At 36.9% G+C, this 57,671-nt stretch carries 51 protein-coding genes, 2 pseudogenes and 1 riboswitch (2 of these 54 cut by a window edge); all 53 genes and pseudogenes read left to right on the top strand.

The genetic code is table 11. From position 1 onward, the window contains the following. Nucleotides 1–798 carry the 3' portion of an ATP-dependent protease ATPase subunit HslU gene (hslU, locus tag ACW0JX_RS18550; RefSeq protein ID WP_000550085.1) on the top strand. Its footprint begins 594 nt before the window's first position, so 798 of the gene's 1,392 nt are visible here — the last part of the coding sequence; its start codon lies beyond the left edge, outside the window; it ends in the stop codon at nt 796–798. Between the two features lie 77 nt (nt 799–875). Then, nucleotides 876–1,655, top strand: a complete 780-nt coding sequence (codY, locus tag ACW0JX_RS18545; protein WP_000421290.1) for a GTP-sensing pleiotropic transcriptional regulator CodY — start codon at nt 876–878, stop codon at nt 1,653–1,655. Between the two features lie 347 nt (nt 1,656–2,002). After that, nucleotides 2,003–2,704, top strand: coding sequence for a 30S ribosomal protein S2 (gene rpsB / locus ACW0JX_RS18540; protein ID WP_000111485.1), 702 nt, complete (start codon nt 2,003–2,005; stop codon nt 2,702–2,704). A gap of 103 nt (nt 2,705–2,807) precedes the next feature. Further along, nucleotides 2,808–3,695 (top strand): translation elongation factor Ts, encoded by an 888-nt coding sequence (gene tsf / locus ACW0JX_RS18535; protein ID WP_001018577.1) that lies wholly within the window; start codon nt 2,808–2,810, stop codon nt 3,693–3,695. Nucleotides 3,696–3,761: 66 nt separating this feature from the next. Further along, a complete protein-coding gene (gene pyrH / locus ACW0JX_RS18530; RefSeq protein ID WP_000042669.1) occupies nt 3,762–4,484 on the top strand; it encodes a UMP kinase in 723 nt (240 codons plus the stop codon). Between the two features lie 2 nt (nt 4,485–4,486). Further along, nucleotides 4,487–5,044 carry a ribosome recycling factor gene (frr, locus tag ACW0JX_RS18525; RefSeq protein ID WP_000531505.1) on the top strand — a complete coding sequence of 186 codons (558 nt, stop codon included), beginning with the start codon at nt 4,487–4,489 and terminating at the stop codon, nt 5,042–5,044. Nucleotides 5,045–5,129: 85 nt separating this feature from the next. After that, entirely contained in the window at nt 5,130–5,906 is a 777-nt protein-coding gene (gene uppS / locus ACW0JX_RS18520; protein WP_000971296.1) for an isoprenyl transferase, read from the top strand. 17 nt (nt 5,907–5,923) lie between these two features. Then, a complete protein-coding gene (gene cdsA, locus ACW0JX_RS18515) occupies nt 5,924–6,715 on the top strand; it encodes a phosphatidate cytidylyltransferase (RefSeq protein WP_000813592.1) in 792 nt (263 codons plus the stop codon). A gap of 23 nt (nt 6,716–6,738) precedes the next feature. Next, complete coding sequence (gene dxr, locus ACW0JX_RS18510) at nt 6,739–7,881, top strand: 1-deoxy-D-xylulose-5-phosphate reductoisomerase (RefSeq protein ID WP_000790379.1); 1,143 nt, start codon at nt 6,739–6,741, stop codon at nt 7,879–7,881. Between the two features lie 17 nt (nt 7,882–7,898). Continuing rightward, on the top strand, nt 7,899–9,155 hold the full coding sequence (gene rseP / locus ACW0JX_RS18505; protein WP_001090233.1) for an RIP metalloprotease RseP: 1,257 nt from the start codon (nt 7,899–7,901) through the stop codon (nt 9,153–9,155). A 109-nt stretch (nt 9,156–9,264) separates the two neighbouring features. After that, a complete protein-coding gene (locus tag ACW0JX_RS18500; RefSeq protein ID WP_016080534.1) occupies nt 9,265–10,965 on the top strand; it encodes a proline--tRNA ligase in 1,701 nt (566 codons plus the stop codon). 124 nt (nt 10,966–11,089) lie between these two features. Further along, nucleotides 11,090–15,391 carry a PolC-type DNA polymerase III gene (locus tag ACW0JX_RS18495; RefSeq protein ID WP_459244994.1) on the top strand — a complete coding sequence of 1,434 codons (4,302 nt, stop codon included), beginning with the start codon at nt 11,090–11,092 and terminating at the stop codon, nt 15,389–15,391. Nucleotides 15,392–15,724: 333 nt separating this feature from the next. After that, nucleotides 15,725–16,195, top strand: a complete 471-nt coding sequence (gene rimP, locus ACW0JX_RS18490; RefSeq protein ID WP_000359095.1) for a ribosome maturation factor RimP — start codon at nt 15,725–15,727, stop codon at nt 16,193–16,195. A 17-nt stretch (nt 16,196–16,212) separates the two neighbouring features. Next, nucleotides 16,213–17,319 carry a transcription termination factor NusA gene (gene nusA, locus ACW0JX_RS18485; RefSeq protein WP_000102598.1) on the top strand — a complete coding sequence of 369 codons (1,107 nt, stop codon included), beginning with the start codon at nt 16,213–16,215 and terminating at the stop codon, nt 17,317–17,319. An 11-nt stretch (nt 17,320–17,330) separates the two neighbouring features. Further along, nucleotides 17,331–17,603, top strand: coding sequence for an RNase P modulator RnpM (gene rnpM, locus ACW0JX_RS18480; RefSeq protein WP_000071125.1), 273 nt, complete (start codon nt 17,331–17,333; stop codon nt 17,601–17,603). After that, nucleotides 17,604–17,915 carry a YlxQ family RNA-binding protein gene (locus tag ACW0JX_RS18475; RefSeq protein ID WP_001286522.1) on the top strand — a complete coding sequence of 104 codons (312 nt, stop codon included), beginning with the start codon at nt 17,604–17,606 and terminating at the stop codon, nt 17,913–17,915. 4 nt (nt 17,916–17,919) lie between these two features. After that, nucleotides 17,920–19,986 carry a translation initiation factor IF-2 gene (infB, locus tag ACW0JX_RS18470; protein ID WP_000036347.1) on the top strand — a complete coding sequence of 689 codons (2,067 nt, stop codon included), beginning with the start codon at nt 17,920–17,922 and terminating at the stop codon, nt 19,984–19,986. After that, nucleotides 19,983–20,264 carry a DUF503 domain-containing protein gene (locus tag ACW0JX_RS18465; RefSeq protein WP_000634350.1) on the top strand — a complete coding sequence of 94 codons (282 nt, stop codon included), beginning with the start codon at nt 19,983–19,985 and terminating at the stop codon, nt 20,262–20,264. The genes infB and ACW0JX_RS18465 overlap by 4 nt, the downstream gene beginning before the upstream one ends. A gap of 15 nt (nt 20,265–20,279) precedes the next feature. After that, complete coding sequence (gene rbfA / locus ACW0JX_RS18460) at nt 20,280–20,636, top strand: 30S ribosome-binding factor RbfA (protein WP_000776437.1); 357 nt, start codon at nt 20,280–20,282, stop codon at nt 20,634–20,636. Nucleotides 20,637–20,722: 86 nt separating this feature from the next. Next, a complete protein-coding gene (truB, locus tag ACW0JX_RS18455) occupies nt 20,723–21,646 on the top strand; it encodes a tRNA pseudouridine(55) synthase TruB (protein ID WP_000399362.1) in 924 nt (307 codons plus the stop codon). Between the two features lie 43 nt (nt 21,647–21,689). After that, the gene (gene ribF, locus ACW0JX_RS18450) at nt 21,690–22,661 is read left to right on the top strand and encodes a bifunctional riboflavin kinase/FAD synthetase (RefSeq protein ID WP_095690293.1); all 972 of its coding nucleotides are present in this window, start codon (nt 21,690–21,692) and stop codon (nt 22,659–22,661) included. Between the two features lie 100 nt (nt 22,662–22,761). After that, complete coding sequence (rpsO, locus tag ACW0JX_RS18445; RefSeq protein WP_001229392.1) at nt 22,762–23,031, top strand: 30S ribosomal protein S15; 270 nt, start codon at nt 22,762–22,764, stop codon at nt 23,029–23,031. A 160-nt stretch (nt 23,032–23,191) separates the two neighbouring features. Then, complete coding sequence (gene pnp, locus ACW0JX_RS18440) at nt 23,192–25,330, top strand: polyribonucleotide nucleotidyltransferase (RefSeq protein WP_000076745.1); 2,139 nt, start codon at nt 23,192–23,194, stop codon at nt 25,328–25,330. A gap of 152 nt (nt 25,331–25,482) precedes the next feature. Continuing rightward, the gene (locus tag ACW0JX_RS18435) at nt 25,483–26,382 is read left to right on the top strand and encodes a polysaccharide deacetylase family protein (protein ID WP_053563762.1); all 900 of its coding nucleotides are present in this window, start codon (nt 25,483–25,485) and stop codon (nt 26,380–26,382) included. Nucleotides 26,383–26,469: 87 nt separating this feature from the next. Beyond that, the gene (locus ACW0JX_RS18430) at nt 26,470–27,711 is read left to right on the top strand and encodes a M16 family metallopeptidase (protein ID WP_000593001.1); all 1,242 of its coding nucleotides are present in this window, start codon (nt 26,470–26,472) and stop codon (nt 27,709–27,711) included. A gap of 134 nt (nt 27,712–27,845) precedes the next feature. Beyond that, complete coding sequence (locus ACW0JX_RS18425) at nt 27,846–28,097, top strand: YlmC/YmxH family sporulation protein (RefSeq protein ID WP_001239757.1); 252 nt, start codon at nt 27,846–27,848, stop codon at nt 28,095–28,097. 170 nt (nt 28,098–28,267) lie between these two features. Continuing rightward, nucleotides 28,268–29,170, top strand: a complete 903-nt coding sequence (dpaA, locus tag ACW0JX_RS18420; RefSeq protein ID WP_000954735.1) for a dipicolinic acid synthetase subunit A — start codon at nt 28,268–28,270, stop codon at nt 29,168–29,170. Then, the gene (gene dpaB, locus ACW0JX_RS18415) at nt 29,167–29,766 is read left to right on the top strand and encodes a dipicolinate synthase subunit B (RefSeq protein WP_000053596.1); all 600 of its coding nucleotides are present in this window, start codon (nt 29,167–29,169) and stop codon (nt 29,764–29,766) included. Before dpaA ends, dpaB begins: the two co-directional genes overlap by 4 nt. 150 nt (nt 29,767–29,916) lie before the next feature. After that, the gene (gene asd / locus ACW0JX_RS18410; RefSeq protein ID WP_000414846.1) at nt 29,917–30,963 is read left to right on the top strand and encodes an aspartate-semialdehyde dehydrogenase; all 1,047 of its coding nucleotides are present in this window, start codon (nt 29,917–29,919) and stop codon (nt 30,961–30,963) included. Nucleotides 30,964–30,986: 23 nt separating this feature from the next. Then, a complete protein-coding gene (gene dapG / locus ACW0JX_RS18405) occupies nt 30,987–32,219 on the top strand; it encodes an aspartate kinase (protein ID WP_071729816.1) in 1,233 nt (410 codons plus the stop codon). A gap of 11 nt (nt 32,220–32,230) precedes the next feature. Further along, the gene (gene dapA, locus ACW0JX_RS18400; RefSeq protein ID WP_459244993.1) at nt 32,231–33,109 is read left to right on the top strand and encodes a 4-hydroxy-tetrahydrodipicolinate synthase; all 879 of its coding nucleotides are present in this window, start codon (nt 32,231–32,233) and stop codon (nt 33,107–33,109) included. 736 nt (nt 33,110–33,845) lie between these two features. Continuing rightward, nucleotides 33,846–35,516, top strand: coding sequence for a ribonuclease J (locus tag ACW0JX_RS18395; protein ID WP_000823089.1), 1,671 nt, complete (start codon nt 33,846–33,848; stop codon nt 35,514–35,516). 103 nt (nt 35,517–35,619) lie between these two features. Beyond that, the gene (tepA, locus tag ACW0JX_RS18390; RefSeq protein WP_000139807.1) at nt 35,620–36,369 is read left to right on the top strand and encodes a translocation-enhancing protein TepA; all 750 of its coding nucleotides are present in this window, start codon (nt 35,620–35,622) and stop codon (nt 36,367–36,369) included. Continuing rightward, nucleotides 36,366–36,569, top strand: coding sequence for a YlzJ-like family protein (locus tag ACW0JX_RS18385; RefSeq protein ID WP_000605020.1), 204 nt, complete (start codon nt 36,366–36,368; stop codon nt 36,567–36,569). The genes tepA and ACW0JX_RS18385 overlap by 4 nt, the downstream gene beginning before the upstream one ends. A gap of 212 nt (nt 36,570–36,781) precedes the next feature. After that, nucleotides 36,782–39,163: a DNA translocase FtsK gene (locus tag ACW0JX_RS18380; RefSeq protein WP_053563764.1), complete on the top strand. Its 2,382-nt coding sequence runs from the start codon at nt 36,782–36,784 to the stop codon at nt 39,161–39,163. A gap of 203 nt (nt 39,164–39,366) precedes the next feature. Then, nucleotides 39,367–39,468, top strand: a riboswitch (purine riboswitch). A 233-nt stretch (nt 39,469–39,701) separates the two neighbouring features. Beyond that, nucleotides 39,702–40,427 carry a GntR family transcriptional regulator gene (locus ACW0JX_RS18375; RefSeq protein ID WP_000114182.1) on the top strand — a complete coding sequence of 242 codons (726 nt, stop codon included), beginning with the start codon at nt 39,702–39,704 and terminating at the stop codon, nt 40,425–40,427. 92 nt (nt 40,428–40,519) lie between these two features. Next, entirely contained in the window at nt 40,520–41,605 is a 1,086-nt protein-coding gene (locus tag ACW0JX_RS18370; protein WP_089171664.1) for a BMP family lipoprotein, read from the top strand. 117 nt (nt 41,606–41,722) lie between these two features. After that, nucleotides 41,723–43,255: an ABC transporter ATP-binding protein gene (locus ACW0JX_RS18365; protein WP_000456925.1), complete on the top strand. Its 1,533-nt coding sequence runs from the start codon at nt 41,723–41,725 to the stop codon at nt 43,253–43,255. Further along, nucleotides 43,248–44,306: an ABC transporter permease gene (locus tag ACW0JX_RS18360; protein WP_001085254.1), complete on the top strand. Its 1,059-nt coding sequence runs from the start codon at nt 43,248–43,250 to the stop codon at nt 44,304–44,306. The genes ACW0JX_RS18365 and ACW0JX_RS18360 overlap by 8 nt, the downstream gene beginning before the upstream one ends. Then, nucleotides 44,307–45,266 carry an ABC transporter permease gene (locus ACW0JX_RS18355; RefSeq protein ID WP_000008857.1) on the top strand — a complete coding sequence of 320 codons (960 nt, stop codon included), beginning with the start codon at nt 44,307–44,309 and terminating at the stop codon, nt 45,264–45,266. A 209-nt stretch (nt 45,267–45,475) separates the two neighbouring features. Next, on the top strand, nt 45,476–46,750 hold the full coding sequence (gene yfmF / locus ACW0JX_RS18350) for an EF-P 5-aminopentanol modification-associated protein YfmF (protein WP_095690296.1): 1,275 nt from the start codon (nt 45,476–45,478) through the stop codon (nt 46,748–46,750). Then, entirely contained in the window at nt 46,751–48,037 is a 1,287-nt protein-coding gene (yfmH, locus tag ACW0JX_RS18345) for an EF-P 5-aminopentanol modification-associated protein YfmH (protein ID WP_000411277.1), read from the top strand. 100 nt (nt 48,038–48,137) lie between these two features. Further along, nucleotides 48,138–48,851, top strand: a complete 714-nt coding sequence (gene ymfI, locus ACW0JX_RS18340; protein ID WP_000759626.1) for an elongation factor P 5-aminopentanone reductase — start codon at nt 48,138–48,140, stop codon at nt 48,849–48,851. A 75-nt stretch (nt 48,852–48,926) separates the two neighbouring features. Further along, on the top strand, nt 48,927–49,175 hold the full coding sequence (locus ACW0JX_RS18335) for a DUF3243 domain-containing protein (RefSeq protein WP_000114444.1): 249 nt from the start codon (nt 48,927–48,929) through the stop codon (nt 49,173–49,175). Between the two features lie 138 nt (nt 49,176–49,313). Continuing rightward, complete coding sequence (locus ACW0JX_RS18330; RefSeq protein WP_000574107.1) at nt 49,314–50,099, top strand: DUF3388 domain-containing protein; 786 nt, start codon at nt 49,314–49,316, stop codon at nt 50,097–50,099. Between the two features lie 21 nt (nt 50,100–50,120). Beyond that, nucleotides 50,121–51,032 (top strand): helix-turn-helix domain-containing protein, encoded by a 912-nt coding sequence (locus ACW0JX_RS18325; RefSeq protein ID WP_000137474.1) that lies wholly within the window; start codon nt 50,121–50,123, stop codon nt 51,030–51,032. A gap of 63 nt (nt 51,033–51,095) precedes the next feature. Continuing rightward, a complete protein-coding gene (gene pgsA / locus ACW0JX_RS18320; RefSeq protein ID WP_001052977.1) occupies nt 51,096–51,674 on the top strand; it encodes a CDP-diacylglycerol--glycerol-3-phosphate 3-phosphatidyltransferase in 579 nt (192 codons plus the stop codon). Between the two features lie 20 nt (nt 51,675–51,694). Further along, nucleotides 51,695–52,933, top strand: a complete 1,239-nt coding sequence (locus tag ACW0JX_RS18315; RefSeq protein ID WP_095690298.1) for a competence/damage-inducible protein A — start codon at nt 51,695–51,697, stop codon at nt 52,931–52,933. A gap of 144 nt (nt 52,934–53,077) precedes the next feature. Then, nucleotides 53,078–53,686, top strand: a pseudogene (gene recA / locus ACW0JX_RS18310) (recombinase RecA); the annotation flags it as partial. A 327-nt stretch (nt 53,687–54,013) separates the two neighbouring features. Next, a pseudogene (locus ACW0JX_RS18305) lies at nt 54,014–54,436 on the top strand (recombinase RecA family protein); the annotation flags it as partial. Nucleotides 54,437–54,919: 483 nt separating this feature from the next. Continuing rightward, nucleotides 54,920–56,485: a ribonuclease Y gene (gene rny / locus ACW0JX_RS18300; protein WP_000099769.1), complete on the top strand. Its 1,566-nt coding sequence runs from the start codon at nt 54,920–54,922 to the stop codon at nt 56,483–56,485. Nucleotides 56,486–56,647: 162 nt separating this feature from the next. Next, a complete protein-coding gene (locus ACW0JX_RS18295) occupies nt 56,648–57,442 on the top strand; it encodes a TIGR00282 family metallophosphoesterase (RefSeq protein WP_001221097.1) in 795 nt (264 codons plus the stop codon). A 149-nt stretch (nt 57,443–57,591) separates the two neighbouring features. After that, nucleotides 57,592–57,671: the start of a stage V sporulation protein SpoVS gene (spoVS, locus tag ACW0JX_RS18290; protein WP_000404341.1), read on the top strand. It continues 181 nt past the right edge of the window; the window shows 80 of its 261 coding nt (coding positions 1–80); its start codon is at nt 57,592–57,594; its stop codon lies off the right edge, out of view.

Here is a 57,671-nt window from a genome sequence, read left to right as displayed (position 1 = left end):
GAGCAACAGTCGTCAATGTTTGATATGTTACAAGGAACTGGCATGGAGCAAATGGGAATGAATTTCCAAGATGCGTTAGGGAGTTTTATGCCGAAAAAAACAAAAAAACGTAAACTTTCTGTAAAAGAAGCAAGAAAACTCTTGACAAATGAAGAGGCACAGCGCTTAATTGATATGGATGAAGTTACACAAGAGGCTGTTTATCGTGCTGAACAGCTCGGGATTATTTTTATCGATGAAATTGACAAAATTGCTGGTAAGCAGTCGAATAGCGTAGATGTATCACGTGAAGGTGTGCAACGTGACATTTTGCCAATTGTAGAAGGGTCGAATGTTGCGACAAAATACGGATCAGTAAAAACGGATTATATTTTATTCGTTGCAGCTGGAGCGTTCCATATGTCTAAACCGTCGGATTTAATTCCGGAATTGCAAGGGAGATTTCCGATTCGAGTAGAATTAACAAAATTATCGACAGACGATTTTGTTAAAATATTAATCGAGCCTGACAATGCGTTAATTAAACAATATATGGCATTATTAGCGACTGAAGGTATAGAAATTGAATTTTCAGACGAAGCTATTCGTAAGATTGCTGAGATTGCTTATCAAGTTAATCAGGATACAGATAATATTGGAGCAAGAAGACTTCATACGATTATGGAGAAGCTCCTTGAAGATTTATCGTTTGAAGCATCTGAAATTACGTTAGAGAAAATAACGATAACCCCTCAATACGTTGAGGAGAAATTAGCAACAATTGCTAAAAATAAAGATGTGAGCCAGTTTATTTTGTAATAGTGTCATCAGGTGACTCGCCCTAGTTTCCAAGTGATGAAAAAATATGTGAGTAACATGTAGGAGGAACTTTTGAAATGGAATTATTAGCAAAAACAAGAAAATTAAATGCGTTATTACAGAGCGCAGCAGGGAAGCCTGTAAACTTTAGAGAAATGTCTGACACAATGTGTGAAGTAATCGAAGCAAACGTATTCGTAGTTAGTCGTCGTGGTAAATTACTAGGTTATGCAATTCACCAACAAATCGAAAACGAACGCATGAAGCAAATGCTTGCAGAACGTCAATTCCCAGAAGAATATACACAAAGCTTATTCAACATTACAGAAACATCTTCAAACTTAGATGTGAACAGTGCTTACACAGCATTCCCGGTAGAAAACAGAGAATTATTTGGTCAAGGTTTAACTACAATCGTACCGATCGTTGGTGGTGGTGAGCGTCTAGGTACATTAGTATTAGCTCGTCTTGGTCAAGAGTTCTTAGATGACGATTTAATCCTTGCTGAGTACAGCTCAACTGTTGTAGGCATGGAAATCTTACGTGAAAAAGCAGAAGAAATCGAAGAGGAAGCACGTAGTAAAGCTGTTGTTCAAATGGCGATCAGCTCATTATCTTACAGTGAGTTAGAAGCAATTGAGCATATCTTCGAAGAATTAAATGGAACAGAAGGTTTACTTGTTGCAAGTAAAATTGCTGATCGTGTAGGAATTACTCGTTCTGTAATCGTAAATGCACTACGTAAATTAGAAAGTGCTGGTGTAATTGAGTCTCGCTCTTTAGGTATGAAAGGAACATACATTAAAGTGCTAAACGACAAGTTTCTACAGGAACTTGCTAAATTAAAAACAAACTAATTTATAAAAAACTCTCCTCGATCGAGGAGAGTTTTTTTTGCACTGGATTGATGGCGCTTGTGAAAAGTGCCATAAGCGTGTTTTCTGGGAAAACTATTAATTGTGTTTTACTTTTTTGCTTAAAAGAAATGAAGGTTGGTAATACTAGAATTCGAGTATGAACAAAGAAAGTTTTACATTGTTCGCATTTTCGACTTGATTGTAATATTTCAGTATGATATAGTAAGCAGTGGTGTCAGTACAAAGTACACACGTTTACTGATTTAAGTGTTGGTGCTACGTTTGTAGTTTCGCTTAGAGATGAAGTAAACGGAGGATATCAAAAACCATTTAGGAGGAACTATATTATGTCAGTAATTTCTATGAAGCAATTGCTTGAAGCTGGTGTTCATTTCGGACATCAAACTCGTCGTTGGAACCCAAAAATGAAGCGTTACATTTTCACAGAGCGTAACGGTATCTACATCATCGACTTACAAAAAACTGTGAAAAAAGTTGAGGAAGCTTACAGAACGATGCGCGACATCGCTGCTGAAGGTGGAGACATCTTATTCGTAGGTACTAAAAAACAAGCACAAGAAGCTATTAAAGAAGAAGCAACTCGTGCTGGTATGTACTTCGTTAACCAACGTTGGTTAGGCGGAACTTTAACAAACTTCCAAACAATCCAAAAGCGTATCAAGCGTCTTAAAGACATCGAAAGAATGCAAGAAGATGGTACTTTCGAAGTACTTCCTAAGAAAGAAGTTGTTCAACTTAAAAAAGAGTTAGAGCGTCTTGAGAAATTCTTAGGCGGTATTAAAGATATGAAAGGTCTTCCAAGTGCATTATTCGTAGTAGACCCTCGTAAAGAGCGTATTGCAGTTGCTGAAGCACGCAAATTACACATTCCAATCATCGGTATTGTTGATACAAACTGTGATCCAGACGAAATCGATCACGTTATCCCAGCAAACGATGATGCAATTCGTGCTGTAAAACTTCTTACATCTAAAATGGCAGACGCGATCCTTGAAGCAAAACAAGGTGAAGAAACTGTTACTGCGTAACAAAGTTGGAAAGGTGATAAGGGGTTCGGCCTTTTATCACCTTTTTTAAGGTATAAACACCTTTATAAAAGGTATAAATACATATTTTAGGAGGATGAAAAATATGGCAATCACTGCTCAAATGGTAAAAGAATTACGTGAAAAAACTGGCGCAGGTATGATGGACTGCAAAAAAGCTTTAACAGAAACTAACGGCGACATGGAGAAGGCAATTGACTTCTTACGCGAAAAAGGTATTGCGAAAGCTGCTAAAAAAGCAGACCGCATTGCTGCTGAAGGTTTAACTTTCATCGAAACAAACGGTAACGACGCTTTAATCTTAGAATTAAACTCTGAAACTGATTTCGTTGCGAAAAACGAAGGTTTCCAAGCACTAATTAAAGAATTAGCTGCTCACTTATTAACTAACAAACCAGCTAACGTTGAAGAAGCTATGGCTCAAACAATGGAAAACGGTAAAAACGTTGAAGAGCACATCAACGAAGCAATCGCTAAAATTGGTGAAAAACTTACACTTCGTCGTTTCGAAATCGTATCAAAAACTGATGCAGATGCATTCGGCGCTTACCTACACATGGGTGGACGCATTGGTGTATTAACAGTTCTTGAAGGTTCTACTGATGAAGCTGCTGCTAAAGATGTTGCAATGCACATCGCTGCAGTTAACCCTAAATACATCGACCGCGATGCTGTAACAGCTGAAGAAGTTGAGCATGAGCGTCAAGTATTAACACAACAAGCATTAAACGAAGGCAAGCCTGAAAAAATCGTTGCAAAAATGGTTGAAGGCCGTCTAGGTAAATTCTTCGAAGAGATTTGCTTACTTGACCAAGCATTCGTTAAAAACCCTGATATGAAAGTTCGTCAGTTCGTTGAGTCTAAAGGCGGAACATTAAAAGGATTCGTTCGCTACGCTGTTGGTGAAGGTATCGAAAAACGCGAAGACAACTTTGCTGAAGAAGTAATGAACCAAGTAAAAGGTAGTAACTAATACAGATTAGGGAACACATTGTGTTCCCTTTTTTAAAATAAAGATGTAAGCAATTGGAGGTTCATTATGAGTAAACCGAAATATAATCGTGTCGTTTTAAAGCTAAGTGGAGAAGCTTTAGCTGGAGAGCAAGGATTTGGAATTAATCCAACTGTTATTAAGTCAGTTGCAGAACAAGTAAAAGAAATTGCAGAACTTGATGTAGAGGTTGCTGTTGTTGTTGGTGGCGGTAACATTTGGCGTGGGAAAATTGGAAGTGAAATGGGCATGGATCGTGCAGGAGCAGATTACATGGGCATGTTAGCTACAGTTATGAATTCATTAGCTCTTCAAGATAGCTTGGAGAATATTGGAATCCAAACTCGTGTACAAACTTCAATTGAGATGCGTCAAGTGGCAGAGCCTTACATTCGCCGTAAAGCAGTTCGTCACTTAGAGAAAAAACGTGTTGTTATCTTTGCAGCAGGTACAGGTAATCCATACTTCTCTACAGATACAACAGCAGCATTACGTGCAGCGGAAATCGAAGCAGACGTTATTTTAATGGCAAAAAATAATGTGGATGGCGTATATAGCGCAGATCCATCTATTGACCCAACAGCTACGAAATACGAAACGCTTACTTACTTAGATGTATTAAAAGAAGGTTTAGGTGTAATGGATTCTACAGCTTCTTCTCTATGTATGGATAATGATATTCCATTAATTGTATTCTCAGTTATGGAAAAAGGTAATATTAAACGTGCCGTTTTAGGCGAAAATATTGGAACAGTTGTAAGGGGGAAATAAATATGGGACAACAAGTATTGAAGTCTTCAAATGAAAAAATGGAAAAAGCAGTTGCTGCTTATTCTCGTGAATTAGCAACAGTTCGCGCTGGTCGTGCAAGCTCGTCTGTATTAGATAAGGTACAAGTTGATTACTATGGTGCACCAACACCAGTTGTGCAATTAGCGAACATTACAGTTCCAGAAGCACGTTTACTTGTAATTCAACCTTATGATAAAACTTCTATCGGTGATATCGAAAAAGCAATTTTAAAAGCAGATTTAGGCTTAAACCCTTCTAATGATGGAACTGTAATTCGTATTGCATTCCCTGCATTAACAGAAGAGCGTCGTCGTGATCTTGTTAAAGTTGTGAAAAAATATGCTGAAGAAGCAAAAGTAGCTGTTCGTAACGTACGTCGTGACGGAAATGATGATCTTAAGAAGCTTGAAAAAGCTGGCGAGATTACAGAAGATGATTTAAGAGGATATACTGAAGATATCCAAAAAGAAACAGATAAATATATTGCAAAAGTTGACGAAATCGCAAAAAACAAAGAAAAAGAAATCATGGAAGTGTAATAGCGATAACTTCGCAAATATGACCCTCTTCTTAAGGGGGTCTTTTTACACTTTTAGGCATACGTCTGCTTGTTGGAGGGTATGAATGATGTTTAAAAACTTTCCTTTTTTTAAAGGTAAAAAGGACACATCGTTTGATCATCTCGTTGAAGAAGTGAAAAAAGGATATATCCCAGAACATATTGCCATCATTATGGATGGGAATGGAAGATGGGCAAAGAGGAGAGCAATGCCTCGTATTGCGGGACATCATGAAGGTATGCAAGTTGTAAAGAAAATTACAAAATTTGCAAGTAAACTTAATGTGAAAGTGTTAACTCTTTATGCTTTTTCAACTGAGAACTGGAAAAGACCGAAAAAGGAAGTTGATTATTTAATGAAGCTTCCAGAAGAATTTCTAGGTACATTTTTACCAGAATTGATTGAAGAAAACGTACAAGTCCGAGTAATAGGGCAAAAAGATCGTCTTCCTACGCATACACGCAGAGCGATGGAGAAAGCCATGGAAGATACGAAAGAGAATACGGGATTAATTCTTAATTTCGCGTTAAACTATGGAAGTCGAGATGAAATCGTTTCTGCTGTGCAACATATGATGAAAGATAATGAGGAAGGAAAAATTCGTTCTGAAGAGGTAAGTGAAGAAATGCTTTCCTCCTACTTAATGACGAGTTCTTTACCCGATCCAGAGTTGTTAATCCGAACAAGCGGAGAGCTACGTATTAGTAATTTCATGTTATGGCAAATTGCATATTCGGAGTTTTGGTTTACAGATGTGTATTGGCCAGACTTCAAAGAAGAACATTTGCTAAATGCGATTACTGACTTTCAACATAGAGGGCGCAGATTCGGAGGCGTGTAGAAAGAGAGGGTTTGGTAGTGAAACAGAGAATTATTACTGGAGTGGTTGCTGCCGCGCTATTCATTCCCATCGTAATATACGGTGGCGTGCCTTTTACGGTTTTAGTGTATGCACTTGCTTCTATAGGTTTATATGAATTAATTCGTATGAATAAGCTTACGCTTATTTCAGTACCGACAGTTTTAGCTGCAGTATTATTGTGGATTCTTTTAATTCCAAGTAGTGCATCAGAACTGTTTACATGGATTGGATTAGGTAAATTGGAAATCACATTTGTGATTGTTTTATTACTTTTATCATATACAGTCCTTTCTAAGAATACATTTACTTTTGATAATGCTTCATTTTTACTAATGGCAACGACATATGTGGCAATGGGATTCTTATATTTAAATGAAACGAGAATATTAGGAATTAAATATGTGTTTTGTGCATTATTTGTTATATGGGCTACTGATTCAGGCGCATATTTCGTAGGAAAAGCATTGGGCAAGAGAAAATTGTGGCCAGAAATTAGTCCAAATAAAACGATTGAAGGTTCATTAGGCGGCATCGTTTGTGGAATTATTGTGGCACTTGTTTACAACGTGTTCTTCCCAGTCGAATCGAATGTAGTAATTTTAATTGTGCTGACAATTATCATTTCTATTTTTGGACAAATTGGTGATTTAGTACAATCTGCTTTTAAACGTCATTATGGCGTAAAGGATTCAGGTACAATTTTACCTGGGCATGGTGGTATATTAGATCGAACAGATAGTTGGTTATTCGTTTTACCAATTCTCTACTTCTTATTACAATACAATTAATAAATGAACGAGGGGTTGGAGTCATGAAAAACATTAGTTTATTAGGTGCAAGCGGATCAATTGGTACACAAACTTTAGATGTATTACGCTCGCACCCAGACCAATTCCGTCTCGTTGCTTTTTCTGTAGGGAAAAATATTGACTACGCAGTAAAGGTAATTCAAGAATTTTCTCCGCAAATCGTCTCTGTGCAAAGAGAGGAAGATGTTTTAAAATTACAAACTGTTTCTGGTAATACAAAAATTGTATATGGTAGTGAAGGACTTTTAGAAGTAGCATTACATCCAGATGCGGAGATTGTAGTAAATGCTGTTGTAGGTAGCGTAGGGTTGTTACCGACACTTCGTGCGATTGAGGCGAAAAAAACAATTGGAATTGCAAATAAAGAAACGTTAGTAACTGCAGGACATCTTGTAATGGAAGCAGCGCGAAAACATAATGTTTCGTTACTTCCAGTAGATAGTGAACATTCGGCTATTTTTCAATGCTTGAATGGTGAAAATGAAAAAAGAATTTCTCGTCTTATTATAACGGCTTCTGGTGGAAGTTTCCGTGATAAAACGAGAGATGAATTGCATCATGTGACCGTAGAAGATGCGCTTCGACATCCAAACTGGTCAATGGGTTCGAAAATTACAATTGATTCTGCTACAATGATGAATAAGGGACTAGAAGTAATTGAAGCACATTGGCTTTTTGGTATCCCTTATGAGCAAATCGATGTTGTTTTACATAAAGAAAGTATTATCCATTCTATGGTTGAATTTGAAGATCGTAGTGTAATGGCGCAGCTTGGTTCACCTGATATGCGAGTACCAATTCAATACGCACTTACATATCCTGATAGATTGCCTCTTTCAGACACAAAACAGTTAAACTTATGGGAAATAGGGACGTTGCATTTTGAGAAAATGGACCAAGAACGATTCCGTTGTTTACGTTTTGCGTATGAAGCTGGAAAAGCAGGTGGAAGTATGCCAGCTGTAATGAACGCAGCGAATGAAGTAGCTGTTGAAGCTTTTTTACAAAAGAGAATTGGTTTCTTAACAGTGGAAGACCTCATTGAAAAAGCAATGAACCATCACAATGTCATTGCACGTCCGAGCTTAGAGGAAATTCTGGAAATTGATGCAGCCACAAGACGGTTTGTGATGGAACAAATTTAGCAAAGGTGGTTATGGAATTGAATACAGCGATTGCCTTTATATTAATTTTCGGTGCACTCGTATTTTTCCATGAGCTAGGGCATCTATACTTCGCGAAAAGAGCAGGCATTTTATGCCGCGAGTTTGCGATTGGTTTTGGTCCGAAAATATTCTCATTTGAAAAGAATGAAACGGTGTATACGATTCGATTACTGCCTCTGGGTGGCTATGTAAGAATGGCTGGCGAGGATGCAGACACAGTTGAGTTAAAGCCAGGGAAAAAGGTTGGCCTTGTGCTAAATGAAAAAGACGAAGCTGTGAAATTAGTTTTTGATGGATATGAAAAATATCCAAATGTTCGTGTTATTGAAGTCGAACAAGCTGATTTAGAGCATAATCTAACGATTTCAGGCTATGAAGAGTATGAGGAAGAGCTTCAAACATTCCGAGTGAATGAAAAGGCTCGCATCATTACTGCTGGAGAAGAAATTCAAATTGCTCCATATAACAGGCAATTTGGCTCTAAAAAATTGGGTCAACGCGCTTTAACAATCTTTGCGGGTCCTGCAATGAACTTCATTTTAGCATTTGTTATTTTTGTGATTCTTGGATTTGTACAAGGGGTTCCTATTGACAAACCAATGGTCGGAAAAGTGATGGATAATAGTGCAGCACAGCAAGCTGGCCTGAAAGAGAATGATACAATTCAAGCGATTGATGGGAAAAACACAAGTACATGGAAAGATGTTGTTACTATTGTACGTGAAAACCCGAATAAAGAAATTACGTTACAAGTAAAGCGTGATAATGAACAGTTTAATGTGAAAGTAACGCCAACACTTGATAAAGAAGGAAAAGACGAAGTTGGTAGAATTGGTGTTTATTCTCCTGTAGAGAAAACAGTAATGGGTTCTATTAAATCAGGATTTGAACAAACGTACCAATGGACGAAACTAATTTTTGAATCTCTTGTGAAATTAGTAACTGGTCAATTTTCTATTAATGAGTTGTCAGGTCCAGTAGGAATTTATAATCTAACAGATCAAGTTGTAGATTATGGATTTACGCGTGTACTAAGTTTAGCGGCAGTTCTAAGCATTAATCTTGGTTTATTTAATTTATTACCAGTTCCTGCTTTAGATGGTGGCCGTTTATTCTTCTTCTTAATTGAAGCGTTACGAGGGAAACCAATTGACCGTCAAAAAGAAGGAATGGTTCATTTTATTGGTTTTGCATTATTAATGTTATTAATGTTAGTTGTAACATGGAATGACATTCGTAAGTTTTTCTTGTAAAATAGAATGAAACTAATAATGAAATAGAGCTCGTAGAATAAAATCCCTCACCTAATTCGAGGTGAGGGGTTTTACTGCGTGTAAGAGTAAAATGAAGAGGTGCAAATAAATGAAACAAAGTATGGTATTCAGTCCTACATTACGTGAAGTTCCAGCTGATGCTGAAATTAAGAGTCATCAATTATTACTTCGCGCAGGTTTTATGCGTCAAAATGCTTCTGGTATTTATAGTTTTCTACCATTTGGATTAAAAGTATTACACAAAGTAGAACGTATCGTTCGAGAAGAAATGGAGCGTGCAGGAGCTGTAGAATTATTAATGCCAGCTATGCAAGCTGCAGAATTATGGCAAGAATCAGGTCGTTGGTATTCATACGGATCTGAATTAATGCGTATGAAAGATCGTAACGCTCGTGAATTCGCATTAGGAGCGACACATGAGGAAGTAATTACGGATCTTGTGCGTGATGAAGTGAAATCATATAAAAAATTACCGTTAACATTATACCAAATTCAAACAAAATTCCGTGATGAGCAAAGACCTCGTTTCGGTTTATTACGTGGAAGAGAGTTTCTAATGAAAGATGCATACTCTTTCCATGCTACACAAGAGAGCTTAGATGAAGTATACGATCGCTTATATAAAGCATACTCTAACATTTTTGCTCGTTGTGGCTTGAATTTCCGTGCAGTTATTGCTGATTCTGGAGCAATGGGCGGAAAAGATACACATGAATTTATGGTATTATCTGATGTTGGTGAAGATACAATTGCATACTCTGACACATCTGATTATGCAGCAAACATCGAAATGGCTCCTGTTGTAGATACGTATACGAAGAGTGACGAAGCAGAAAAAGCTCTTGAAAAAGTAGCAACACCAGACCAAAAAGCAATTGAAGAAGTATCTGCATTCTTAAACATTGCAGCTGACAAGTGCATTAAGTCTATGGTATTTAAAGTAGATGAGAAATTAGTAGTTGTACTTGTTCGTGGTGATCACGAAGTAAACGATGTGAAAGTGAAAAATGTATACGGCGCTTCAGTTGTTGAGCTTGCTTCTCATGAAGAAGTAAAAGAATTATTAAATTGTGAAATTGGTTCATTAGGGCCGATTGGTGTAACAGGTGATATTGAAATTATTGCTGATCACGCTGTAGCATCAATTGTTAACGGATGTTCAGGAGCGAACGAAGAAGGATTCCATTATGTAAATGTAAATCCAGAACGTGACTTTAAAGTAAGTCAATATACAGATTTACGCTTCATTCAAGAAGGAGACCAATCTCCAGATGGAAACGGAACAATTCTTTTCGCACGCGGAATTGAAGTTGGTCATGTATTCAAATTAGGAACTCGTTATAGTGAAGCAATGAACGCGACATTCCTAGATGAAAACGGAAAAACACAACCACTTATTATGGGTTGTTACGGTATCGGTGTATCTCGTACAGTGGCAGCAATTGCAGAGCAGTTTAACGATGAGAACGGCTTAGTTTGGCCAAAAGCTGTAGCACCATTCCATGTGCATGTAATTCCAGTAAATATGAAATCTGATGCACAACGTGAAATGGGTGAAAATATCTACAACTCATTACAAGAACAAGGCTATGAAGTGTTATTAGACGATCGTGCAGAGCGTGCAGGTGTTAAGTTTGCAGATGCAGATTTATTCGGTCTTCCAGTTCGCGTTACAGTTGGTAAAAAAGCAGACGAAGGTATTGTAGAAGTGAAAGTACGTGCTACAGGTGAGTCTGAAGAAGTAAAAGTAGAAGAACTTCAAACATATATTGCAAATATTTTAAAATAAGAAGAGGTACCTCGTAATGGGGTACCTTCTCTTTCTTTGTAAACGTATTTTGTAAAAGAAGAAGGAAGAAATCTTTCTTTGTAGTACGTTTCAATTTATAATAGCAAATGGAAGGAGAGTGCTTATGTCTTTAACAAATGAACAACAAGAGCGATTTCAAATTTTGCTCCAGCAGTTGCAAATACCAGACGACCTTATAAATCAATATTTACAAGGCGGTGGTATTGAAAGGCTCGTTATTGATAAAGCGAATAAAAGTTGGCATTTTGATTTACAAGTGCCACGTATTTTGCCTACAGAATTATATGAATTGCTAGAAACAAAGCTTAAGCAATCATTTTCTCATATTGCAAGAACAACATTTGCATTAGAAACAGAGAATAAACAATTTACAGAAGAAGAAGTAAGGGCGTATTGGCCACTTTGTACGGAACGAATTACATTTTCACCCATGTTCGCGTACTTAAAGAAGCAACTTCCGCAGGTGAATGGAGTGAAGTTGTTAATAAATGTAAATAATGAGCTGGAGTCTACTGCTTTAAAGAAAAACGTTGCGAAACCAGTGGGGGATCAATACGAAGCTTTTGGATTCCCGCGTTTCCAATTAGACACACATATACAGCAAAATGCAGAAGAAATGCAAAAGTTTCGTGAGCAAACGCAGCAAGAAGACCGCGAGCGTGTTATACAAGCTATGGAAGAAATGGCGAAGAAGCAAGCTGAAGAAAGCAGCGTTGTGCATGAAGGACCGATTACACTCGGGTATCTTATTAAGCCGGATGAAGAGATTACACCGATGCGAGAAATTCAAGATGAAGAAAGAAGAAAAACGGTTCAAGGATATGTCTTCCATGTAGAAACAAAAGAGCTTCGTAGTGGACGTACGTTATTAACTTTAAAAATAACGGATTATACGGATTCTATTATGATTAAAATGTTCTCGCGTGACAAAGAAGATATTCCAATGCTGCAATCCTTGAAAAAAGGAATGTGGGTGAAAGCGCGTGGTTCTGTTCAAAACGATACATTCGTTCGAGATTTAGTAATGATTGCAAATGATATTAATGAAATAACAGGGCCGTCTCGTAAAGATAAAGCGCCAGAAGGCGAAAAGCGTGTAGAACTTCATCTTCACACTCCGATGAGCCAAATGGATGCTGTTACTCCTGTTTCTAGGCTTGTTGCCCAAGCTGGTAAATGGGGACATGAAGCTATTGCGGTTACAGACCATGCTGTGGCTCAGTCGTTCCCGGAGGCATATTCTGCGGGGAAAAAAGCTGGAGTTAAAGTTATATACGGTGTAGAAGCGAATTTAGTTAATGATGGTGTACCGATAGCGTATAACGAGGCGCATCGTTTACTTGCAGAGGAAACGTATGTTGTTTTCGACGTTGAGACGACAGGTTTATCAGCTGTATACGACACAGTCATTGAGTTGGCTGCCGTAAAAGTAAAGGGTGGCGAAATCATTGATCGCTTTGAATCTTTCGCAAATCCACATCAACCATTATCAGCGACGATTATTGAATTAACAGGTATTACAGATGATATGTTAACTGATGCACCAGAAGTGGACGAAGTGTTTAAAAAGTTTGAGGAATGGATGGGTGACCATACACTTGTTGCCCATAATGCAAGCTTTGATATGGGCTTTATTAACGTAGGTTTTAAAAAGGCTGGGTTAGAAAAAACGAATAACCCCGTTATTGATACGTTAGAACTTGCACGATTCTTATTCCCAGAAATGAAAAATCATCGATTAAATACGATGTGTAAAAAACTTGATATTGAATTAACGCAACATCACCGTGCGATTTATGATACAGAAGCGACGGGATATTTACTTGTGAAAATGTTGAAAGATGTAATTGAAAAGGGATTTGAATATCACGATCAATTAAATGATAGCATGGGACAAGGGGATGCGTATAAGCGTGGCCGTCCAAGTCATATGACGTTACTTGCCACATCAGATGTTGGGTTGAAAAATTTATATAAACTTGTTTCATATTCTCACCTTAATTACTTTTACCGTGTACCACGAGTACCGAGGTCACTATTAAAAAAATACCGTGAAGGAATTTTAGTAGGAACGGCTTGTGATAAAGGTGAAGTATTTGAGGCAATGATGCAAAAAGCTCCTGAAGAGGTAGAAGAAATTGCACAGTTCTATGATTACATTGAAGTAATGCCTCCAGAGGTGTTGCGTCATTTAGTAGCGCGAGAACTCGTTCGAGATGAAGGACAATTAAAAACAATTATCTCTAACTTAGTAAAACTAGGTGAGACGTTAGATAAACCAGTTGTCGCTACAGGGAACGTGCATTACTTAGATCCAGAAGATGCAATGTATCGTAAAATTTTAGTTAGTTCACAGGGCGGGGCAAATCCATTAAATCGACATTCATTACCGCCAGTACATTTCCGTACAACTGATGAAATGCTAGAGTGTTTTTCATTTTTAGGTGAGGACAAAGCGAAAGAAGTTGTTGTAACGAATACACAAAAAGTTGCGTCATTAATTGGTGATGTTCGTCCGGTAAAAGATGATCTATATACACCGAAAATTGAGGGTGCCGATGATGAAACACGTGATATGAGTTATAAAATGGCACGCAGTATATATGGTGAAGAACTACCAGAAATTGTAGAGGCTCGCTTAGAAAAAGAATTGAAAAGTATTATTGGACATGGATTTGCTGTTATTTATTTAATCTCACATAAGCTTGTGAAAAAATCGTTAGTCGACGGATATCTAGTAGGTTCGCGTGGTTCAGTAGGTTCATCGTTCGTTGCAACGATGATGGAAATTACAGAAGTAAACCCATTACCACCACACTATGTCTGTCCAAAATGCAAGCAATCTGAATTCTTTAATGATGGTTCGGTAGGCTCTGGTTTCGACTTACCAGATAAAGATTGTCCGACATGTAATGTGGCATATGTAAAAGATGGACATGATATCCCATTCGAAACGTTCCTTGGATTCAAAGGAGATAAGGTACCCGATATCGATTTGAACTTCTCCGGGGAATACCAACCACGTGCCCATAACTATACGAAAGTACTGTTCGGTGAAGATTATGTATACCGTGCTGGAACGATTGGTACAGTTGCGGAAAAAACAGCTTATGGATATGTAAAAGGTTATGCAAATGATCACAATTTAACAATTCGGAATGCAGAGATTGACCGCTTAGTAGCGGGATGTACAGGGGTAAAACGTACAACTGGACAGCATCCAGGTGGTATAATCGTTGTGCCAGATTACATGGATATCTTTGATTTCTCCCCAATACAGTTTCCTGCTGATTCAATTGGTGCTGAGTGGAGAACAACGCATTTTGACTTCCACTCGATTCATGATAATTTATTGAAACTTGATATACTAGGACACGATGATCCGACCGTTATTCGTATGTTACAAGATTTAAGTGGTATTGATCCGAAAACAATCCCAACGGATGATCCAGAGGTAATGAAAATTTTCTCTGGTCCAGAAACGTTAGGGGTAACGGAAGAACAAATTAACTGTAAAACAGGTACACTTGGTATCCCAGAATTCGGTACGAAATTCGTAAGACAGATGTTAGAAGAGACAAAACCAACGACATTCTCAGAATTGGTCCAAATTTCTGGGCTGTCACATGGTACTGACGTATGGCTGGGTAATGCAAATGAGTTAATTTATAACGGTACATGTACGCTGAGTGAAGTTATCGGTTGTCGTGATGACATCATGGTATATTTAATCTATCAAGGTTTAGATCCATCATTAGCCTTCAAAATCATGGAGTCGGTTCGTAAAGGTAAAGGTGTACCGGAAGAATGGGAAGATGACATGAAAGGTAATAATGTACCAGGTTGGTATATTGATTCATGTAAGAAGATTAAATATATGTTCCCTAAAGCCCATGCGGCTGCTTACGTACTTATGGCTGTGCGTATCGCATACTTTAAAGTACATTTTGCACTTTTATTCTATGCGGCATATTTTACAGTCCGTGCAGATGATTTTGATGTAGAGGCGATGGCGAAAGGTTCTGCATCCATACGTGTGAAAATTGATGAAATAGCTCAAAAAGGATTGGATGCAGCGCCGAAAGAGAAAAGTTTATTAACGGTACTAGAAATGACGCTTGAAATGTGCGAGCGTGGATACTCATTCCAAAAGGTTGATTTATACCGTTCGCATGCAACGGAATTTATTATTGATGGAGACTCATTAATCCCTCCGTTTAATGCAGTGCCTGGTCTTGGTACGAACGCAGCCTTAAGTATTGTGGAAGCGCGCAAAAATGGAGAATTCTTATCAAAAGAAGACTTACAGCAACGAAGTAAGGTTTCGAAAACAATTATTGAGTATTTAGATAGCCAAGGTTGTTTAGGAGATTTGCCGGATCAAAACCAATTATCACTGTTCTAATAGGTAGGAAAAGTCTTTGCAAATCAATATTTGCTATGGTATACTATAAACCGAGATAACCATGTCATGTATATTTTGTGAAAAAGAGAGTGGGGAAACCCACTCTTTCGTGTTACTATCTACATTTTATTCATGTAGATAGTAAAGACATTTCTGTCGTATATACATATTTTGTTACAAGTTTTACTTCTTAAATTTGGTAATACTAAGACAGATATTCCCTGCTTAACGGCAGGGGCTTTTGTTAGCTAACGAGAAAGAATAAGATAGACCGTCTTTATGAACGGGATCTTTTCTTGTAAATGGTACATGGCGGCAGGAAGGAGGCTGTTTATGGATAAGAAAGTCACAGAAGTTGTAGAAGCATTTGCGCAGCCAATCGTTGAAGAGTTAAATCTTGAACTTGTAGATGTAGAGTATGTGAAAGAAGGACAAGACTGGTTCTTACGCGTATTCATCGATTCTGAAAAGGGAGTCGACATTGAAGAATGCGGTGCGGTAAGTGAACGTTTAAGCGAAGCTTTAGATAAAGAGGATCCAATTCCTCACCTTTACTTTTTGGATGTATCATCTCCTGGAGCAGAACGCCCATTAAAGAAAGAGAAAGACTTCCAGCAAGCGGTAGGAAAACAAGTGGCAATTAAAACATATGAGCCGATTGATGGCGAAAAGATGTTTGAAGGAAAGTTACTTTCCTACGACGGTACTACAATTACACTACTATTAACAATTAAAACACGTAAAAAAGAAATCCAAATTCCAATGGATAAAGTTGCAAATGCGCGACTTGCTGTTACGTTTTAGTAAGAAGGGGGATCTTCATGAGCACTGAGTTGTTAGATGCTTTGCTCGTATTAGAGTCAGAAAAAGGTATTAGTAAAGATATTATTATTGATGCGATTGAAGCAGCGTTAATCTCTGCTTATAAACGCAATTTTAACCAAGCACAAAACGTTCGTGTGAGCTTTAACCCAGAAGTGGGAACAATTCAAGTTTTAGCACGTAAGGACGTTGTTGATAATGTGTTTGATCCACGTCTTGAAATCTCTGTAGAAGAGGCAAGACAAATTAATCCAAACTACCAAGATGGCGACGTACTAGAAATTGAAGTAACGCCAAAAGATTTTGGTCGTATTGCAGCGCAAACTGCAAAACAAGTTGTAACACAACGAGTTCGTGAAGCAGAACGTGGTGTTATTTACTCAGAATTTAGTGATCGTGAAGAAGACATTATGGTTGGTATTGTACAACGCCAAGATGCTCGTTTCATCTACGTAAGCTTAGGTAAAGTAGAAGCTTTATTACCTGTAAGTGAGCAAATGCCAAATGAGCAATATAAGCCACATGATCGTATTCGCGTATTTATTACAAAAGTAGAAAAGACAACAAAAGGACCACAAATTTACGTATCACGTACACATCCTGGTCTTTTAAAACGTTTATTCGAAATGGAAGTTCCAGAAATTTATGATGGAACTGTAGAAATTCGCTCTGTAGCGCGCGAAGCAGGAGATCGTTCTAAAATCTCTGTGCATGCAGAAAACATTGATGTTGATCCAGTTGGTTCTTGCGTAGGACCGAAAGGACAACGTGTACAACGTGTTGTAGATGAACTAAAAGGTGAAAAGATTGACATCGTTCGCTGGTCAAATGATCCAGTTGAATATGTTGCAAATGCTTTAAGCCCATCACAAGTTGTTAAAGTACTTGTAGATGAAGATGAAAAAGCAACAACTGTTGTTGTTCCAGACCACCAGCTATCATTAGCTATCGGTAAGCGTGGACAAAATGCGCGTCTTGCAGCTAAATTAACAGGCTGGAAAATTGATATTAAAAGTGAGTCTGATGCGAAACAACTTGGAATTGTAACAGAAGAAGATAGCGTAATCGCATTCGGATTCGATTCAGTTGAAGACGAAATCGAATAGAGGTGATGAGTATGAGCAATCGAAAAGTTCCGTTACGAAAATGTATCGCGACGCAAGAGATGAAATCAAAACGAGAGCTCGTTCGCATTGTTCGTTCCAAAGAGGGCGAAGTGTCTATTGATTTATCTGGAAAAAAATCAGGACGAGGTGCATATTTGTCAAAAGATAAAGAATGCATTATGCAAGCCCAAAAGAAAAACATTTTGGAACATCATCTAAAAGCGAAAATCGACAGTTCTCTGTACGAAGAGCTTCTTGAGCTTGTTGAGAAGGAGTCGAAATAAGTGTCCGATTGGAAATCGTTTTTAGGACTAGCAAATCGCGCTCGAAAAATCATTTCGGGTGAAGAACTCGTTTTAAAAGAAGTACGAAGTGGTAAAGCAAAGCTCGTATTGCTTTCTGAAGATGCGTCAGCGAACACTACTAAACGTATCACTGATAAAACGACGTACTACAACGTACCAATGAAAAAAGTCGAAAATCGACAACAATTAGGGCATGCGATTGGGAGAGACGAGCGAGTCGTTGTAGCTGTGTTAGATGAAGGCTTTGCGAAAAAGCTACGTAGCATGCTCGATACAAATTACCGGGGGTGAAGGTATGAGTAAAATTCGAGTACATGAATATGCAAAAAAAAATAATATCTCAAGTAAAGATCTTATGACAAAACTTAAAGAGATGAATATCGAGGTTTCGAATCATATGACAATGTTAGAAGATGAAGTAGTAAATAAATTAGATAATGAATATAACACTGGAGCGGAAAAACCTTCTGTTGCAGATGAGTTTGAAGTAGAAGAGAAAGTTGTTCGCAGTAAAAAGAACAGCAATAAGAAAAAGAAAAAAGGCAAAGGAAATGAAGACAAACGTCAAGATAACTTTGCTGGAAGACAACAAACGCAAATAGTAGAAACACCAGATAAAATTACTTTCTCTGGAAGCCTTACAGTAGGTGAACTTGCTAAAAAGTTAAGTAAAGAGCCATCTGAAATTATTAAAAAGCTCTTCATGCTTGGAATTATGGCAACAATTAACCAAGACTTGGATAAAGATACAATTGAGTTAATTGCTACTGATTACGGTATTGAAGTAGAAGAAGAAGTAGTTGTAAGTGAAACTGAGTTTGAAACATTCATTGATGAGCAAGATGATGAAGAAAACTTAAAAGAGCGTCCAGCTGTTGTTACGATTATGGGACACGTTGACCATGGTAAAACAACATTACTTGACTCAATTCGTAATTCAAAAGTAACTGCTGGCGAAGCGGGTGGAATTACTCAGCATATTGGTGCATACCAAGTTGAAGTAAATGATAAGAAAATTACATTCTTAGATACGCCTGGTCACGCGGCATTTACAACGATGCGTGCTCGTGGTGCGCAAGTAACTGATATTACAATCCTTGTTGTTGCAGCTGATGACGGTGTTATGCCTCAAACAGTTGAAGCGATTAGCCATGCAAAAGCAGCTGGAGTACCAATTATTGTTGCTGTGAATAAAATGGATAAACCAGCGGCGAATCCTGATCGTGTAATGCAAGAATTAACAGAATATGAATTAGTTCCAGAAGCTTGGGGCGGAGATACAATTTTCGTACCAATTTCTGCAATCCAAGGCGAGGGAATTGACAACTTGCTAGAGATGATTCTTCTTGTAAGTGAAGTAGAAGAATATAAAGCAAACCCAAATCGTTATGCAACGGGTACTGTAATTGAAGCACAGCTTGATAAAGGTAAAGGAACTATCGCGACATTATTAGTTCAAAACGGTACACTTCGAGTTGGAGATCCAATCGTTGTTGGAACTTCATTCGGACGTGTTCGTGCAATGGTAAGTGATATTGGTCGTCGTGTAAAAGTTGCTGGTCCATCAACTCCTGTTGAAATTACAGGTTTAAATGAAGTACCACAGGCTGGAGATCGTTTCATGGCATTCGCTGATGAGAAGAAAGCTCGTCAAATCGGTGAATCACGTGCACAAGAAGCGTTAGTTGCACAACGTGGTGAGAAATCTAAATTAAGCCTTGAAGATTTATTCCAACAAATCCAAGAGAGCGATGTAAAAGAAATCAACTTAATCGTAAAAGCAGACGTACAAGGTTCTGTTGAAGCGATGGCAGCGTCACTTCGTAAAATTGATGTTGAAGGCGTAAAAGTTAAAATCATTCACACTGGTGTAGGTGCGATTACAGAATCTGATATCATTTTAGCTTCTGCATCTAATGCAATTGTAATTGGATTTAACGTACGTCCGGATGTGAACGCGAAGCGTACAGCTGAATTAGAGAACGTTGATGTTCGCTTACACCGCATTATCTACAAAGTAATCGAAGAAATTGAATTAGCAATGCAAGGTATGCTGGATCCAGAATTCGAAGAAAAAGTAATCGGTCAAGCGGAAGTTCGTCAAACATTCAAGGTAACAAAAGTTGGAACAATCGCAGGTTGTTACGTAATTGACGGTAAAATTACACGCGATAGTGGCGTTCGTATTATCCGCGATGGTATCGTAATTTTCGAAGGACAACTTGATACGTTAAAACGTTTCAAAGACGACGTAAAAGAAGTTGCACAAAACTATGAGTGTGGTATTACAATTGAGAGATATAATGACCTTAAAGAAGGGGACATCATTGAAGCATACGTTATGGAAGAAGTGAAGCGATGATTGTCGCTTCACTCTCATTCGAGTGTATGATTTACGATGTGCATTCTTTAAAAGAGAAACGGGCAATTTTGCAACGAGTGCTAACTCGTGTGAAACAGCGCTATAATGTAGCTGTTTCTGAAGTTGGGCATCAAGATGTATGGCAACGTACAGAAATTGCGGTTGTTTCCGTATCCTCAAATCGTGTTATCTGTGAAAAAGAAATGAATCGTGTACTGGAGTACATCGATTCATTTCCTGAAATTGAACGTACGATAACACAATTGGAATGGTATTGAATGAGGTGAAGAGTTATGAAATTACGTGCAAACCGTGTAGGCGAGCAAATGAAAAAAGAATTAGGCGACATCATTAGTCGTAAAATTAAAGACCCACGTATCGGATTTGTTACAGTAACAGATGTACAAGTGAGTGGTGATTTGCAAATTGCCAAAGTATATATTTCTGTTTTAGGTGACGAAGAACAGAAAGAAAATACGTTAAAAGGTTTAGCGAAGGCAAAAGGCTTTATTCGTTCAGAAATTGGCCAACGTATTCGTCTTCGTAAAACACCGGAAATTACCTTTGAGTTTGATGAGTCTATCGGATATGGTCATCGAATTGATACACTTTTACATGAAATTAATAAAGACGGTAAACGTGAAGAATAATGGATAGACATTTGTCTATCCATTTTTTCAATGCAAAATAAGTTTTGGATATTTACTACGAAAGAATTATGATGAGGTGAACATATATGGAAGGTGTAGTATTATTACATAAGCCAAAAGGCATGACATCACATGATTGTGTATTTAAATTAAGAAAGATATTGCGAGAAAAGAGAATTGGTCATACGGGAACATTAGACCCAGATGTAACGGGAGTATTACCACTTTGTGTGGGGAGAGCAACGAAGATTGCACAATTTTTAACAAGTGAAACGAAAACATATGAAGGTGAAGTAACATTAGGGTTTTCAACAACAACAGAAGATGCATCTGGTGAAGTTGTGGAGAAACAAGATGTAAACCGTGTTATTACACGTAAAGAAGTAGAAGAGGTACTAGCGGAATTAACAGGCACGATTGAACAAATGCCACCAATGTTCTCAGCTGTAAAAGTAAACGGGAAAAAATTATATGAATATGCAAGAGCAGGACAAGAGGTGGAACGTCCAGTTCGTACAATTACGATTCATGAATTCGTATTACTTGATGACCGTGAAGTTTTTGAAGGAGAAAATATTTCATTCCGTTTCCGTGTAACGTGTAGTAAAGGAACATATGTAAGAACGTTAGCGGTAATGATCGGGGAGAAACTTGGTTTCCCATCACATATGTCTCACCTTGTAAGAACGGCATCTGGTGAATTTTTATTAGAAGATTGCATATCATTTGAAGAAATTGAAGAAAACGTGCAAAATGGAACAGTAGAGTCTATCTTCATTTCAATTGATGAAGCATTAAGTAAGTTTCCAAAAATGGTTGTAGATGAAAAGCAAGCAGAGAAAATCAAGAATGGTATGTTCTTAAAGAATGAATTAGAAATAACAGCACCATTTATTACAGTGTTTGATAAAAATGATCGTTGCTTAGCAATTTATGAACATCATCCGAAACATCCTGGCATGTTAAAGCCAATGAAAGTACTTGTGAATAATCAAGAACTAAAGCTATAATGAATTATTGGAAGGATTATTACAGAAAAAGGTGAATTCAAGCGTGAAACTTATTCATTTAACTCATCCACATGAACAAAATAAATTAGAATTACCACCTACTGTAATGGCATTAGGATTTTTTGATGGCATTCATTTAGGACATCAATGTGTAATTCGAACTGCGAAAAAAATAGCGGACGACCGAGGATATAAAAGTGCAGTTATGACATTTCATCCTCATCCATCTGTTGTTTTAGGGAAAAAGGATGCGCATGTGGAGTATATTACACCAATGCGTGATAAAGAAAAAATAGTCGAAAGCTTAGGAATCGATATATTATATGTGATTAAATTTGATGAATCATTTGCAGGGTTATTACCACAACAATTTGTAGATGATTATATTATTGGTTTAAATGTAAAGCATGTAGTAGCAGGGTTTGATTATTCATATGGACGTTTAGGAAAAGGAAAGATGGAGACTTTACCATTTCATGCAAGAGGGGAGTTTACACAGACTGTGATTGAAAAAGTTGAATTTCAAGAAGAGAAAGTAAGTTCTACAGCATTACGAAAGTTAATTCGAAATGGCGAAATGGAACAAATTCCATCTATTTTAGGTAGAGCCTATACTGTAACGGGAACAGTTATACACGGCGACAAACGTGGGCGTCAAATTGGTTTTCCAACAGCTAATGTAGGTTTAAGTGATGAGTATTTATTGCCACCTGTAGGTGTTTATGCAGTGAGATTAAAAGTTCACGATGAATGGTGCGATGGTGTATGTAATATTGGATATAAACCGACTTTTAAAGAAGATGGGCGCCAATTATCAATTGAAGTGCACTTATTTGAATTTAACAAAGATATATACGATCAAAATGTTACAGTAGAGTGGCATATGCGTATAAGAGAAGAGAAGAAATTCAATGGCATTGATGAGTTAGTTGAACAAATCGCAAAAGATAAGAAAACAGCACAAGAATATTTTGCGAGCGAAAAGAATATACTTGCTTTTTCAAATGAAAAGTAGTATTCTATGTTATGTACTTTATGACAACCATTGCTTGGCATTGCGACTCACCGACGCTTGCTAGGTAATTGGGGGTTTAATTAATAGGAGGTGAAATAGGATGGCTTTAACACAAGAGCGTAAAAATGAAATCATTGCACAATTTAGAACTCATGAGACTGATACTGGTTCTCCAGAGGTTCAAATTGCTGTCCTAACGGAGCAAATTAACACTCTAAACGAGCACTTACGTACTCACAAGAAAGATCATCATTCACGTCGTGGTCTATTAAAGATGGTTGGTAAACGTCGTAATTTACTAACTTACCTTCGTAATAGCGATATCACACGTTACCGTGAATTAATCACAAAGCTTGGCTTACGTCGATAGTCAAAGAAGCGGGAATATTCCCGCTTTTTTGTTAGGTAAAAATATATCTTCTACGCTTTATAGCTTACTTAATTTTAGGCAATACTAGAGGTAGAATATTGTGATATACTATCCATTTACATAGAAGAATTGAATACTTTAAATTGAGAGGGGTACTTAAATGAGTCAAGAAAAGCAAGTCTTCTCGATAGATTTAGCTGGTCGCCAGCTAACAGTTGAAACTGGTCAGCTTGCCAAACAAGCGAACGGAGCAGTATTAGTAAGATATGGCGATACAGCGGTTCTATCTACAGCAACTGCATCAAAAGAAGCTAAAAATGTAGATTTTTTCCCACTTACAGTGAACTATGAAGAGCGTTTATATGCAGTCGGAAAAATTCCTGGCGGTTTTATTAAGCGTGAAGGTCGTCCAAGTGAAAAAGCAATTTTGGCAAGTCGTTTAATCGACCGTCCAATTCGTCCGCTATTCGCAGATGGTTTCCGTAACGAAGTACAAGTTGTCAGCATTGTAATGAGTGTTGATCAAGATTGTTCTTCTGAAATGGCAGCTATGCTTGGTTCTTCATTAGCGTTATCGATTTCAGATATTCCATTTGAAGGTCCAATCGCTGGTGCGACAGTTGGTCGTATTAATGGCGAATTCGTTATTAATCCAACAGTAGAACAGCAAGAACAAAGTGATATCCACTTAGTTGTAGCTGGTACGAAAGATGCGATTAACATGGTTGAAGCAGGAGCAGATCAAGTGCCTGAAGAAACAATGTTAGAAGCAATTATGTTTGGTCATGACGAAATTAAACGTTTAATTGCATTCCAAGAAGAGATTGTACAAGCTGTAGGTAAAGAGAAATCAGAAGTGAAACTTTATGAAGTTGACGCTGATCTTAATCAAGCTGTACGTGAAATGGCTGAGAAGGATATGCATTCTGCAATTCAAGTACATGAGAAACATGCACGTGAAGATGCAATTAACGAAGTGAAAAAGCGTGTAATTGAGCATTACGAAGCTGAGGAAGCTGACGCTGATACATTAGGACAAGTAAATGAGATTTTATATAAAATTGTAAAAGAAGAAGTACGTCGTCTTATTACAGTTGAAAAAATTCGCCCAGATGGCCGTAAAGGTGACGAAATCCGTCCTTTAGCATCAGAGGTTGGTATTTTATCTCGTACACACGGTTCTGGTTTATTCACACGTGGACAAACACAAGCATTAAGTATTTGTACATTAGGTGCATTAGGCGATGTGCAAATTTTAGATGGTCTTGGTGTAGAAGAATCAAAACGCTTTATGCACCATTACAATTTCCCATCATTTAGTGTTGGTGAAACAAGACCGATGCGAGGACCAGGTCGTCGTGAAATTGGTCACGGTGCACTAGGAGAGCGCGCACTTGAGCCTGTAATTCCATCTGAAAAAGATTTCCCATACACAGTACGCCTTGTATCTGAAGTATTAGAATCAAATGGTTCTACTTCACAAGCAAGTATTTGTGGTAGTACTTTAGCAATGATGGATGCGGGTGTTCCACTTAAAGCTCCAGTTGCAGGTATTGCAATGGGTCTGGTTAAATCTGGTGAGCATTACACAATTTTATCTGATATTCAAGGTATGGAAGATCATTTAGGTGATATGGACTTTAAAGTAGCAGGTACAGCACAAGGTGTAACTGCGCTGCAAATGGACATTAAAATCGATGGTTTATCACGTGAGATTTTAGAAGAGGCATTACAACAAGCGAAAATTGGTCGTGTGCACATTCTAAATCATATGTTATCTGTTATTGCAGAGCCACGTACTGAATTATCAGCTTACGCTCCAAAGATTATTACAATGACAATCAACCCAGATAAAATCCGTGACGTTATTGGACCAAGCGGTAAACAAATCAATAAAATTATTGAAGAAACTGGCGTTAAAATTGACATCGAGCAAGATGGTACAGTATTCATTTCATCAATAAATCAAGAAATGAACGACAAAGCTAAGAAGATTATCGAAGATATCGTTCGCGAAGTACAAGTAGGTGAGATCTACGAAGGAAAAGTGAAACGTGTTGAGAAATTTGGTGCTTTCGTTGAATTATTCAGCGGTAAAGATGGATTAGTTCATATTTCTGAACTTGCACTTGAGCGTGTAGGTAAAGTAGAAGACGTTGTGAAAATCGGTGATGTAATTACAGTTAAAGTTATCGAGATTGACAAGCAAGGTCGCGTAAATCTATCTAGAAAAGTATTGCTAAAAGAAGAGCAAGAAAAAGAGGCTGCTAAAGAAGAAAACAAACAAGAGCAGCAATAAGTAAAAGCCAGTTAAACTGGCTTTTTTTGTTATGTAAAAAACATGATGTTCATATATTTTTATGTCGGTATAGGTATAGTTTTCATTATAACGCTCAAATTAACAAAGATAAGAAGAAAATGTTTTTATATAGTTAATTTGGGAGGGTTTATATGAAAGTTCGTATATTGGCATACATATGTATATTTTCTTTATATGTCAGTTTAGGCTCTTATTCTGTTTTTGCACAAGATAACTTGCATGAAGAAATTCAAAAGCATGCAAAACAGTATGAGATTGCACCTCAAAATGCGATGATTGATAAAATATGGAAGGCAACACCTGGATATAATGGAAGACAAGTGGATATTGAAGCATCGTATAATAATATGAAGAAGCTAAAGGAATTTGATCAAAAATATCTTGAATTCAAAGAAGTCTCACCGAGTGTTCATTTGGAAGATTTATCACCAGCTCCAATTTATAGAGGGCATCCAAATAAAAAGATGGTAGGATTAACAATAAATGTGGCATGGGGAAATGAGTATTTGCCTCGCATATTAGAAATCTTGAAAAAGCATGATGTGAAGGCCACTTTCTTTTTAGAAGGACGTTGGGTGAAAGAAAATTTGCGGTTTGCAAAAATGATTGTCGATGCAAAACAAGAAGTTGGAAATCACTCATACACACACCCTAATATGAAAACGTTATCGTCAGATGAAATACGAGATCAGTTACAAAAAACAAATCGAATGATAGAAGTAGCAACGAATCAAAAAGTAAGATGGTTTGCCCCGCCGAGTGGAAGCTTTCGAGATGAAGTCGTAAAGATTGCAGATGATTTTCAAATGGGAACGATTATGTGGACTGTAGATACGATTGATTGGAAGCGACCTGAGCCGGATGTACTATTGCAGAGAGTAATGAGAAAAATACATCCAGGTGCTATCATATTAATGCATCCTACTTCGTCTACAGCAGAGGCTTTAGAAACAATGATTATAAAATTGAAGGAACAAGGATATAAAGTGGGGAATATAACTGAATTACTGGATGAAAAACGTGTGGATTAAATACATTTGCATGACATTCATCCTTAAACTTGTTATCATTAAATAATAGCGTTTTATTTAGAGAAACTGGCAGTAGGAGGAAAGTTTTTGATTAAAAAATATACTTGTAAAAATGGTGTAAGAATAGTTATGGAGAATATACCAACTGTAAGATCGGTTGCAATTGGTATTTGGATCCATGCGGGATCAAGAAATGAAAATGAAAAAAATAATGGGATTTCTCACTTTTTAGAGCATATGTTCTTTAAAGGGACAGAAACACGTAGTGCACGAGAGATTGCAGAATCATTTGATAGCATTGGTGGTCAAGTGAATGCATTTACTTCAAAAGAATATACTTGTTACTATGCAAAAGTATTAGATGAGCATGCTAAATATGCTTTAGATGTTTTAGCAGATATGTTCTTTAATTCAACATTTGATGAGGAAGAACTGAAAAAAGAGAAGAATGTCGTATGTGAAGAAATTAAAATGTACGAAGATGCGCCAGATGATATTGTGCATGATATGTTAACGAAAGCAACATATGAAACGCATCCACTTGGATATCCTATTTTAGGAACAGAAGAAACGCTTAATACGTTTACAGGTGATACGTTACGTCAATATATAAAAGATCATTACACACCTGAAAATGTAGTTGTATCAGTTGCAGGAAATATTGATGAAGCATTTTTACAAACAGTGGAGCAATATTTCGGTAGTTATGAAGGAACAACAAACCGTGAACAAGTACATAGCCCAATTTTCCATTTCAATAAGGTAGCCCGTAAAAAGGAAACGGAACAAGCTCATTTATGTCTAGGATATAAAGGCTTACAAATGGGACACGAAGATATTTATAACTTAATTGTATTAAATAATGTTTTAGGTGGTAGCATGAGTAGCCGTTTATTCCAAGAAGTACGTGAGCAACGTGGATTAGCTTACTCGGTATTTTCTTACCACTCTTCTTATGAAGATACAGGTATGTTAACACTTTACGGTGGAACAGGTAGCCAACAATTAGATACACTGTATGAAACAATGCAAGAAACATTAGAGACATTGAAAAATACAGGTATTACAGAAAAAGAGCTTATGAATAGTAAAGAGCAATTAAAAGGAAACTTAATGTTAAGTTTAGAAAGTACAAATAGCCGTATGAGTCGTAACGGTAAAAATGAATTGCTTCTTCGTAAACATCGTTCACTTGATGAGATTATTGAAAGTGTAAACACTGTAACAAAAGAAAATGTGGACGGATTAATTCGCAACATGTTTACTGATGAATTCTCTGCGGCACTTATTAGTCCAGACGGAAAACTTCCAAAAGGAATAAAACTATAATCGATTTTTATGATGTATCTGATAATAACCTTCTCTCTTTTTAAATGAGAGAAGGTTATTTTTTTTATCCATATAGAATAGGTACTAATTATAGACAATGCAAATGAAAAATTCAGTAGGGGAGTGGAGTATGTATGCGATTAAGTGAATTAAGTGGTAAAGAGGTTGTAGATATAGAAAAAGCGGAAAAAATGGGAGTCTTAGGTTATATGGATTTAGAGATTAATGAGAAAGACGGACAAATACAAACACTTATAATACCTGTAGGGAAGTGGGGAGGTTTTAAAAAGGAACCACAAGAAGTAAGGGTGGCATGGAATCAAATAAAGAAAGTCGGACATGATATGCTTCTTTGTGATAGTATAGATCGTTCAAATTCGGAGTGAAGGATGGCCATTTTGGTCATCTTTTTTTGTATCTACATAGAAACCTGATAAATCATATGTGCATTTGGATTTTCAATCACCATAAACTCGTACATTACATATGATGTGGAGGAAAAAGAAAAAGTAGGCACTTTTCTTATAAATGACAGAAAAAGAAGGTGAATTAGGGAATGTTGACTGAGATGCATATTGCTGTCATAGGAGGAGATGCAAGGCAGCTAGAAGTAATTCGTAAGCTAGTTGAATTGGATGCGAAACTTTCTTTGATAGGGTTTGATCAGTTAGATCATGGTTTCACAGGGGCAGCAAAAGAAAGTATACAAAATTTAGATTTCACTTCTGTAGACGCAATCATTTTGCCGGTTGCAGGTACAAATGCTAAAGGAGAAGTAGATACTATTTTTTCAAATGAAAAAGTTTCAATAACGAAAGAACAAATTGAAAATACACCAGAACACTTTACTATATATTCGGGTATTGGTACACCTTACTTGGAAAATCTCGTATCTACTACGAACCGAAAACTTGTTAAATTATTTGATCGTGATGATGTGGCAATATACAATTCTATTCCAACTGTAGAAGGTACATTAATGATGGTAATTCAACATACCGACTATACAATTCATGGGTCCAATGTAATGGTTCTAGGATTTGGTAGAACAGGAATGAGTGTTGCGAGAGCATTTCAATCATTAGGAGCCCATGTCAAAGTTGGAGCAAGACGATCTGAACATATTGCACGTATTACAGAAATGATGTTTTCTCCTTTTCATATGCAAGACATAGAGAAAGAAGTAGGGAATATCGATATTGTAATCAATACAATTCCGCACCTCGTTGTAACAGCGAATGTTATTGCAAAAATGCCAGCTCATACGTTAGTGATTGATTTAGCTTCTAAACCAGGTGGTACTGACTTTAGATATGCGGAAAAAAGAGGAGTCAAAGCGTTGCTAGCACCTGGATTACCAGGTATTGTTGCTCCCAAAACGGCTGGGCAAATTTTAGCAAATGTTCTTTCTCAGTTATTAGCAGCAGATGCAATTGCAAAGGAGGAGGAAAAGAAATGAGTTTGAAGGGGAAACGAATTGGTTTCGGATTTACGGGTTCACATTGTACGTATGAGGAAGTTATGCCGCACTTAGAAAAATTAATTGCTGAAGGGGCAGAAGTACGTCCCGTTGTTTCATACACTGTTCAATCAACAAATACTAGATTTGGAGAAGGAGCAGAGTGGATTAAGAAGATTGAAGAAATAACAGGTTTTAAAGCAATTAATTCAATTGTTGGAGCAGAGCCACTTGGACCTAAAATTCCATTAGACTGCATGGTAATCGCTCCTTTAACAGGAAATTCTATGAGTAAATTTGCAAATGCAATGACAGATTCTCCAGTACTAATGGCAGCAAAAGCGACGCTAAGAAATGGCAAGCCTGTCGTATTGGCAGTTTCGACGAATGATGCTTTAGGATTAAATGGGGTAAATCTCATGCGCCTAATGGCCACAAAAAATATCTATTTCGTCCCATTCGGTCAAGATGCGCCAGAGAAAAAACCGAACTCAATGGTAGCTCGTATGGAGTTACTGGAAGATACAGTATTAGAAGCGCTGCAAGGAAAGCAATTGCAACCGGTGGTCGTAGAAAAATTCAGATATATGAATTAAAAAACGAAAAAAAACGGACAATTTTTGATGAAACCATCATTCTTACTGTAGAATATGATAAAATTAACGTTATTAAGATTAGAAGGGGTATTGTATACTCCTTCTGATTCTAAGTTATAGAAGGATTGGTATCTAGAAAGGGGCATAGTGATGGAAAAGCAAAAAACTTTTCATGTCGCTGTAGTTGGAGCAACCGGCGCAGTTGGTGAACAAATGTTAAATACTTTAGAGAAACGAGAATTTCCAATCGGGAAATTAACGTTACTTTCATCTAAACGATCTGCAGGTAAGAAACTTGTATTTAAAGGCGAAGAATTTACAGTTCAAGAGGCAACTCCTGAAAGCTTTGAAGGAGTAGATATCGCACTATTTAGTGCTGGTGGATCTGTATCGAAACAATTAGCGCCAGAAGCAGCAAAACGCGGTGCGATTGTTGTTGATAATACAAGTGCATTCCGTATGACAGAAAACGTGCCACTTGTTGTACCTGAAGTAAATGAAAACGACTTAAAAGAACATAATGGTATTATTGCAAATCCAAACTGTTCTACAATTCAAATGGTAGTAGCTCTTGAGCCAGTTCGTCAGCAATATGGTTTAAAACGAGTAATCGTTTCCACATATCAAGCTGTATCAGGGGCTGGTGCGGCAGCTATTGAAGAACTTCATGAACAATCACAAGCAATCTTAAATGGCGAAGAAGTTAAGGCAAATGTTCTTCCTGTATCAGGTGATAAGAAGCATTTCCCAATTGCTTTTAATGCGATTCCACAGATTGATAAGTTCCAAGATAATGGATTTACATTTGAAGAAATGAAAATGATTAACGAAACAAAAAAAATTATGCATATGCCTGAATTAGAAGTAGCGGCAACATGTGTACGTTTACCAGTTGTATCAGGACACTCTGAGTCTGTTTACATCGAAGTAGAAAAAGAAGGCGTAACAGTAGCAGAATTAAAGAGCTTACTTGCAAATGCGGAAGGTATTGTTCTGCAAGATAATCCAGAAGAGCAGTTATATCCAATGCCAGCTACTGCAGTAGGTAAAAACGAAGTATTCGTTGGAAGAATCCGTAAAGATTTAAATAACGATAAAGGATTCCATCTTTGGGTCGTATCTGATAACTTATTAAAAGGCGCTGCATGGAATTCTGTTCAAATTGCAGAGCGCTTAGTAAAATTACAATTAGTGTAAACGGCTAAGAGAAGGTGCAAAATATGAAAATAATTGTTCAAAAATTTGGTGGCACATCAGTACGTGATGACAATGGACGTAAGCATGCGCTTCATCATATAAAGAAATCATTAGCTGCTGGTTATAAAGTAGTTACTGTCGTATCTGCTATGGGTCGTAAAGGTGAACCATATGCAACGGATACGTTATTAAGTCTTGTAAATCAAGAGGAATCTACTATTTCTAAACGTGAGCAAGATTTATTATTATCGTGCGGAGAGTTAATCTCTGCAATTGTTTTCTCTAATATGTTGAATGAGAACGGTGTAAAAGCAGCAGCATTAAATGGTGCACAAGCTGGTTTTGTAACGAATGATGACTTTACGAATGCAAAGATTATTGAAATGAATTGCGATCGTATACATGAAGAGTTAGAAAATGTAGATGTAATCGTCGTTACAGGATTCCAAGGGCAAACGAAAAAAGGTGATACGACAACACTTGGACGCGGAGGTAGTGATACTTCAGCTTCAGCATTAGGTGTTGCACTTCATGCTGAATACATCGATATATTCACTGATGTAGAAGGTGTTATGACTGCGGATCCTCGTATTGTAAAAGATGCACGTCATCTTCAAACTGTAACGTATAACGAAATTTGTAACATGGCTTATCAAGGTGCGAAAGTCGTTCATCCACGTGCAGTTGAAATTGCGATGCATGCAAAAGTGCCACTTCGTGTACGTTCTACGTATTCTGATAGTGAAGGTACGCTTATTTCAGCATATGACGGTGCTACAAGAGGTCGTGATGTAGAAGAACGTCCTGTTACAGGTATCGCCCACGTATCAAACGTAACGCAAATTAAAGTGCTTGCAAAAGAAACGGCATATGATTTGCAACAACATGTGTTTAAAGAGATGGCGAACGAAGGAATAAGTGTCGATTTAATTAATATTTCACCTACTGGTGTAGCATATACGGTGAGTGATAATGTATCAAGTCATGCAGTTAAATTATTAAAGAACCTTGGATATGAGCCAATTGTGACAGAGCATTGTGCGAAAGTATCTATCGTTGGAGCTGGAATGGCAGGATACCCAGGGGTTACTGCGAAAATCGTTACAGCTTTAGCGGAAAAAGGTATTCAAATCCTGCAATCGGCAGATAGTCATACAACAATTTGGGTTCTTGTAAAAGAAACTGATTTAGTGGAGGCTGTAAATGCATTACATAGTGCGTTTGAGCTTTCAAAAGAAAAGCAACTGGAACAATAAGGAGTGAGACCATGATAGATTTTGGGACAATTGCAACCGCGATGGTAACACCGTTTAATATAAACGGGAATATCGATTTTGCAAAGACAACGAAATTGGTAAATTATTTAATTGATAACGGTACAACAGCAATCGTGGTAGGAGGAACGACAGGAGAATCTCCTACATTAACTTCAGAAGAGAAAGTAGCGTTATATCGCCATGTCGTATCTGTTGTCGATAAAAGAGTGCCCGTAATCGCTGGAACAGGTAGCAATAATACGCATGCTTCTATTGACTTAACTAAAAAGGCAACAGAAGTTGGTGTGGATGCAGTAATGCTAGTAGCACCGTATTATAACAAACCGAGTCAAGAAGGAATGTATCAGCATTTTAAAGCAATTGCTGAAAGCACGCCGCTTCCGGTTATGCTATATAACGTTCCAGGACGATCTATTGTACAAATCTCCGTTGATACAGTTGTTCGTTTATCAGAAATAGAAAACATTGTTGCTATTAAAGATGCCGGCGGCGATGTGTTAACAATGACAGAAATCATTGAAAAAACAGCGGACGACTTTGCGGTATACAGCGGTGATGACGGTTTAACGTTACCAGCTATGGCAGTTGGAGCGAAAGGTATCGTTTCGGTAGCCTCTCATGTTATCGGAAACGAAATGCAAGAAATGATTACAGCATTTCAAGCAGGAGAATTTAAAAAGGCACAAAAATTACATCAATTACTTGTAAGAGTAACTGATTCATTATTTATGGCGCCAAGTCCAACTCCAGTAAAAACAGCGTTACAAATGGTTGGATTAGATGTAGGTTCTGTACGTTTACCACTTCTTCCATTAACAGAAGAAGAAAGAGTAACGTTACAATCTGTAATGCAATCTATCCCTCGTTAATAAAAAATGACCTAGTGTAGGACTAGGTCATTTTTTATTATATGCAAATCTTTTCCTCTTTTTCTTACTTATATGTGTTCTTATAAGAATATTAATCGCTTCTTCATTATGTGTATAAGAAAATAATCGTACCCCTTTAACTGAGTCAAAAAATGATAGATATTATGGCATAAACGTAATAAACTATGGTGTCTGTTTTTAGAGAAATCCCCTCAAATGTGACGTAATTCATAAAAAAACTCCATTTTGTAAGTGTTTTTGTTGGATTCTAGAAAAATAAATCTTGAAACTCCCTATTATGAAATGAATTTAGCGTATGTATGGCTAGTTCTTCAAAATAATATGGAGTATAAAATCGGAGTAAATATAAAGGAAATACGTTCGATACTTTTGTTGTCATTCCGTTCTTTTCCTCTTTCTTTCGCACGATTTAACTTGTGTTCTATTTCTTGTATCAGGTATAATATGGCTAAGTAGCTTAGTACGGGTATGCTTAGCAAAATTGGGAAAAATTATAATTTAATTAAATTTTCATATCATATCGAATAAGATATTTGATTTATATAATGAAAGAGAGGTGAAACCTGGTTTAAAAAATAAACAAGGACATGATATCGCATAACGGTAAGGACATTCGTCTTGGACGGTGAAAATATGGTGGTTGTAGAGTTTCCCCTGGTGTCTCTGCAATTTTAGTGAAATCAGTGTTTGCAAGATTTTTAAACCAGGCAACAACATGAAGAGAAAAGAGAATGAGTCTGTTAAAGTATTTGCTCTTGGTGGAGTAGGTGAAATCGGGAAAAACATGTACTGTGTTGAAATTGATTCTGAAATCTTTATCGTAGATGCGGGGTTAATGTTCCCGGGAGATGAAATGTTTGGAATTGATATCGTTATTCCTGATATTACATATTTAGTGGAAAATCAAGAGCGAGTAAAAGGTTTATTTATTACTCACGGTCATGAAGATCATATTGGTGGAATTGTGTATGTGCTTCGTAAATTATCTATTCCAGTCTATGCAACGAAATTAACAGTAGGACTTATACAAGAAAAACTTGGTGAAGCGGGCATGTTAGGCCGTGTAGACCTAAAAACAATCGATTCAAATTCAACAGTAGAGTTTAACACTACAACAGTGTCATTCTTCGGAACGACACATAGTATTCCGGATTCTGTTGGCGTTTGTTTCCATACATCAAAAGGTGCAATCGTATATACGGGAGACTTTAAATTCGATCAAACTCCAATTGGAAATAGTGGAGCAGATCTTGGGAAAATGGCGCAAATCGGAAATGAAGGTGTACTTTGCCTATTATCTGATAGTACAAATGCAGAGCGTCCAGGGTATACAGGTTCAGAAAAAGAAGTTGGTGTAGAAATTTCTAAAGTGTTCTACGGCGCAGAAGGTCGTATTATCGTTGCTTCATTTGCATCGAATGTACATCGTATTCAACAAGTATTTGATGCAGCTGCCGAAACAGGGCGAAAAGTAGCGGTAGTAGGACGTAGTATGGTGAAAGTAGTAGACATTGCAAGACGTCTTGGTTATTTAGATGTTCCAGAAGGTATGGTTATTTCATTACAAGAAGTAGACAACTTCCCAGAGAAAAAGGTAGCTATTTTAACGACAGGTAGTCAAGGTGAACCGATGGCTGCTCTATCTAGAATGGCAAAACAAGCACATAAACAAATTTCAATTCGTAAAGGTGATACTGTTATCATTGCTGCTTCGCCAATTCCGGGTAATGAAATATCTGTATCAAAAATTATTGATTTGTTATTTAGAGCTGGAGCTGAAGTTGTTTATTACGGCGAAAGAAAAGTTCACGTTTCAGGTCACGGTAGCCAAGAAGAATTAAAATTAATGTTAAATTTAATGAAACCGAAGTACTTTGTACCCGTACATGGTGAGTTTCGTATGCAAAAAGCACATGCGTATTTAGCTGAAGATGTAGGTATTACAAGAGAAAATATCTTTATCGTAGAAAAAGGCGATGTAATTGCTTTTGGTGACGATGAAGCGAACTTAGTCGGTAAAGTACAAGCTGGTAATGTTTTAATTGATGGATTAGGTGTAGGTGACGTTGGTAATATCGTTCTTCGAGATAGAAAGATGTTATCTCAAGATGGAATATTAGTAGTTGTTGTAACACTTGGTAAAGATGAAAAGAAAATTATCTCTGGTCCAGAAATCATTTCACGTGGTTTCGTATATGTTCGTGAATCAGAAGCGTTAATTGAACGATCTACAGAGATTGTACGTATGATTGTTGAGCAGTCAATTAAAGAGTATTCGATTGAATGGTCAATGTTAAAACAAAATATTCGTGAATTATTAGGACAGTTCTTGTACGAAGAGACAAAGAGAAAACCTATGATTTTACCGATTATTATGGAAGTATAAAAAAGATTACCCTTATGGGTGATCTTTTTTTCTTTTTAACCCTATCGAATGAAATTTATAACTTAAGAAATAATAGTTATATACGAGTGAAAGGGGATGCGAAATGACAGAACGTGATCGATATACAAATGAAGAAAAAGAAGCTGAGCCAAAAGAAGCTGGAAAAGAGGCTTCAATAGTAGAAAAAATTCAACAGCTTGGACAGACAAATGTACCACAGATGAATGAATCACGTATTCATTGTTTAACGATTATCGGACAAGTGGAAGGTCATGTTCAATTACCGCCGCAAAATAAAACAACAAAATACGAGCATATCATTCCGCAAATTGTTGCGATTGAACAAAATCCAAAAATTGAAGGTTTGCTGTTAATATTAAATACGGTTGGAGGTGACGTTGAAGCTGGACTAGCAATTTCTGAAATGGTAGCTTCACTTTCAAAGCCAACAGTATCTTTAGTTTTAGGTGGGGGACATTCCATTGGTGTACCGATTGCTGTTTCTACTGACTATTCGTTTATTGCGGAAACTGCGACGATGACAATTCATCCAATTCGTTTAACAGGTCTTGTCATAGGTGTGCCACAAACATTTGAGTATTTGGATAAGATGCAAGAAAGAGTCATTCGTTTTGTGACGAAGCACTCGAAAGTAACAGAAGATCGTTTTAAAGAGCTTATGTTTGCGAAAGGAAATTTAACGCGAGATATTGGGACGAATGTAATTGGTGGGGATGCAGTAAAGTACGGTCTTATAGATGATGTTGGTGGTATTGGAAATGCAATTCGAAAATTAAACGAATTAATCGATGTTCGCGCGGAAGGTAGTGCAGAAGGGACAATGTTACAATGATTTTATATACAATTATGCCAGAGCAACTTGTGTATCCGGCCGATTATTCACAATGTGAAAGTCAAAAAGTTGTAAATATAAATGGTGTGGAATTAATGGTTTCTGAAGAGGAACATGGATGTTATTCTATTGTACGTGTGCTAAGTACGGACCCACTTCACTATTTAGAGTTTGAGCCAGGTCAGAAAATAACCTTTTAGCAAAAAGAAGGATTTTGTTTAGAAGCTATGGTATAATATAAAAAACAAGACGGTTGAGCAGCCATGAGTAGGCTGCTTTCTTCTGTTTATTTAGCATTTTACAAGAAGTGTAAAAATAGAAGATATAAAGACCTGAAAAATAGAGAAAACAGACATATAAATAGAGCGTTTTTAGGAGAGCTTTACTTATATGTAGAACACGAGGTGAAGAAATGGCAAAACAAAAGCAAAGAGGGACGAAGGCAAAGGCAAGACGTACGATAAAGCCAACTTTGTATTATGAAATCGTCGGTTTAACTCTTTTTGCACTTTCAATCATTACGATTTTACAGCTAGGCGTTGTAGGGAAATCGTTTGTGTTATTTTTTCGCTTCTTCTTTGGTGAGTGGTACATAATTGGTGTGTTAGGTGTAATAGCTTTATCGGTTTCCTTTGTTATAAAACGCGGATGGCCGAACCTTTTAAATAAACGGTTAATTGGATTTTATTTAATTGTATTGGCAATATTAATGTTTAGTCATATTACATTATTTAACCTTCTTACAAAAGATGGAGCAGTGCAAAATACTTCTGTTATTGTGAGTACGAAAGATAACTTCTTTCTTGAAATGAAAAAAGGGCCAGATAGCGTTCATTTAGGTGGTGGTATGTTTGGTGCGCTTATGTTCGCGACATGTTACTTCCTATTCGACGAAGTAGGAGCCTATATCATTGGAATTATTTTAGTTATTCTCGGGGTACTCTGTATAACAAATAAACATATTGGAGAAGTGTTAGCTCCAGTTGGTAGAATTCTTAGAAGTCAATTTCAAGTGATACAAGGGGATTATAAAGATTGGAAATCCAAAAGAACGGCTGAACAAACAGAAAAGAAAAAAACAACAAGAAGTACAAGAAGCAAACGTGCTGCAGAACAAGAAGAAGTTATTGAGCCGATGGAAGAAATCCAAATTGATCCGCCAATTATTTCAAATTTCACTGAGAATTATCCTGTAAATGAAGAAGAGGATAAACGAATTGAAGTAGAGCAAGAAGATTTGATCACTTCACCGTTTATTGAAGAGACTCCACCAATTGAAGAATCAAAGAAAAAGCGTGGAGAAAAAATTGTTGAATCGTTAGAGAGTGAAGCGCAAGCACCTCCTATGCAATTTTCAAATGTAGAAAATAAAGATTACAAGCTTCCTTCACTTGATATATTAAAATTTCCAAAGAATAAGCAAGTTACAAATGAAAACGCGGAAATTTATGAGAATGCTCGTAAATTAGAACGTACATTCCAAAGTTTCGGAGTGAAAGCGAAAGTAACCAAAGTGCATAGAGGTCCTGCAGTTACAAAATATGAAGTGTATCCTGATATGGGGGTAAAGGTAAGCAAAATTGTCAGTTTAAGTGATGATTTAGCCCTTGCTTTAGCTGCAAAGGACATTCGTATTGAGGCGCCAATTCCCGGGAAATCAGCTGTAGGGATCGAAGTTCCGAACTCAGAAGTTTCGATGGTAACGCTGAGGGAAGTTCTTGATTCTAAGGCTAATAATCATCCGGAAGAGAAGTTGTTAATTGGTCTTGGCCGAGATATTACAGGTGAAGCTGTATTAGCCCGTTTAAATAAAATGCCCCATTTACTCGTAGCTGGTGCGACAGGTAGCGGGAAAAGTGTATGTATTAATGGTATTATTGTTAGTATTTTAATGCGTGCAAAACCGCATGAAGTAAAATTAATGATGATTGACCCGAAAATGGTAGAGTTAAATGTATATAACGGTGTGCCTCATTTGTTAACGCCAGTTGTAACTGATCCGAAAAAAGCATCGCAAGCATTGAAAAAAGTTGTGAGTGAGATGGAACGTCGTTATGAATTATTTGCTCATAGTGGTACACGTAACATTGAAGGATACAATGATTATATAAAAGAACATAATAGTCAATCAGAAGCGAAACAACCCGAATTACCGTATATTGTAGTCATTGTGGACGAGTTAGCAGATTTAATGATGGTTGCTTCGTCTGATGTAGAGGATGCGATTATGCGTCTAGCGCAAATGGCTCGTGCTGCTGGTATTCATTTAATTATTGCAACGCAACGTCCGTCAGTTGACGTTATTACGGGTGTTATTAAAGCAAATATTCCATCGCGTATTGCATTCGCTGTATCTTCTCAAACAGATTCTCGTACAATTCTTGACGGTGGTGGTGCAGAAAAGCTACTAGGTCGTGGCGACATGCTGTTTATACCAATTGGTGCATCGAAACCTGTACGTGTACAAGGCGCATTTTTATCAGATGATGAAGTTGAGAGAGTTGTAGAATATGTTATTGGACAGCAAAAAGCACAATATCAAGAAGATATGATTCCGCAAGATGTTCCTGATACGAAGCAGGAAGTAGAAGATGAATTATATGATGAAGCGGTTCAACTTGTAGTGGAAATGCAAACAGCATCTGTTTCTATGCTGCAACGTAGGTTTAGAGTAGGTTATACGCGAGCTGCTCGTCTAATTGATGCAATGGAAATGAATGGTGTAGTAGGTCCATATGAAGGTAGTAAACCGAGAGAAGTACTCATTAATGATGTACAAGAAAAAAGTTCTTAAAAAAAGCCTAATTGTTTTTACAATTAGGCTTTTTTATATAGTGTTTTTGTTATATACTATACTCAGCAATAAAGAAAGGGCTTACATTTATAGGGGCCCTATAGAATACGAATACTTTGAGTATGTTTTATGTAAATGTTCGATATTTAATGCAGAAAAATGTTGGATTTTGTTGACACGTATGAGAGCAAGTGGTAAGATTACTTCGAAAAGAATCACTGCCTCATATAATCTTGGAGATAAGGTCCATAAGTTTCTACCTGGCAACCATGAATTGCTAGACTATGAGGGGAAAAGTGTGTAACAAAGGATGTAAAGGATCTTTGTGCCGAACTTTTTCTCGAAATGAGGAATGTTTATGGTGCAAAGTTTTTTTTATACAGTAAAGAGTGAAAATTTCATTTTAAAAAATTATTATTATTTATTCGACAATTGTGCTTATTTTTAGTGGTTAGTCATTTGTACTATGTTGTAAGTTGAAAAAAGAGAAAAGAAGTCTTACATCAGAGGTCGAATAATTGAAATGCGGGGGAGTCTTATGTCAGTAAAATCCGATAGTCGTCACCTATATTTACGGGTGATTGATCACATCAAAGAAAAAATTAAAGATGGGGCTTATAAAGAACGACAAAAGTTACCATCAGAGTTTGATTTAGCGAAAGAACTTGGCGTAAGTAGAGCGACTTTAAGGGAAGCGTTACGTATTTTAGAAGAAGAAAATGTTGTCATTCGTAGACATGGTGTAGGGACATTTGTAAATGCAAAGCCATTATTTTCTTCTGGAATAGAACAACTTTCTAGTATTACAGATATGATTTCTAGTGTGGGGAAAACACCAGGAACGATCTTTTTATCATCATCTACTACAACTTTAACAGAAGAGGAAAAAGAGAAGTTTAATAGTGAAGATGGTTTTAATGCAGTGATGATTGAACGCGTGCGTACAGCAGATGGGGAACCTGTTGTATATTGTATCGATAAACTTGCAAAAGAAATATTGCCAGATTTATCGGGTTACAATGAGGAATCATTATTAACGGTGATACATAATAACACGCATAAGCGCATAACATATGCGGTTGCTCACATTGAGCCAATTGGCTATCACCCTAAAATCTCACCGATTTTAGAATGTGAGCCTGAAACAGCACTGCTTGTATTAAAACAAATGCACTATGATCAAAATGATGAGCCAATCTTATATTCTATCAATTACTTTAGAGCTGATAAGTTTAGCTTCCACGTATTAAGAAAGCGTATGTAGGTAAGTTCCTTTTTAGGGAGGTGACAGCAAGAAGTAAGGGACAGCAGCGAAAGAATAAATAAATATATATCATTTTTGGAGGGGTTTCTAGTATGAAGAAAAAAGCAGGTCTTTTATTATCATTAACATTAGTAGCAAGTACAGTTTTAGGTGCATGTGGTAACTCGGATAAGGCGAGCAGTGACAAGAAAGACACGAAAGACAATAAAGACTTCAAGGTTGGTCTCGTAACAGATGTTGGGGGCGTTGATGATAAATCATTTAACCAATCTTCTTGGGAAGGGTTACAAAAGTTTGGTAAAGATAATGGTTTAAAAGAAAAGACAAATTATCGTTACCTTCAGTCTGAAAAAGAAGCTGATTATATTCCGAATTTAAAAAAATTCTCAAAAGATAAATATGATTTAACTTTCGGAATTGGTTATAAATTAGAAGGTGCAATTAAAGAAGTTGCAAAAGAATCTTCAAAACAACAATTTGCAATTGTAGATACTGTTGTAGATGCACCGAACGTAACGAGCATTACATTTAAAGATCATGAAGGATCATTCCTTGTAGGTGCGGTAGCAGCTATGTCAACAAAATCGAATAAAGTAGGATTTGTTGGTGGAATGAAGAGTGATTTAATTAGTAAATTTGAAAATGGATTTAAAGCTGGTGCAAAGGCAGTAAATCCAAACATTGAAATCGTATCTGAATATGCAGAAGCATTCGATAAGCCTGAAAAAGGTACAGTTCTTGCTTCAGCAATGTACGGTCAAGGCGTAGATGTAATTTATCATGCTGCTGGTGGTACAGGTAACGGTGTGTTCACTGAAGCGAAAAATCGTAAGAAAAAAGGTGAAAATGTTTGGGTAATCGGTGTTGACCGTGACCAACATCAAGAAGGTATGCCTGAAAATGTAACATTAACTTCAATGATAAAACGCGTTGATGTAGCTGTAGAAAAAGTAGCTAAAGAAGCAAAAGATGGAAAGTTAAAAGGTGGAAAAATTGAAGCGTTTGGCTTAAAAGATGACGGTATTGGTATTTCAAAAACAACTGATAACGTGAAAAAAGTTAACCCTGAAATTTTAACAAAAGTAGAAGAATTTGAAAAGAAAATTACAGACGGTGAAATTAAAGTACCGGCTACAGATAAAGAGTATAAAGAATATGAAGCTTCTCTAAAAAAATAAATAGAGAAATAGCAAAGGTTAGTTCATAGAACTAACCTTTGTATGTATAAAACTTCCGAATTGCTTAATAAGTTAATAGTGTAATAGGGAATGTTCCCTGTTAAAAGGAGGAACACAATGGAATACGTAATTGAGATGAATAACATTACGAAAGTATTCCCAGGCATTGTAGCGAATGATGATATTACGCTGCAAGTAAAGCAGGGTGAGATACATGCTTTACTTGGAGAAAATGGTGCAGGGAAATCCACATTGATGAATGTACTATTTGGTTTGTACCAACCAGAACAAGGTGAAATTAAAATTAAAGGAAAGTCTGTAAACATTACCAATCCGAATGTGGCAAATGACCTTGGTATTGGAATGGTTCATCAGCACTTTATGCTTGTTCATAATTTTACAGTTACAGAAAATATTATTCTCGGAAATGAACCGAAGAAAAAAGGGAAAATTGCTGTTGAGGAAGCTGCTAAAGAAATTCAAAAACTGTCTGAACAATACGGTTTAGCTGTAGATCCATATGCGAAAATACAGGATATTTCAGTTGGTATGCAACAGCGTGTTGAGATTTTGAAAACTCTTTACCGCGGTGCAGAAATTTTAATATTTGATGAACCGACAGCTGTGTTAACACCGCAAGAAATTCATGAGCTAATTCAAATTATGAAAAAGCTTGTGCAAGAAGGAAAATCTATTGTTCTTATTACACATAAGTTGAAAGAAATTATGGAAGTTTGCGATCGTTGTACGATTATTCGTAAAGGAAAAGGAATTGGAACGGTTGACGTTGCAAATACGGATGAAAATAAACTTGCAGAATTAATGGTCGGACGTCAAGTGAATTTTAAAACAGAAAAAATAGACGCGAAACCAAAAGAAGAGGTACTTTCAATTGCAAACCTTGTTGTTCACGATGCACGTCAACTACCTGCTGTAAAAGGCCTTGACTTAACTGTTCGTGCGGGGGAAATTGTTGGGATTGCAGGGATTGATGGAAACGGACAAAGTGAATTAATAGAAGCAATTACTGGTTTACGAAAAGTTGAGTCAGGTTCTATTGCAATTAAAGGGAAAGAAATAACAAATTGGCCTGTTAGAAGAATAACAGAAGAAGGAATTGGTCATATTCCAGAAGATCGTCATAAACACGGACTCGTCCTTGATTTTTCTGTTAGAGATAATATAGTTCTGCAAACGTACTATAAGAATCCGTTTTCAAAGAAAGGGATTTTAAATTTCAGCAAAATTACAGAAAAAGCAAAGGCTCTTATTGAACAGTTTGATGTACGTACACCTAGTGAGCAAACGTTAGCACGCGCTCTATCTGGGGGAAATCAACAAAAAGCAATTATTGCACGTGAAGTAGACCGTGATCCAGATTTATTAATCGCAGCACAGCCAACACGTGGTTTAGATGTAGGAGCAATTGAATTTATTCATAAGAGATTAATAGAGCAAAGGGATAAAGGAAAAGGTGTATTACTTTTATCACTAGAGTTAGATGAAATCTTAAATGTTAGCGATCGAATTGCTGTTATTTATGAAGGGAAAATTGTAGCAATAGTTGATGCGAAAGAAACGAATGAACAACAGCTTGGATTGTTAATGGCTGGAGGAACAAAGAAGGAGCAGGTGGGTACCAATGGCTAAAAAACTTTTAACAGAGCGAACGATAAATATTTTAGTCCCAGTACTATCCGTTATTTTCGGCTTACTTGTCGGAGCGATTGTAATGCTAGTTAGTGGCTATGATCCAATTGTTGGTTATAGTGCACTTTGGACGGGCATGTTCGGTAGCGCAAGTGCGATTGGTGAAACGCTTCGTACAATGATACCGCTTATTCTTGCTGGTTTATCAGTGGCGTTTGCATTTCGTACAGGTTTATTTAATATCGGGGTGGAGGGTCAATTGTTAGTTGGTTGGCTTGCAGCGGTTTGGTTCGGTTATGCAGTTTCACTACCAGCGTTCCTTCATATTCCATTATCTATTTTATTCGCAGCATTGGTGGGCGGAATTTGGGGCTTCATTCCGGGATATTTAAAAGGGAAGTTTCAAGTGAATGAAGTTATTGTAACCATTATGATGAACTATATCGCGTTGTATGTAACGTATGACATTATTAAGCGTTTCTTACATGCGGGTAATGACAAAACGTATGATATTAAAGAGAGTGCGTCACTATCTTCAGACTGGCTTGCTTCTATTACTGATGGTTCGCGTCTTCACTGGGGAATTATTGTAGCAATATTAATCGCTATTTTAATGTGGTTCTTATTAGATCGAACAACTTTAGGCTACGAATTAAAGTCGGTAGGATTTAATCAGCATGCTTCTCAATATGCAGGTATGAAAGTTTCTCGTAATGTAGTATTCTCCATGACAATTGCTGGTGCATTTGCGGGGATTGGTGGAGCGATGGAAGGATTAGGAACATTCCAGAGTATGACAGCGATGTCTTCGTTTACAGGAGTAGGATTTGATGGGATTGCTGTAGCATTACTTGGAGGGAATAATCCGTTTGGGATAATCCTTTCAGCTTTATTATTTGGTGGTTTGAAAAGTGCTTCCCCTCAAATGAACTTTGAGGCAGATGTACCATCAGAGCTTATTAATGTAATTATTGCATGTATCATCTTCTTTGTTGCATGTAGTTATGTGTTAAGATGGGCGCTTACACGCATGAGCAAGGAGGGGAAATAAATGAGCTTTTTAGATATATTAGCCATTCTTGTGACGGGTACGTTATATACATCGGCACCTATCATTTTCACAGCACTAGGTGGAGTATTTAGTGAACGATCGGGTGTTGTAAATATCGGATTAGAAGGACTAATGCTATTTGGTGCATTTATTGGAGTTGTTACAAACTTATTAATGGGTGATACTTGGGGAACGATGACTCCGTGGATTGCGTTATTATTTGCGGCAATTGGTAGTGGATTATTTGCATTACTTCATGCGGTAGCCTCTATTACATTCCGAGCAGATCAAGTTGTAAGTGGTGTAGCAATTAACTTCTTATCTCTTGGTTTAACGGTATTTGCAATTAAGAAGATTTTTGATAAAGGGCAGACTGACTTTATTCAGTATCGTATTGAAAAGATTGATATTCCAGGCCTTTCGGATATTCCGGTTTTAGGGAAAATATTTTTCTCGAACGTACCAATAACGTCGTATATTGCCATTATTTTAGCATTCGTTGTTTGGTATGTTATTTATAAAACACCGTTCGGTCTTCGTCTACGTGCTGTTGGTGAACACCCAATGGCAGCGGATACGATGGGGATTAACGTATATAAAATGCGCTATATTGGAGTCTGTATTTCAGGAGTGTTTGCTGGAATTGGTGGAGCGATTTTTGCAATGTCAATTTCTAATAACTTCTCAGGGGCAACTATTACAGGACAAGGTTTCTTAGCTTTAGCTGCTATGATTTTTGGAAAGTGGAATCCACTAGGCGCACTAGGTGCAGCTCTATTCTTTGGTTTTGCACAATCTCTTAGTGTAACGGGCGGAACAATTCCTGTATTAGATCAAATTCCAAGTGTTTTATTAACGATATTACCATATGTATTCACAATATTAGCGCTTGTTGGTTTTGTAGGTCGTTCTGAAGCTCCGAAAGCATTAGGAACTCCTTATGAAAAAGGAAAACGATAAGTATTTTATAAGTATAAAAAAGCTCGCACATTAGTGTGGGCTTTTTTACATAGAATATATTTAATACGGAATTTTACTATGTTCCTTACATATTAAAGTTTTTAGAAAGAATCATATGTAAGCATAATAAGGGAGAAAAGTTGATTTTTTATTTCTAAAAACTGTATATTGAAGAGGAATATTCCTATATACGTAAAGGAGGGCTATAAATGAAACTAATGGAACAACAACTACATGAGTTAGGTGGTTTGCGTCTACATATTATTCCGACTGATAAATATAAAACGAATACCTTTGTATTTCGTTTTAAAGCGCCTTTAAATGAGGAGACGGTGACAGAGCGTGCCCTATTGCCATACGTATTGCAAAGTGCGACAGAAAAATTACCTTCTGTAATTCGTCTTCGTCAATATTTAGAAGAATTATACGGATCTTCTTTAGCAGTAGATGTAAGTAAAAAAGGGGAAGACCATATTATCTCCATTTATGTAGACATTGCAAATGAAGTATATTTACATGATGCACCACCGTTATTTGAAAAAGCGCTTTCTATGTTGTCGGATATTGTGTTACATCCAGCGACGGAGGGGAACGGTTTCCTACCTTCTATCGTAGAAAGTGAAAAAAGAGCACTGTTACAGAGAATTGAAGCTACTTATGACGATAAAATGCGTTATGCAAACGAGCGTTTAATTGAAGAAATGTGCAAAGTAGAACCGTATCGTTTAAGTGCAAATGGAAAAAAAGAGAGTGTTGCTTCTATTACAAATGAAAGTCTGTATCAATATTATCAAAAGGTGTTAGCGGAAGATGAGATGGATCTATATATTATTGGTGATATTTCAGAAAACGCCGTTGATCTTGTAAGTAAGTATTTTTCTATTTCAGCTCGTCCAGTGAGAGAAAGAAATGTACTCCTTCATAGACGAAATAATGAAGAAAAAGAAGTTGTTGAAAAACAAGAATTAAAACAAAGTAAATTACACATCGGTTATCGTACATTTGTCACATATAAAGATGAAGATTATTTTGCATTGCAATTGTTCAATGGATTGTTTGGTGGTTTTTCTCATTCGAAGTTATTCGTAAATGTGCGTGAAAAAAATAGTTTAGCGTACTATGCAGCATCGCGCTTTGAAAGTCATAAAGGTTTATTATTTGTTATGTCAGGAATTGAAGCGAAAAATTATGAAAAAGCAGTTGAGATTATTAAAGAACAAATGCTTGCGATGCAAAACGGAGAGTTTTCTGAAGAAGAAATACATCAAACAAAAAGTGTCATCCAAAATCAAATATTAGAGGCGATTGATACACCGCGTGGATTTGTAGAAATGCTATATCATGGTATTATTTCAGATCGTACACGTCCAGTTGAAGAATGGCTTACAGGTATAGAAAGTGTGACAAAAGAAGAAATTGTAAAAGTTGCTAAAAATATTGAACTAGATACAATTTACTTTTTACAAGGAACGGAGGGAGAGTAAATGGAGAAAATTATTTATGAGCAATTAAAAGAAACACTCTATTATGAAAAACTTCCTAATGGATTAGATGTATATGTTTTACCGAAACAAGGATTTAATAAAACATTTGCGACGTTTACGACGAAATATGGTTCAGTAGATAATACATTTGTACCATTAGGGAAAGAAGAAATGATTCGTGTACCTGATGGGATTGCACATTTTCTTGAGCATAAATTATTTGAAAAAGAAGATCACGATGCCTTCCAATTGTTTAGTAAACAAGGAGCATCGGCAAATGCTTTTACATCCTTCACACGAACAGCTTACCTTTTTTCATGTACTTCAAACGTAGAACAAAATTTAAATACATTACTAAACTTTGTGCAAGAGCCTTATTTCTCTGAAAAAACAGTTGAAAAAGAGAAGGGGATTATTGGGCAAGAAATTCAAATGTATCAAGATAACCCAGATTGGCGTTTGTACTTTGGGTTAATTGATAGCTTGTTTGTAAAACACCCAATTAAAATTGATATTGCAGGGACAATCGAATCTATTAGTAAAATTACGAAAGATTTATTATATGAATGTTATGAAACATTTTATCATCCGAGCAATATGTTATTATTTGTTGTGGGTGCAATTGATCCAGAGAAAACAATGGATTTAGTACGTGAAAATCAAGCAAAAAAAGATTATAAAAACCAGCCAGAAATTGTGCGTTCATTTGAAGAGGAACCAAATGAGGTAAATGAAAAGAAAAAAATTATTTCAATGCCTGTGCAAACACCGAAATGTTTAGTTGGTATTAAAGCGACTAATTTAAAAGAAAAAGGGCAAGCGCTTTTAAAACAAGAAATTGCGCTTACGTTACTTTTAGATTATTTATTTGGAAAAAGTTCTGTTCATTACGAAGCTTTATATAATGAAGGGCTTATTGATGATTCATTCTCGTATGACTATACAGAAGAAAATAACTTCGGTTTTGCAATGGTTGGCGGTGATACGAAACAACCTGATGAATTGGCAGATCGTTTAAAAGATATTTTATTAAAAACAGATTATGATCAATTAGATGCGGCGGCATTAGAACGAGTGAAGAAAAAGAAAATTGGTGGTTTTTTACGCTCGTTGAATTCACCAGAATATATTGCAAATCAATTTACACGATATGCGTTTAATGAATCTAGTCTATTTGATGCATTGACTGTATTAGAAGGGCTAACCGTTCAGGACTTACAAGAAGTAGCAAAATTATTGTTATCAGAAGAAAAAATGAGTGTTTGTCAGGTGTTACCGAAAAAATAACATTTTAAAGATACCCTCATCTTATCATTGAAAAATTGTAAGATGAGGGTATTATTTAGTTGTGTGAAAAGTGAACTTGTAGAGATAAGAGAGGGAATTTATGAAAAAGTATGCGTTAGTAACTGGAGGGAGCGGAGGGATTGGCTCTGCTATTTCGAAACAATTAATTCAAGATGGATATACAGTTTATGTTCATTACAATAACAGTGAAGGAAAGGTATTGGAATTGCAGAAAGCATGGGGGGAAGTTATCCCTGTGCAAGCGAATTTGGCTTCTAGTGATGGAGCAGAGCAATTGTGGAGACAAATTGAACATCCTATTGATGTTATTGTATATGCAGCTGGGAAGAGTATTTTTGGACTAGTAACAGATGTAACAAACGATGAATTGGATTATATGGTAGAACTTCAAGTGAAGAACGTATATAAATTACTTTCAATGGCACTTCCGCCTATGATTGGGAGGAGAAGTGGTAATATTGTAATTGTTTCATCTATATGGGGACAAATAGGGGCTTCTTGTGAAGTGCTTTATTCAATGGTAAAAGGGGCGCAAAATTCATATGTGAAAGCTTTGGCGAAAGAAGTGTCTTTAAGTGGATTACGTGTGAATGCGGTAGCACCAGGAGCAATTGAAACGGAAATGTTAAGTGTTTTTTCTGAAGAAGATAAAATGGGAATTGCTGAAGATATACCATTAGGTAGAATAGGGTTACCAGAAGAAGTAGCAAAAACAGTTGCATTCCTCGTATCACCAGGAGCATCTTACATAACTGGACAAATCATCGGAGTGAATGGTGGTTGGCACTGTTAAAAATTTCTTACATAAAAAATGAACAGTTGCACAAATTAAGCATGATTTTATTACTCAATAGTGAGGTGCTTAATTATGTCAGTATTAGATAATTTTGATCAGTGGAAGAGCTTTTTAGGAGATCGTTTAGAGCAAGCGCAAGGAAAAGGTTTAGACGGCGGTGCGGTATCAGATATGGCATTTCGTGTTGGCGACTACCTTGCTAATGAAGTAGAAGGACGCAATGACCAAGAGAAATTATTAGCTGAGCTTTGGAAAGTTGCTGATGAACAGGAGCAACATACCATTGCAAACTTAATGGTTAAGTTTGTACAACATAAGTAAAAGTAGAGAGGAGATTCTCCTCTCTACTTTTTTTGTATAATAATTACACAGGATAGATTATACATTTAGCTTCCCTATTAAGGTGAAATCATATAATATAGTACGTAGGTGTAAAGTAAGCAAGGGGAGTGATCTTGGATGATTGAATGGTATTTTGAATATGAAATACATAAAAACCGACCTGGCTTGCTTGGTGACGTTTCTTCGTTAATCGGTATGCTCGGCATTAATATTGTCACAATTAATGGTGTAGATAATGCACGACGTGGGTTACTTCTTATGTGTGATAATCAAGAGCAAATCTCTAGACTTGAATCAATTTTAAATACGATGGATAACATAACGGTAACGAAATATCGTCCGCCCAAGCTAAGAGATAAGCTAGCGGTTAGGCATGGTAGGTACATACAACGAGATGCAGATGATAAGAAAACATTTCGATTTGTGCGTGATGAATTAGGCTTACTTGTAGACTTTATGGCAGAAATTATGAAAAAAGAAGGCCATAAACTAATTGGGATACGCGGAATGCCTCGTGTCGGAAAAACAGAATCCATTGTTGCTGCAAGTGTTTGTGCAAATAAAAGGTGGTTATTTGTATCATCTACTCTTATTAAGCAAACTGTTCGTAGTCAATTAATTGAAGATGAGTATAGCGATGACAATATTTTCATCCTAGATGGAATTGTGTCAACGAAGCGTGCTAACGAAAGACATTGGCAGCTCGTTCGTGAAATTATGAGATTGCCTGCAACAAAAGTTGTAGAACATCCTGATGTATTTGTGAGTCAGTCAGAATACACATTGGATGATTTTGATTATATTATCGAGTTGCGCAACGATTATGATGAAGAAATTCAATATAATTTAGTAGATGAAATTGAGCAAGGTACGCAAAATAATTTCTCTATGTTTGACTTTTAAAGAAATATTGAGGTGTTAGTAGTGACGGAATTGGGACAAAAGCTGAAAGAAGCAAGAGAAGCGAAAGGCTTGACTATTGATCAGCTGCATGAGATTACAAAAATTCAAAAACGCCATTTAGTGGCAATTGAAGAAGGCAATTATGATGTATTGCCAGGAGCTTTTTATGCGCGTGCATTCATTAAACAATACGCAGATGCGGTTGGATTAAATGGAGAGGAACTACTTGTAGAACATCAGAGTACGATACCACAATCTGAAAAGCGTGAAGTTCCACAAGTATCAACGGGACAAAAAACACAAGAAACAATGCAAAAATCTTCATCATGGCCAATTGCAGATCACATGCCGAAAATCTTAGTTGCGTTGTTAGTAATCGCAGTTGGAGTGGTAATCTGGTTTGTGTTTCAAGCGTTAACTGGAAAAGATGATGAAAAAGTTCCGAGTGCTCAAAGTGAGAAAATTGAAGTTCAAAAAGCAAAAGATTCTCCGTTAGATACGAAGAAAGATGAAGCGAAAGCGGAAGAGCCAAAAAAAGAGGAACCAAAGAAAGAAGAACCAAAGAAAGAAGAGCAACCAGCACCACCAACGGGACAGCAAGAAGTGAAAGTAGTTGGAACAACTGGTAAGGTATCTACTTTGGAAATTCATAATAATAAAACGTTAGAATTGGAAATCATAGCGAAGGGTACAAGCTATGTAGATGTTAAAGATGATGCGGGTAACGAAATTTTAAACACTACAGTACAAGGTGGTCAAACAGAAAAACGTGATGTATCAACATTAAAAGAAGTACGACTTAATATTGGAAATGCAACGAATGTTGAAGTTAAACTGAATGGCCAAGTGGTTGCTTTCCCATTGGACCCAGAAAAAGAACTTCACCAAAGATTGGTGATAAAAAACCAAGGGATAGGGCAACCTGCACAATAACAGTCATCGCTTCGATGACTTTTTTCAATGAACAAATGTTTTTGATATGATGGAGGAATAGCTGTGAATTTACCAAATAAAATTACAATATCTAGAATCTTCTTAATTCCAATTTTCATGGTAATTATGTTAGCGCCCTTTAATTGGGGTTCATACACAATTGGTGATGTTGATTTACCAATTCAACATTTAGTGGGGGCACTTATCTTTATCGTTGCTTCAGCTACAGATTGGATTGATGGACATTACGCAAGGAAGTATAATCTTGTAACGAACTTAGGAAAGTTTCTTGATCCGTTAGCTGATAAATTACTTGTTTCAGCAGCACTTATTACATTGGTAGAGATGCGATATGTACCGGCTTGGATTGTTATTGTAATTATCAGTCGTGAGTTTGCTGTAACAGGTTTACGTCTTGTACTTGCTGGAACAGGGGAAGTAGTTGCGGCAAATCAGCTAGGGAAAATTAAGACATGGACACAAATTATTGCGATTGCAGCATATTTATTACACGATGTACCTTTAAATTTAATCCATATTCCAGTTGCGGATATCTTCATATGGATTGCATTAATCTTTACTGTTATTTCAGGATGGGATTATTTCTGGAAAAATAGAGCTGCATTTGTAAACTCAAAATAGAAGTTTATGGGGGAATTGGGATGAATGCTGAGATTATTGCGGTTGGAACTGAATTATTACTTGGACAAATTGCAAATACAAATGCCCAGTTTTTATCTGAAAAGTTGGCTTCAATTGGAATTAACGTGTACTATCATACTGTTGTTGGTGATAATAATAAGCGACTGCAAAAGGCAATTGAAGCTGCGGAAGAACGTGCTGATATCCTTATTTTTACAGGTGGGTTGGGACCGACAAAAGATGATTTAACGAAAGAAACAATAGCGACTAGTTTAGATGAAAAGCTTGTGTATGATGAAAAGGCATTAGCCTTAATAAGTAATTACTTTAAGCGTACAGGCCGTGAATTTACGGAGAATAATAAAAAGCAAGCGCTCGTTTTAAATGGAGCAACAGTATTTGCAAATGACCACGGTATGGCGCCGGGTATGGGGGTAAATAAGAACGGAAAAGTTTATATTTTATTACCAGGGCCGCCAAAAGAAATGAAACCAATGTATGTAAGTTACGTAGAGCCTTTTTTACGTAATTTTACAACAGGAGAAAACATTTATTCACGTGTGCTTCGTTTCTTCGGTATTGGGGAGTCCCAATTAGAGGTGAAAGTTCAAGATTTAATTGATGGACAAACAAACCCAACAATTGCCCCGCTAGCAAATGATGGAGAAGTGACATTACGTTTAACTGCTAAGCATCAAAATGTTAGCGAAGCGGAGAAACTAATTCAACATGTGGAAGATTTGATTTTAGAAAGAGTAGGAGAATTTTTCTACGGATATGACCAAGAATTTTTGCATTATAAGGCAATCGAGTTATTGAAGAGAAAAGGGTTAACTTTAGCATGTGCAGAAAGTTTAACAGGTGGTCTTTTTGGAAATCAAGTAACTGAAAATGCTGGTGTTTCTTCTGTATTTAAGGGCGGTGTCATTTGTTATCATAATGATGTGAAGCAACATGTTTTACGTGTGCCTGAAGAAGTATTGCATACTGATGGTGCAGTTAGTAAGGAATGTGCTCGTTATCTTGCTGAAAATGTTAAGGATTTATTAAAAGCGGATATCGGAATTAGTTTCACTGGGGTAGCAGGGCCAGATGCTTCAGAACAGAAAGAGCCAGGAACAGTATTTGTTGGATTAGCGATTAAAGGTGAACAAACTGCAGTCGTTCCTCTTAATTTAAGTGGAAGTCGTCAACAAATTAGAGAACGATCAGCAAAATATGGATTTTATCATTTATATAAAAAGCTAGAAGAGATATAAGTCTCTTCTAGCTTTTTTTATAGTTAAATTCCGTATTTGTGTGATGGAAAATAAAAAAATCGAATAAATGTTCGATTTTTGTTGGCAAATTGAATTGAAAATAGGTATAATAAGATTAGCAATTCAGTTAAGGAGGAATTTTGAATGAGTGATCGTCAAGCGGCATTAGATATGGCGTTAAAACAAATAGAGAAGCAATTCGGTAAAGGTTCAATTATGAAATTAGGAGAACAAGCGGAACGTAGAATTTCTACAATTTCAAGTGGTTCTTTAGCACTTGATGTGGCGCTAGGGGTAGGCGGATACCCACGTGGCCGTATTATCGAAATTTACGGACCTGAAAGTTCAGGTAAAACGACAGTTTCATTACATGCAATTGCAGAAGTACAACGTCAAGGTGGACAAGCAGCATTCATCGATGCGGAGCACGCAATGGATCCTGTATATGCACAAAAATTAGGCGTTAACATAGATGAATTACTATTATCACAGCCTGATACAGGGGAGCAAGGATTAGAAATCGCAGAAGCACTTGTACGAAGTGGTGCGGTTGACATTATCGTAATTGACTCTGTAGCAGCTCTTGTACCGAAAGCAGAGATTGAAGGAGACATGGGTGACTCACACGTAGGTTTACAAGCACGTTTAATGTCACAAGCACTTCGTAAGCTTTCAGGAGCAATCAACAAATCAAAAACAATTGCAATCTTTATCAACCAAATTCGTGAAAAAGTTGGGGTTATGTTCGGAAATCAACTACAAGTTGCTTAATCGAAAAGATTAAGGAGTTTACCATGGGTTTCCCTTGCTAGTGATAGCATGTTAAAAAACCTTGTGAACCTTATTGCCTAAGGGTGTAACTATCCATATAGTTGCTAACGGTGAAGCCCACCATTATTTAGGGTAATACCGTGCCAAGCTCCATAGTGATATGGGGAAGGTGTAGAGACTACCGAAAAGGACTTTTAGTTAACTGAGTAGGGTACGGCAGATGATAGGCTACTGCTGGAAGTGCAAGGCTCTCTGTAAAGAGATGAAGAGATAGTCCAGACTATAGAGATGGAAAATCTATAGATAGTGCCAGAAACAACTCCGGGTGGTCGTGCGTTGAAATTCTATTCAACTGTTCGTCTTGAAGTGCGTCGTGCGGAGCAATTAAAGCAAGGTAACGACATCGTTGGTAATAAAACAAAAGTAAAAGTAGTGAAAAATAAAGTAGCGCCACCATTCCGTGTTGCTGAAGTTGATATTATGTACGGAGAAGGTATTTCAAGAGAAGGTGAAATCTTGGATATGGCTTCTGAGCTTGATATCGTTCAAAAGAGCGGTGCTTGGTATTCTTATAATGAAGAACGTTTAGGACAAGGTCGTGAAAATTCGAAGCAATTTTTAAAAGAGAATACGGACTTAAGAGAGGAAATTGCCTTCTTTGTTCGTGATCATCACGGAATTGGTGAAGATTCTGGTGTGGAAGACACGGAAGATTCAACTCTTCAAGATTAAAAAATAAAAGACACGGGTCCCGTGTCTTTTATTTTTTTACCTTCTATTAAAGGGGTATCTATCGTAGTGATTAAAATATTTTTTTGACTCAAATGGGATGTGTAAAGAGGAATATTCATGCGTTTTAAGGGAATAAAATGGTATTTACTAAGGTTTTCCAGGATAATATGCTATCAATTTTTCAAATTCAGATAACATTCAGGACTGAAGGTAAAGAAAGTAAAAGTAGACAACGCTTGACAATGAAAATTACGATAGATACAATGAGAATGTATATTTTTTCTTATATACGATATACTCTTCTCAAGAAGAGAAGTAATATTCGGAGTAAGGTTTAAAACTTACCGAAATAATAATATGACATTTTAATTGTGAAATGAAGAAAGTCCCTTAAAAAAGCGGGACGACGGTCTTTGCTGTATGTTGTAATTTAATGTACATGCCGACAGTCTTTTTTCATTCATAGCAAGGGGAGGTGAAATCATGAGTAGTACAGTTTGGATACTCATCTCCATTTTGCTTGCAACAACAGTCGGTGCAGTTGTTGGCTTTTTTGTTCGAAAGTCTATTGCTGAAGCGAAGATTAATGGTGCGGCTAATGAAGCGAAACGTATTCTAGACGAAGCGAATCGTGAGGCTGAAGCACTTAAGAAAGAAGCGCTTTTAGAAGCAAAGGATGAAATTCATACACTTCGTACAGAAGCTGAATTAGAAATTCGTGACCGTAGAAGCGAATTACAAAAACAAGAAAATCGTTTAATGCAAAAAGAAGAGAACCTTGATCGTAAAGACGAAACGCTCGATAAACGCGAGCAGCAGTTAGAGAAGAAAGAGGATTCTCTTGTAGCGAGACAACAACAGATTGAAGAGTTGGAAAGCAAAGTGGGAGAGTTAGTTCAAAAGCAACAAACAGAATTAGAGCGCATTTCCAATCTGACACGCGAACAAGCGAAAGCAATTATTCTTGGTAAAGTAGAAAATGAAGTTTCTCATGAAATCGCTGTTATGGTAAAAGAAAGTGAAGTTCGCGCGAAAGAAGAAGCGGATAAGAAAGCAAAAGAGATTTTATCTCTTGCAATGCAAAGATGTGCAGCTGATCATGTTGCTGAAACAACCGTTTCGGTTGTAAATCTTCCAAATGACGAAATGAAGGGACGTATTATCGGGCGTGAAGGTCGTAATATTCGTACGTTAGAAACGTTAACGGGTATTGACTTAATTATCGATGATACACCAGAGGCGGTAATCCTTTCTGGATTCGATCCAATTCGTCGTGAAACAGCTCGTATCGCTCTTGATAAACTAGTACAGGACGGACGTATTCACCCAGCGCGTATTGAAGAGATGGTCGAAAAATCAAGACGTGAAGTGGACGAGTATATTCGCGAAGTCGGAGAGCAAACAACGTTTGAAGTGGGTGTTCATGGATTACACCCAGATTTAATTAAAATTTTAGGTCGTTTAAAATACCGTACAAGTTATGGACAAAACGTCTTAAAACACTCTATGGAAGTTGCATATTTAACTGGACTTATGGCAGCAGAGCTTGGCGAGGATGAAAAACTAGCAAGACGTGCTGGTCTATTACATGATATCGGAAAAGCGATTGACCATGAAGTAGAAGGTAGCCACGTTGAAATTGGTGTTGAACTCGCAACGAAATATAAAGAGCATCCTGTAGTTATAAACAGTATCGCATCTCACCATGGTGACACAGAACCAACTTCTATCATTGCAGTTTTAGTTGCAGCAGCAGATGCTTTATCAGCTGCAAGACCGGGAGCTCGTAGTGAAACGCTTGAAAACTACATTCGTCGTCTTGAAAAGTTAGAAGAGATTTCAGAGTCTTATGAAGGCGTTGAAAAATCATTTGCAATTCAAGCAGGACGTGAAGTTCGTATTTTGGTAAAACCAGATACAATCGATGATTTAGAAGCTCATCGTTTAGCTCGTGATATCCGAAAACGTATTGAAAATGAACTGGATTACCCAGGACATATTAAAGTAACTGTTATTCGTGAAACACGTGCAGTGGAATACGCAAAATAAAGTGGTGAAACACCACTTTATTTTTTTGTGTTGGAATTGGATAAAATAAAGACAGTTAGTTATATAGCGTAAAAGTGAAACAAACTTATAATAAACATATTATAAGGAATTTCCTTAATGCTATAGCAATAAAAAATGCAGTACATAGAAAGGGTAAGACATATGAGAATATTATTTGTTGGGGATGTAGTAGGATCTCCTGGTAGAGGTATGATTCAACAATACGTACCGGCATTAAAGAAAAAATATACACCTACAGTAACAATCATTAATGGAGAAAACGCAGCAGGTGGCCGTGGGATTACAGAAAAAATATATCGAAACTTTTTAGAGTGTGGGGCGCAAGCAGTTACACTTGGAAACCATGCTTGGGATAATCGTGAAGTATTTGAATTCATCGATGATGCAAAATATCTTGCAAGACCAGCTAACTTCCCAGAAGGAACTCCAGGAAAAGGACTTATCTTTGTGAACTGTAATGGAACAGAAGTTGCAGTTATTAACTTACAAGGACGTACTTTCCTTCCTCCGATTGATTGTCCATTCCGTAAAGTGGATGAATTAATTAATATTGCGAAAAAACGTACGAATATTATCTTTGTTGATTTCCATGCGGAGACTACAAGTGAAAAACAAGCGCTAGGTTGGTATGTAGATGGACGTGCTACAGCAGTAGTAGGTACGCATACGCATGTCCCTACAGCGGATAACCGTATTTTACCAAGCGGAACGGCATATATTACAGATGTTGGGATGACAGGGCCATATGATGGAATATTAGGTATGGACCGAGAAGCGGTATTGAAGAAGTTTTTAACGAACTTACCGGTACGATTTGAAGTAACAAGTGGTAGAACGCAATTAAGTGCAGTGTTAATTGATGTGGATCCAAATACAGGAAAAGCAAAGAAAATTGAGCGCATTTTAATTAATGACGATCAACCATTTTTTGAGTAAATTTCCGTTAAATTTTAGATAAGTTATTATATTTTAATTTTTTAGAAAAATTACGAAAATTTAGCAGGAATACGCGCCATTCCTCGTGAATATAAGTTAAAGTGAAATAATTGCTAATACTTTTTAAAGAAACGAGGAGGAAACGCGGAATGGAAATATTAAAAGTTAAAGCAACGTCGGTCCCTAATTCTGTAGCTGGTGCACTTGCAGGTGTTATTCGCGAACGCGG

It is taken from the genome of Bacillus sp. C-3-6 (assembly GCF_054509685.1).
Note: the sequence above shows the minus strand (reverse complement) of the source record. Positions and strands in the feature narration are given on the sequence as shown.

Bases quoted from the DNA above. Each gene is read 5' to 3' on its own strand.
- codY (WP_000421290.1), top strand. From the start codon at position 876: ATGGAATTATTAGCAAAAACAAGAAAATTAAATGCGTTATTACAGAGC.
- rpsB (WP_000111485.1), top strand. From the start codon at position 2,003: ATGTCAGTAATTTCTATGAAGCAATTGCTTGAAGCTGGTGTTCATTTC.
- tsf (WP_001018577.1), top strand. From the start codon at position 2,808: ATGGCAATCACTGCTCAAATGGTAAAAGAATTACGTGAAAAAACTGGC.
- pyrH (WP_000042669.1), top strand. From the start codon at position 3,762: ATGAGTAAACCGAAATATAATCGTGTCGTTTTAAAGCTAAGTGGAGAA.
- frr (WP_000531505.1), top strand. From the start codon at position 4,487: ATGGGACAACAAGTATTGAAGTCTTCAAATGAAAAAATGGAAAAAGCA.
- uppS (WP_000971296.1), top strand. From the start codon at position 5,130: ATGATGTTTAAAAACTTTCCTTTTTTTAAAGGTAAAAAGGACACATCG.
- dxr (WP_000790379.1), top strand. From the start codon at position 6,739: ATGAAAAACATTAGTTTATTAGGTGCAAGCGGATCAATTGGTACACAA.
- ACW0JX_RS18500 (WP_016080534.1), top strand. From the start codon at position 9,265: ATGAAACAAAGTATGGTATTCAGTCCTACATTACGTGAAGTTCCAGCT.
- ACW0JX_RS18495 (WP_459244994.1), top strand. From the start codon at position 11,090: ATGTCTTTAACAAATGAACAACAAGAGCGATTTCAAATTTTGCTCCAG.
- rimP (WP_000359095.1), top strand. From the start codon at position 15,725: ATGGATAAGAAAGTCACAGAAGTTGTAGAAGCATTTGCGCAGCCAATC.
- nusA (WP_000102598.1), top strand. From the start codon at position 16,213: ATGAGCACTGAGTTGTTAGATGCTTTGCTCGTATTAGAGTCAGAAAAA.
- rnpM (WP_000071125.1), top strand. From the start codon at position 17,331: ATGAGCAATCGAAAAGTTCCGTTACGAAAATGTATCGCGACGCAAGAG.
- infB (WP_000036347.1), top strand. From the start codon at position 17,920: ATGAGTAAAATTCGAGTACATGAATATGCAAAAAAAAATAATATCTCA.
- ACW0JX_RS18465 (WP_000634350.1), top strand. From the start codon at position 19,983: ATGATTGTCGCTTCACTCTCATTCGAGTGTATGATTTACGATGTGCAT.
- rbfA (WP_000776437.1), top strand. From the start codon at position 20,280: ATGAAATTACGTGCAAACCGTGTAGGCGAGCAAATGAAAAAAGAATTA.
- truB (WP_000399362.1), top strand. From the start codon at position 20,723: ATGGAAGGTGTAGTATTATTACATAAGCCAAAAGGCATGACATCACAT.
- rpsO (WP_001229392.1), top strand. From the start codon at position 22,762: ATGGCTTTAACACAAGAGCGTAAAAATGAAATCATTGCACAATTTAGA.
- pnp (WP_000076745.1), top strand. From the start codon at position 23,192: ATGAGTCAAGAAAAGCAAGTCTTCTCGATAGATTTAGCTGGTCGCCAG.
- ACW0JX_RS18435 (WP_053563762.1), top strand. From the start codon at position 25,483: ATGAAAGTTCGTATATTGGCATACATATGTATATTTTCTTTATATGTC.
- ACW0JX_RS18425 (WP_001239757.1), top strand. From the start codon at position 27,846: ATGCGATTAAGTGAATTAAGTGGTAAAGAGGTTGTAGATATAGAAAAA.
- dpaA (WP_000954735.1), top strand. From the start codon at position 28,268: ATGTTGACTGAGATGCATATTGCTGTCATAGGAGGAGATGCAAGGCAG.
- dpaB (WP_000053596.1), top strand. From the start codon at position 29,167: ATGAGTTTGAAGGGGAAACGAATTGGTTTCGGATTTACGGGTTCACAT.
- asd (WP_000414846.1), top strand. From the start codon at position 29,917: ATGGAAAAGCAAAAAACTTTTCATGTCGCTGTAGTTGGAGCAACCGGC.
- dapG (WP_071729816.1), top strand. From the start codon at position 30,987: ATGAAAATAATTGTTCAAAAATTTGGTGGCACATCAGTACGTGATGAC.
- dapA (WP_459244993.1), top strand. From the start codon at position 32,231: ATGATAGATTTTGGGACAATTGCAACCGCGATGGTAACACCGTTTAAT.
- ACW0JX_RS18395 (WP_000823089.1), top strand. From the start codon at position 33,846: ATGAAGAGAAAAGAGAATGAGTCTGTTAAAGTATTTGCTCTTGGTGGA.
- tepA (WP_000139807.1), top strand. From the start codon at position 35,620: ATGACAGAACGTGATCGATATACAAATGAAGAAAAAGAAGCTGAGCCA.
- ACW0JX_RS18385 (WP_000605020.1), top strand. From the start codon at position 36,366: ATGATTTTATATACAATTATGCCAGAGCAACTTGTGTATCCGGCCGAT.
- ACW0JX_RS18380 (WP_053563764.1), top strand. From the start codon at position 36,782: ATGGCAAAACAAAAGCAAAGAGGGACGAAGGCAAAGGCAAGACGTACG.
- ACW0JX_RS18375 (WP_000114182.1), top strand. From the start codon at position 39,702: ATGTCAGTAAAATCCGATAGTCGTCACCTATATTTACGGGTGATTGAT.
- ACW0JX_RS18370 (WP_089171664.1), top strand. From the start codon at position 40,520: ATGAAGAAAAAAGCAGGTCTTTTATTATCATTAACATTAGTAGCAAGT.
- ACW0JX_RS18365 (WP_000456925.1), top strand. From the start codon at position 41,723: ATGGAATACGTAATTGAGATGAATAACATTACGAAAGTATTCCCAGGC.
- ACW0JX_RS18360 (WP_001085254.1), top strand. From the start codon at position 43,248: ATGGCTAAAAAACTTTTAACAGAGCGAACGATAAATATTTTAGTCCCA.
- ACW0JX_RS18355 (WP_000008857.1), top strand. From the start codon at position 44,307: ATGAGCTTTTTAGATATATTAGCCATTCTTGTGACGGGTACGTTATAT.
- yfmF (WP_095690296.1), top strand. From the start codon at position 45,476: ATGAAACTAATGGAACAACAACTACATGAGTTAGGTGGTTTGCGTCTA.
- yfmH (WP_000411277.1), top strand. From the start codon at position 46,751: ATGGAGAAAATTATTTATGAGCAATTAAAAGAAACACTCTATTATGAA.
- ymfI (WP_000759626.1), top strand. From the start codon at position 48,138: ATGAAAAAGTATGCGTTAGTAACTGGAGGGAGCGGAGGGATTGGCTCT.
- ACW0JX_RS18335 (WP_000114444.1), top strand. From the start codon at position 48,927: ATGTCAGTATTAGATAATTTTGATCAGTGGAAGAGCTTTTTAGGAGAT.
- ACW0JX_RS18330 (WP_000574107.1), top strand. From the start codon at position 49,314: ATGATTGAATGGTATTTTGAATATGAAATACATAAAAACCGACCTGGC.
- ACW0JX_RS18315 (WP_095690298.1), top strand. From the start codon at position 51,695: ATGAATGCTGAGATTATTGCGGTTGGAACTGAATTATTACTTGGACAA.
- rny (WP_000099769.1), top strand. From the start codon at position 54,920: ATGAGTAGTACAGTTTGGATACTCATCTCCATTTTGCTTGCAACAACA.
- ACW0JX_RS18295 (WP_001221097.1), top strand. From the start codon at position 56,648: ATGAGAATATTATTTGTTGGGGATGTAGTAGGATCTCCTGGTAGAGGT.